Here is a 57,041-nt window from a genome sequence, read left to right on the forward strand (position 1 = left end):
GTCCGAGGCGTGCCGAACTCGCCACCCACCCATTCCCACAACCGGGCCCGGCATGTGTGAAGGAAACCCATCATGAAGAAGTCCTTTAGTTGGCGTCTGTTCGTTCTCGTGGCAGGAGCCCTGCTCGGCCTCTTGGCCGGTATGGGCCTGGCCGCGCCGGCCGTTGCGTCACCGGTTCAGGTCGCAGCCTCCGGGAATTACCACGACAATGACGAGAAACTGATCCTCAAGGCGAAAGGCGAGGGCAAATATGTCACTTTGAAGGTTGTCGGCAAGAATTACGATGGCAAGTGGATCGACGTGGAAGTCTACCAAGTCAAGCGCCACCACAACCTTCGGACGATTGACGACCGCGATGTACGGGCGAAGGGCGGCTACTTCGAGTACAAGGTCAACCACGTCAAGTGCGGCGAGACCTACGTGGCTCGCAGCGACAGCGACAAGAAAAGAGAAGGCCGGGATTGGAGCAACCCGGTCCATATCAAGTGCGACAGGAAGGGCCATTACCACGGCTAACGCGTGCTCCACTTGACGGACCCGTCAACACGGGCCCGGGAGGAGGTGCCCACCTGCCCTGATGGGCATACTCGACCCGGCAGGGAACCGGCCGTACACAGTGCAGGCCGTTCCCTCCCGGGTCACCTCGTTCAGCGGCCGAATTGCGAATCCCGGCCACCGTTGCGGCCGAGGGCGGCCGGGGTACATTGAGGCCATGGCCAGCGAAGCGATGATCCTCGACGTCGACGGACCGGACGGCGTACGGCCCGTCCGGGTGTCGAGCCCTTCCCGTCTCCTCTGGCCCCGGGCCGGGCTCACCAAACTCGACCTCGCCCGGTACCTCGTGGAGGTCGCGCCGGCGTTCCTTCGTGCCAACGGCGACCGCCCCGTGTCGCTGCAGCGCTTCGGCGGCGACGTGGACGGCGACTTCTTCTTCAGCAAGAACCCGCCCAAGGGCGCTCCCGACTACGTGCGCAGCGTCGTCGTCACCTATCCCAGCGGACGCTCGCACCCGCAGCTCGTCCTCGACGAACCCGCGTCCGCCGTCTGGGCGGCGCAGATGAACACCGTCGTCTTCCACCCGTGGGCCTCGCGGGCCGAGGCACCGGACCTGCCCGACGAACTGCGTATCGACCTCGACCCGCAGCCCGGCACCACGTTCGCCGACGTCGTCGTCGCGGCCCATGCCCTGCGTGCCGTCCTGGGCGAGGCGGGCCTGGACTGCTTCGTGAAGACCTCGGGCAACCGCGGCCTGCACGTCTTCGCGCCGATCCGGCCGGTGCACGAGTTCCTCGAGGTCCGCCACGCCGTCATCGCCGCCGGACGCGAGCTCGAACGCCGCATGCCGGAGCAGGTGACCACGGCCTGGTGGAAGGAGGAGCGCGGGGCGCGCATCTTCGTGGACTACAACCAGGCGAACCGCGACCGCACGATGGCCGGCGCCTACAGCCCGCGGGCCCTGCCGCACGCCCCCGTGTCCTGCCCGGTGAGCTGGGAGGAACTCGACGGCGTCGACCCCGCCTCCTTCACGATCGCGACGGTGCCGAACCGCCTGCAGACCGTCGGCGACCCCTGGGAGGGACTGCATTCCGAGCCGGGCAGCATCGATGCCCTCCGCGGCTGGTGGGACCGCGACGTCGAGAACGGCCTCGGCGAGCTCCCGTTCCCGCCCGACTTCCCGAAGATGCCCGGCGAGCCCCTGCGGGTCCAGCCGAGCCGCGCGCGCACCCGGGACTGACCCGCGCGCCGCCGGTCACCACGCGTCCACCGACGGCCCTGCGGGGTCGGGCGCCGGGCACCTGCAGAGTAAACTCGGGGCATGACCACCACAGATACGCCCCGCACCGCCGTGGTCATCGAGGACGACGACGACGTCCGTGATCTGCTGCACACCGTCCTGACAGGATCGGGCTTCCGCGTGCACACCGCGCCCGCCGGACTGGCCGGCGTCGAGATGGTCCGCCGGCTCCGGCCCGACGTCGTCACCCTCGACGTCGGACTGCCCGATATCGACGGGTTCGAGGTGGCCGCCCGGATCCGGCGCTTCTCCACGACGTTCATCGTCATGCTGACTGCGCGCGCCGATCCGTCCGACGAGAAGCGCGGTTACGACGCCGGCGCCGACCGCTACCTGCGCAAGCCCTTCCGTCCCGCGGAGCTGCGCCGGCACATCCAGGAAGGGCTCGCGGCGCAGAACGCCTGAGCGCTCGTCAGGGCGCCGGTGGCTCCTCCCGGATGTGCCGGACGGGACGGGCGCTCCCCTCAGTCGCGGTCGTCCCGGATCATGTTCGTGATGCGGGCCGTGGAGAGCCTCCGGCCCTGCTCGTCCGTCATCACGACCTCGTGCGTCGTCAGGGTCCTCCCGAGATGGATGGCCGTGGCGGTGCCCGTGACCAGTCCGGCGGCCGTGCTGCGATGGTGGGTCGCGCCGACCTCGATGCCGACGGCGTGGCGCCCCGGCCCGGCGTGGAGACCGGCCGCGAACGAACCGAGGGTCTCCGCGAGCACCACATGGGCGCCTCCGTGCAGGATCCCGGCCACCTGCTGGTTGCCCTCCACCGGCATGGTCGCGACCATGCGCTCTGCGCTCATCTCGGAGAAGACGATGCCCATCTTCACGGTCAGGGCACCCACCCCGTGACGCGCCAGCCAGCCGTGCATCCCGGCGGGGACCCCGGCGGCGACCAGCTCGGCCAGACGCTCCTCGGACGGGTGCTGGACGGCGTCGGGCCGGGTGCGGTTGTCTGTCATGGGAACTAGGCTGGCACCTGTGAGTGAAACAACCAAACCTGCTGCCACCCTGACCATCGCCCCTCCCGCCGACGACGCCGGGGAGGCACCCGCGGAGGCCGGCGCCCAGGACACAGGGCGCCGCAGCGACGGCTCACGCAACAGGCTCCTCGTCATCGACGGCCACTCCATGGCGTTCCGCGCCTTCTACGCGCTGCCGCCGGAGAACTTCTCGACCGACACCGGCCAGCACACCAACGCGGTGTACGGCTTCACCGCGATGCTCATCAATCTCATCAAGGACCAGCAGCCCAGCCACGTCGCCGTGGCGTTCGACCTCGACACCCCCACCTTCCGTTCGGAGGAGTACACGGAGTACAAGGGCGGCCGGTCCAAGACGCCCGAGGAGTTCCACGGACAGGTGGACCTGATCATCAAGGTCATGGAGGCCATGCGCATTCCCACCATCTCCATGGACGGCTACGAGGCCGACGACATCCTCGCGACACTGGCGAGCCAGGCCGCGGCCGCCGACTGGGACGTGCAGGTGGTCAGTGGTGACCGCGACGCCTTCCAGCTCGTCAACGACCGCGTCACGGTGCTGTACCCGAAGCAGGGCGTCACCAACATCCCGCAGATGGACGCCCAGGCGATCGAGGAGAAGTACTTCGTCCCGCCGCACCAGTACTCGGATCTCGCCGCGCTGGTGGGGGAGAGCGCCGACAACCTGCCCGGCGTGCCGGGCGTCGGCCCGAAGACGGCGGCCAAGTGGATCAAGCTCTACGGCGGGCTCGAGGGCATCCTCGAGAACCTGGACAAGATCGGCGGCAAGGTCGGGGACTCCCTGCGGGCCAACATCGAGGACGTGAAGCGGAACCGGCGCCTGAACCGCCTCCTCACCGACCTCGACCTGCCCGTGGACCTCACGGCCATGGTGTCACAGCACCCGGACCGCTCCGCCGTCGAGGACCTCTTCGACTCGCTGCAGTTCAACACGCTGCGCAAACGCCTCTTCGACCTCTTCGGCGAGGAGGAGAGCCAGGACGAGGCGGACGAGCAGAACGCTCCCGCCCACGAAGTACTCCAAAACGCCGAGGGCCTGACGCACTGGTTCAACGCCACGAACCAGGCGCAGGCATCGGTCGCACTGGCGACGCAGACGACGGCGGGCGCCACCGACGTCGTCGGCATCGCCGTCGTCACGAGCCTCTCCGCCGCCTTCATCCCGCTCGAGCCGCTCGACGCCGACGCCGAGAGGGTCCTCGGAGCCTGGCTGGCGGACCGGGACGCGCCGAAGATCGTCCACGACTTCAAGACCGTCCTCAAGCTGCTCTCCGCCCGCGGCTTCGAGCTCGCCGGGGAGGTCGACGACACCGCGATCTCCGGGTACCTGATCCAGCCGGACCGCCGCAGCTACGACCTCGCGGACCTCGCCCAGTACCACCTGCGCCTGTCCATCACGGCGTCCGCCGCCGACTCCTCGGGACAGCAGGCCCTCGACCTCGGGGCCGACGACGTCGCGTCGCCGGCCGTGGTGGCCGCCTACGCCGCCCTGCAGCTGAGCGAGCACTTCGCCGGGCAGCTCGTCGAACGCGGGGCGAACCAGCTCCTCGGCGGGCTGGAACTGCCCCTCGCCGAAGTGCTGGCCCGCATGGAACTCACGGGCGTCGCCGTCTCCGTCGAGGGCCTGGACCGGCTGTACGACGACTTCTCGAAGACCATCAGCGCCGCGGGAGCCGAGGCCTACCGGATCATCGGCAAGGAGATCAACCTCGGCTCGCCCAAGCAGCTGCAGGCCGTCCTGTTCGACGAGCTCGGGTTGCCGAAGACCAAGAAGATCAAGACCGGGTTCTCCACGGACGCCGACGCCCTGACCGATCTCATCACCAAGACGGGTCACCCGTTCCTCGAGCAGCTCCTCGCCTACCGCGACGCGATGAAGCTGCGCCAGACCGTCGAGGGCCTGCGGAAGGCGGTGGGCGACGACGGCCGCATCCACACCACCTACCTTCAGACCATCGCGGCGACCGGCCGGCTGTCCTCGACGAACCCGAACCTGCAGAACATCCCGGTGCGCTCGGACGAGGGACGTCGCATCCGGGAGGTGTTCGTCGTCGGCCACGGCCGGAACGGCGAGAAGTACGAGAGCCTGATGACCGCCGACTACTCGCAGATCGAGATGCGGATCATGGCGCACCTCTCCGGCGACGAAGGGCTCATCTCCGCCTTCCAGGAGGGTGAGGACCTGCACCGGTTCGTCGGCTCGCACATCTTCGGCGTCGCCCCCGAGGAGGTCACCAGTGCCATGCGCTCGAAGGTCAAGGCCATGTCCTACGGGCTGGTGTACGGGCTGAGCTCCTTTGGGCTCTCGAAGCAGCTCAACATCTCCGTGGACGAGGCACGCACCCTGATGCGCGACTATTTCGAGCGTTTCGGCGCGGTGCGCGACTATCTGCGGGGGATCGTGGAGCAGGCCCGCAAGGACGGCTTCACCTCCACCATCGAAGGGCGGCGCCGCTACCTGCCGGACCTCTCGAGCGACAACCGGCAGCTGCGGGAAATGGCCGAACGCGCGGCGCTCAACGCTCCGATCCAGGGGTCCGCCGCGGACATCATCAAGAAGGCCATGCTCGGCGTGGACGACGCCCTGACGAAGCGCGGACTGGCGTCCCGCATGCTGCTGCAGGTGCACGACGAGCTCGTGCTGGAGATCGCCGAGGGGGAACGCGAGGAGGTCGAGGCGCTCGTCCGCCAGGAGATGGGAAGCGCGGCCGACCTCTCCGTTCCGCTCGACGTCTCCGTGGGGACCGGGGCGAGCTGGCACGACGCCGCCCACTGATCGCGCGCCGGACCGTTGTCCGTTGGGCCGGCCCGGCGTCGTGCTGGTGCGAGCCCGAAGTAGCCGTCTAGGCTGGTGGATTGTGAGCCAGTACACAGCCCCCGCCCAGACTGCCCGAACCGCCCATACGCCGGACCTCAGAACCGAGATCTTCACGCCCGGTCCGGACGAGGACGCCTCCGCGGACGGCCGCTTCGCGAAGTGGCTCGACGGCGAGAGCATCGGCTTCCACGAGGGGACGCTCGACCCCGAGGACTTCTCGCACTACCTCGCGGCGTACCAGGCGGACCAGCGCGTCCTGTGGGGAGTCCATGACGGGGCGCAGCCCGCGGAGGCCCTGGGCGCCGGCTATCCGGTAGCAACCTACGGCACCATGGTGCACGCGCTGAACGTCGGCGCCGCGCAGCTCGATGTGCACCAGGTCACCGCCGTCACGGTCCGCCCCAGCCACCGGCGCAACGGGATCCTGCGATCCATGATGACGCGCGACCTCCGCGAGGCGAAGGAGCGCGGGCTCCCGCTGGCGATCCTGACGGCCTCCGAGGCCACGATCTACGGGCGCTTCGGCTTCGGCTGCGCCACGTTCACGCAGAGCATCGAGGTCGACGTCCGCGAGCGTTTCGAGGTGACGGCACCGCGGACCGGCACGACGGCGCTCGTCGCCCGGGAGCACGCCGTGGCCCTCGTCGAGAGGATCTTCGAGCGGTTCCAGGCCGTGACCTTCGGTTCCGTCGGCCGGCAGTACGCGGTGGCCCGGCGCGTCTCGGGCGTCTGGGGGCGCGAGCGCCCCGTCGAGGACCGCGCGGTGCGACTCGCGGTGCACTACGACGACGCCGGCGAGCCCGTGGGTTTCGTGAGCTACCGGTTCGCGGGCTGGGAGACCACGCCCTACACCATGAAGGTCGTGGACCTCGTGGCCTCCACCCCGTCGGCGTACCTGGAGCTCTGGCGGTACCTCGGATCGCTCGACCTCGTGGAGCGCATCACCTGGGACGCCGCGCGACGCGACGACGCCCTGCCCTGGGCGCTGCGGGACCGGCGCTGCTACCAGGTCAAGGGCACCGACGACGTGCTGTGGGTGCGGCTGCTCGATGTGCCGGAGGCGCTCGGGAAGCGGTCCTACCGGGGCAGCGGGGGGATCGTGCTGGAGGTGCTGGACGACCACGGCATCGCCGACGGCACCTTCCGGCTGACCGTCGTCGACGGCGTCGGGACGGTGGAGCCCGTCGGATCCGCCACCCCGGACGTCACCGTGACCGTCAACGCGCTCGGATCCCTGTACCTCGGCGGGGTCCAGGCCTCCACCCTGGCTGCGGCCGGGGGACTGGCCGCGCACGCCGACGACGCCGTCGACGTCCTCGACAGCCTGTTCGGGCGCACGCAGGAGCCCTACTGCATCACCTTCTTCTAGGGCCTCCGGCGCGCCCGCGCTGCTTTGACGGTGTTGTAGCCCGGGGCTAGACTGGACAGGCGCGTAGTGCGCTCTGGCGTTCCCCGGTCTTCAGCCGCGGGCTCACGAGAGTGTGCTGCCACTCGTGAATCTCACCGAGGTTCTTTCCAATTCGTCCACATCCGGACATCGGAATCCGCATCCGGCACCACCGGAACCGCGGGGTCCAGCGTGACCGGAGCAATTAATCTTCCACAACGGAGTCCCAACTACATGACCATCACCACCACCGAGAAGCAAGGTGCCCCCGTCGTCGCCATCAACGACATCGGCACCGCTGAGGACTTCCTCGCAGCGATCGACGCCACCATCAAGTACTTCAACGACGGAGATCTCGTCGAGGGTACGGTCGTCAAGGTCGACCGCGACGAGGTCCTGCTCGACATCGGTTACAAGACCGAGGGTGTCATTCCTTCCCGCGAGCTTTCCATCAAGCACGACGTCGATCCCGGGGACGTCGTCTCCGTGGGCGATCAGGTCGAGGCTCTGGTTCTCACCAAGGAGGACAAGGAAGGCCGCCTGATTCTCTCCAAGAAGCGCGCTCAGTACGAGCGTGCCTGGGGCGACATCGAGAAGGTCAAGGAAGAGGACGGCGTCGTCACCGGCACCGTCATCGAGGTCGTCAAGGGTGGCCTCATCCTGGACATCGGCCTGCGCGGCTTCCTGCCCGCGTCCCTCGTCGAGATGCGTCGCGTCCGTGACCTGGCTCCGTACATCGGCCAGCAGATCGAAGCGAAGATCATCGAGCTCGACAAGAACCGCAACAACGTCGTGCTGTCGCGTCGTGCGTGGCTCGAGCAGACCCAGTCCGAGGTGCGTTCCACGTTCCTCAACAAGCTCGAGAAGGGCCAGGTCCGCCCGGGCGTCGTCTCCTCGATCGTCAACTTCGGTGCGTTCGTGGACCTCGGCGGCGTCGACGGTCTCGTGCACGTCTCCGAGCTGTCCTGGAAGCACATCGACCACCCCTCCGAGGTCGTCGAGGTCGGACAGGAAGTCACCGTGGAGGTCCTCGAGGTCGATCTCGATCGCGAGCGCGTCTCCCTGTCGCTGAAGGCGACGCAGGAAGATCCCTGGCAGACCTTCGCCCGCACGCACGCCCTGGGCCAGGTTGTTCCCGGCAAGGTCACGAAGCTCGTTCCCTTCGGCGCGTTCGTCCGCGTCGAGGACGGCATCGAGGGCCTCGTGCACATCTCGGAGCTCGCTGTCCGCCACGTGGAGCTGGCCGAGCAGGTCGTCTCCGTGGGCGACGAGCTCTTCGTCAAGGTCATCGACATCGATCTGGAACGCCGCCGCATCTCGCTCAGCCTCAAGCAGGCCAACGAGGGTGTCGACGCCGACAGCACCGAGTTCGATCCCGCGCTCTACGGCATGGCCGCCGAGTACGACGACGAGGGCAACTACAAGTACCCCGAGGGCTTCGACCCCGAGTCGAACGAATGGCTCGAGGGCTACGAGAACCAGCGCGCTGCCTGGGAGGCCCAGTACGCCGAGGCGCAGTCCCGCTGGGAGTCGCACAAGAAGCAGGTCGTCCAGCACGCGTCCGACGACGCCGCTGCGGCGAACGAGCCCGTCGAGTCGAACTCGACGAGCTACTCGTCCGAGCCCGTCGTCGCCGATGCCGGGTCCGGTTCGGGAACGCTTGCTTCCGACGAGGCGCTTGCCGCTCTCCGCGAGAAGCTGACCGGGGCGTAAGCTCCCGCGTCGACGCAGTACGGTCGAAGGCCCCCGTCCTCTGGACGGGGGCCTTCTCCGTTCCGGGCCGCGTCGAGCCCTGCCCTATCGGCGCGTCGACGCCGTGACGGTGAAGCGCGGGGAACGGTCGAGCTGCCGTGTGCTGCCGATGGTCCGCTCGAGAACGGGCCGGTAGCGGAGGTGGCTGTTCCAGACCGTGATGAGTTCCCCGTCGGGCGCCAGGACGCGCGCACACGCGTCGAAGAGCCGGTGCGCGACGCCGGCGTGCACCGTGCTGCCGAGGTGGAAGGGCGGGTTGAGGATGATCAGTCGCACCGAGGCGTCCGGCAGTCCGGAGAGCGCGTCGTCCCTGCTCACGGTGATGCGGTCGGCCACACCGTTCGCTGCGGCCGTCGCCGCCGTCGATGCCACCGCCGAGGCGGACTGGTCCGAGGCGAGGACCCGGACGCCCGGATGGGTGAGCGCCACGAAGGCGGCGATGGCCCCGTTTCCGGAGCCCAGGTCGACGACGTCGCCCGCCGCGTCCGCGGAGAGCTCCGGTCGTCGGCGCAGGTGGGGGAGCAGCAGCCGGGTGCCGGGATCCAGCGCCGGCCCGCCGAAGGTGGCCCCGTAGGCGAGGAGTTCGAGCGGACGGGCCAGGCCGACGTCGTGCCGGGCGCGGCGGGGGAAGGAGGACGCGCCGGCGGGCAGGGGAAGCGACGCCGTGAGCACCCGCGCCTTCTGCCGGGCCAGACCTGCCGTGACGTCACCGAAGTACCGGCCGAGGACCGCGTTCATGGAGACGGACATGTGCTTGACCCGTCCTGCCGCCAGGAGCACGACGTCCGGTCGGGCATGGGTGGCGACGGTCCAGGCGATTTCGTCGAGTTCGTCGAGCGAGCGCGGCAGGCGGAGGAGGACGGTCGAGACGTCGTCGAGCAGTTCCGCGCCGAGTGGGCAGGACCGGAACGTGTCCTCGAGCCCCTGCTCGGACGCGTTCAGCGCGAGTGCCCGCTCGTGGACCACGCCGTCCTGGAAGGACCGGATACCGGCCCGGCCGGAGAGGTGGGTGGCGCCGAGGGTGAGGGCGCCGTAGGCGTCGTTGATGGTCGCGATGTCGCCGGGGAGGCGGAGCCGGTCCGTGGAGCTGTCGAGGAGCAGACGGTCCGCCGCGTCGACGGCGACCAGTTCGGGTGCCTCCAGGTCGGGGCGGCGGCGCAGGTGGTCGAGGCTGAACGGGGTCACCGGATCAATCCTAGGTGCCCCGCGCGCGGGCCCGGGAAAATCCGCACATCGTCCGGCCTACGGCGTGCGCGCCACTGCGGTGAGCAGCTCCTTGTCCAGGACCAGCTCGACCGACAGGGTCTTGTACCCCTCCGAATCGAACAGGACGGTGATGACGCCGTCCTCGTAGCCCATGACCGTGCCGGTGCCCCACTCGGGATGGTCGACGCGACTGTCGACGTCGTACGGGACGACCTCGGCACCCGGAGCCGGTACGGCGTCCAGCTCTGACGGGCCGCCCGCCGCCTCCTGCCGGGCGCAGTTCCCGCAGGTGCCGCAGGGCTCGGCGAGTTCCTCCCCGAAGTAGCCGAGCAGGAACTGCCGCCGGCAGCCTCTCGTCTCGGCGTAGCGCCGGGCCATCTCGACGCGGGACTGGTCGATCCGCTCCCGGATCTCCGCCTGTTCGACCCCGCGCCCTACCGCGTCCGCCGCAGTCATCTTCCTCGCGCGGTAGCCCTTGGCCCCTTCCGTGATGCATTCCGACGCCTCGAGCAGATTGAGGAGCCCGGTCAGCTTCCGCGGAGACAGGCCGGACAGTTCCTTCAGCTTCTTGACCTTCACCGGCCTGGACTGGGCAGCGATGAGCATGAACAGCTCGCGCAGCTGGGTGCGGTTGACGGACCTCGCCGCGAAGAACCGTCGCAGGGAGAGGTCCTCCGGGCGGTAGTGCAGGACCGCCCGCGCCTCGAGCCCGTCACGCCCGCCACGGCCGATCTCCTGGTAATAGCTGTCCAGCGAATCGGAGATGTCCGCGTGCACGACGAAGCGCACATCCGGTTTGTCGATGCCCATGCCGAACGCCGTGGTGGCCACCACCACGTCGATCGTGCCGTCGAGGAAGCCCTCGTGGACGGCCTCGCGCTCCTTCCTCACTTTTCCGGCATGGTAGGAATCCGCGCGCCGCCCCTCCTCCTGCAGCTCGGAGGAGAGCCGGTCGGCGGCCTTCTTCGTCGCGACGTACACGAGCCCCGGCCCCGTGAGCCCGAGGACCTGGTCCCGTACGGCGCGATGCTTGTCCTCCTCCTCCACGTGGTGGACCGCGTCGAGGAAGAGGTTCGGGCGGTCGAAGCCCTCCACGAGGACCACCGGGTCCACCAGATGCAGCCGCTCGATGATCTCGTTCTGCACGGGGTGCGACGCCGTGGCGGTCAGGGCGACGACCGGGGCGCCGAGGTCCCGGAGGAGGTGCCCGAGCTGCAGGTAGTCGGGCCGGAAATCGTGCCCCCACGAGGACACGCAATGCGCTTCGTCGACCACCACGAGGGAGATGTCGAGTGAACGGAGCCGTGCGGCGACGTCGTCGCGCGCGATCTGCTCCGGGGCGAGGAACAGGAACTTCGCCTCGCCGTCCGCCGCCGCCGACCAGGCGTCCTCCACCTCGCTCTTCCTGAGGCTGGAGTTGACGACACGGGCGCGGGTGGCGCCGGTGTGCTCGTTGATCGATGCCGCCTGGTCGTGCTGCAGGGCGATCAGCGGCGAGATGACGAGGGCGACACCGGGCAGCGCCATGGCGGGCACTTGGTAGATGGCCGATTTGCCGGAGCCGGTCGGCATGACGCAGAGGACGCTGTGGCCTGCGAGGATCGCGCCCATGGCCTGTTCCTGGCCCGGGCGCAGATCGTCCCAGCCGAACGCTGACGCGGCGGTCTCCTGAAGATCCTGCGCGGTGATGGTCACGATGCTCCTCGAATGAAGTAAGTGGGCTTAGCGTATGAGGGCGCTCCGACATTTTCCGCCGGCGGCGGCCGGAAGGGAGGCCCTCTTGACAGCGCGCGCCGCGGCGCGGACTAGGGTTGGCTCATGCTGCGTATCGGACTCACAGGGGGCATCGCTGCCGGGAAGTCGGTGGTGGCCCGCCGCTTCGTCGAGCTGGGAGCCGTGCTGGTCGACGCGGACGTCCTTGCGCGTGCCGTGGTCGAGCCCGGGTCCGAGGGGCTCGACGCCGTCGTGACCGCGTTCGGGCCGGAGATCCTCGGTACCGACGGCGCGCTCGACCGGCCCGCGCTGGGACGCCTCGTCTTCGCGGACGCGACCGCCCGCGAGCGCCTCAACACGATCATCCACCCCCGCGTCAGGGCGGCCGCGGCGACCCTCATCGACGGGGCACCCGAGGGAGCCGTCGTCGTCGAGGACATCCCGCTCCTGGTCGAGACCGGACAGGCCGCCCGCTTCCACCTCGTCGTCGTCGTCGACGCCCGGGACGCCGTCAGGATCGAACGGATGGTGGACCGGCGCGGCATGGAGCGCAGTGATGCCGAGCGCCGGATCGCGGCGCAGGCGTCCCGGGAGGACCGACTGCGCGCCGCGGACGCCGTGCTCGTCAACGACCGCGGGGTCGACGAGCTCCTCGCGGCGACGGACCACCTCTGGCGGACGCGCATCATGCCGTTCCGCGACAACCTGGCGGGACGACGGGCCGCAGACGCAGACGCCCGGCGTCCGACCGCGGGGCTCGCAGGGACGAGAGGGCTCCACGACCGCGTCCGGGCGAAGCTTGAAGCCGCCCTCGCCCCAGGGTGCTCCGTGGACCCGGCGGACGCGACGCGTGACGACACCCGCGACGACGTCGTGCACGCGGCCCTGCGGGTGACCGTCCCGGCCGCCGGGGACCTCGCGGCGGCCTCGGACGCCGTCGCCCGGGCGGGCTTCCCGAGGGCGGAGCCTGCCACAGCGGGCGGGCGGGCGACGGCGGCCGCGCTCCACCGGGCCGCGGACCCGGCGATCGACGTCGCCGTGTCGGTCGGGGCGGCGCCAGCCTCCGCCTGAGGCCGCCCATTCCGGGGAAGGGTTTCAGCCGCCAGCAAACCGACGGGGAAGTGTCGGCGGCAGGGATTACCGTTGACCCATGAGTCTTGCTCAGGAAATCAAGCGTGTGGTCGCCCCGTTCGAGGTCATCAGCGAGTACACGCCGGCCGGCGACCAGCCCACGGCCATCAAGGAACTCGCGGAGCGAATCAACGCGGGGGAGAAGGACGTCGTCCTGCTCGGCGCCACCGGTACGGGCAAGAGCGCGACGACCGCCTGGCTGATCGAACAGGTGCAGCGGCCCACCCTGGTCATGGTGCAGAACAAGACCCTCGCGGCGCAGCTCGCCAACGAGTTCCGGGAGCTGCTGCCCAACAACGCCGTCGAGTACTTCGTCTCCTACTACGACTACTACCAGCCCGAGGCGTACGTCCCTCAGACGGACACCTTCATCGAGAAGGACTCCTCCATCAACGAGGAGGTCGAACGGCTCCGGCACTCCGCGACCAACGCGCTGCTGACGCGCCGCGACGTCATCGTCGTCGCGACCGTCTCCTGCATCTACGGCCTCGGCACGCCCGAGGAGTACATCAACAAGATGGTCACGCTGCGGCGCGGCGACCAGATGAACCGCGACGCCCTGCTGCGGCAGTTCGTGGGCATGCAGTACACGCGGAACGACATGGACTTCCACCGCGGCACGTTCCGGGTGCGCGGCGACACCGTCGAGATCATCCCCATGTACGAGGAGCACGCCCTGCGGATCGAGTTCTTCGGGGACGAGGTCGAGAACATCTATACACTCGACCCGCTCACCGGGAACGTGATCCGCGAGGAGGAGGAGATGTATGTCTTCCCCGCCTCGCACTACGTCGCCGGTGAGGATCGGATGACCCGCGCGATCAAGGACATCGAGGACGAACTGCAGCAGAGGCTCGCCGAACTCGAGTCGCAGAACAAGCTCGTGGAGGCGCAGCGTCTCCGCATGCGCGTGACCTACGACCTCGAGATGATGCAGCAGATGGGGTTCTGCAACGGCATCGAGAACTACTCCCGGCACATCGACGGCCGCGACCCCGCGTCGGCGCCTCACTGCCTGCTCGACTACTTCCCCGACGACTTCCTGCTGGTCGTCGACGAGTCGCACGTGACCATCCCGCAGATCGGCGCCATGTACGAGGGCGACTCGTCACGGAAACGCACTCTCGTGGATCACGGGTTCCGTCTGCCGTCGGCCATGGACAACCGCCCGCTGAAGTGGGACGAGTTCCAGGACCGCATCGGGCAGACGGTCTACCTGTCCGCCACCCCTGGCAAGTACGAGCTGGGCAAGGCGGACGGCTTCGTCCAGCAGATCATTCGCCCGACCGGCCTCGTCGACCCCGAAGTGGTCGTCAAACCGACCAAGGGCCAGATCGACGACCTGCTGGACGAGATCCGCAAGCGTGTGGCGATCAACGAGCGTGTCCTGGTCACCACCCTCACCAAGCGCATGGCCGAGGACCTCACCGGCTACCTCCTCGAGCACGGGGTGAAGGTCGAGTACCTGCACTCCGACGTCGACACCCTGCGGCGGGTGGAGCTGCTGCGTGAGCTGCGGATGGGCACCTTCGACGTCCTGGTCGGCATCAACCTGCTGCGCGAGGGTCTCGACCTCCCCGAGGTGTCGCTCGTCAGCATCCTCGACGCCGACAAGGAGGGCTTCCTCCGGAGCGCGACGTCGCTCATCCAGACGATCGGACGCGCAGCACGCAACGTGTCCGGTGAGGTGCACATGTACGCCGACCGCATCACGGACTCGATGGAACGTGCGATCGACGAGACCAACCGGCGCCGTGAGATCCAGGTTGCCCACAACCTCGAGCACGGAATCGACCCCACGCCGCTTCGGAAGCGCATCGCGGACATCACGGACACCATCAACCGCGAGGACGCCGACACCCGTGCCCTGCTGGAGGAGGCCGGCAAGTCCCGCAGGCCGAAGAAGGGCGCTGGACGGCACGAGGGTCTGGCCTCGGTACCCGCCGAGGACCTCGCGGACCTGATCCAGCAGCTGACGGACCAGATGCACGCGGCCGCCGCCGAGCTGCAGTTCGAGCTGGCCGGACGGCTGCGCGACGAGGTCGGCGACCTGAAGAAGGAACTGCGGCAGATGCAATCCGCCGGGCACGCCTGAGCGCGGGCTCGCAGCGGGTCGGCACCGTACCAAGGAAGGCGGGGGAAGACCACCCCGCGGGATGGTTCGTCGCCTTTCTTTCCTGCCGGTAGCATGGTCCCGACGTGAGGGAGTATCCCTAAGCGCTACGAACGTCAGCACGCGGGGCACAGTTGTCCCGCCGGGCGTAGCGGCCGGGTCGGCTCTTCGCCGCGGCGGAGAGACTCACGGCGATCCACAGCACCCCCGGAAGGTACTCCATGCCCGCATTACCCGTAGCGTTCGAGGTCGGCACGTTCGTCGTGCTCGGCCTGGTCCTGCTGTTCGATCTGCTGCTCGTGGTCAAGCGGCCGCACGAACCATCGATGAAGGAAGCGGGACTCTGGGTCGCGTTCTATGTCGGCCTCGCGCTGGTGTTCGCGGCCCTGATGTTCTACTTCACGGGGCCGGAGTACGGCGGCCAGTTCGTCGCCGGCTGGATCACCGAATACAGCCTCAGCATCGACAACCTCTTCGTCTTCATCATCATCATGGCGCGCTTCTCGGTTCCCCGGAAGTACCAGCAGGAGGTGCTCATGGTGGGCATCATCATCGCCCTGGTGCTGCGCGGGATCTTCATCGCCCTCGGTGCTGCGGTGATCGAGAACTTCAGCTGGATCTTCTACATCTTCGGCGCCTTCCTCCTCTACACCGCCTACAAGCAGGCAACCGACGCGGGTGAGGACGAGGCGGAGGCCGGCGACAACAAGCTCATCGCGAAGCTCCGGTCGGTCCTGCCGATGTCGGAGTCCTACGACGGCAACAAGATCCGCACCGTGGTCGACGGCAAGAAGGTCTTCACGCCGATGCTGATCGTCTTCGTGACGATCGGGCTGACCGACCTCCTGTTCGCCGTCGATTCCATCCCCGCTATCTTCGGCCTGACCGAGAGCGCCTTCATCGTGTTCACGGCGAACATCTTCGCGCTCATGGGTCTCCGCCAGCTCTACTTCCTGCTCGGCGGCCTGATGACGCGCCTCATCTACCTCAAGCACGCGCTGTCCGTGATCCTCGCCTTCATCGGGGTCAAGCTCGTCCTGCACGCGATGCACGTCAACGAACTGCCCTTCATCAACGGCGGCGAGCACATCGAGTGGGCACCCGAGATCCCGACCTTCGTGTCGCTGGCCGTCATCGTTGCCACCATCGTAGTCGCAGTGGTTGCCAGCCTCATCCGATCCAGGGTCACGGGGACCGGCGGCACCACGGATGACGCCACCACCGGGTCCACGGACGATACCGTGGTCGACGGCGATCTCGCCCAGGCAGCCGACGAGGCCGACGTCACGGGGCCCCGCAGCTAGGTCCCGTTCCGCCGCAGCACCCGGACGCACCACACGAAGGACCCTGCACGCCGTGCGGGGTCCTTCGTCGTTCCCGGACGGAACTACTGCCTGGAGGCGGGTGCGGCGCCGGCCGCCTGACTGCGGGAGGCACGGGACCCTCGCCAGCGAGTCAGGCGGACGAGCGCTGACGTGGCAGCGCGAACCAGGGGCTTGTCGAGCGTGGTGTAGGCATCGGCGATCGCGGCCTTCCACAATGCATCGTTGTAGGTCGGATACGGGTGGGTCACGCCGGCCAGGTCGCGCGTCGTCAGCTTCCGGTGGACGGCGAGAGTCAACTCGCCCAGGGTTTCCCCCGCCCTCGGGCCGACGATGGTTCCGCCCAGGATCCTGCCGCGCCTGTCGATGATCAAGCGGGTGAAGCCGGCGATCTGGTCGTCGGTGATCGCACGATCCGCGTGCGCATGCTCGATCGTGCGCACACGGTGATGCGACGTCTCGGGGCTCGTGATGCCCACGGCCGCGACCGCGGGCGACGTAAACGTGACCCGTGGCACCGTCCTGCTGACGGAGCCGCGTACGCCCAGGACGGCGTTGAACGCGGCCGTGCTCGCATGCACGCCGGCCAGATGCGTGAAGTCAGGATTCTGGGTCACGTCACCCGCGGCCCAGATCGTCGGACTCGATGTCCGCATCGCTGCGTCGACCCGTACGTGCCCCTGCTCATCCAGGTCCACTCCGACGGTCTCCAGACCCAGCCCCTCGGTGCGGGGCTTCCGTCCCGCTGCTACAAGGATGGCGTCGGCAGGGAAAGTCCTGCCGTCACCGATCCGGACGCGGCTCGCCGCTTCCGTAGCGCCCTCAGGGGACGCGCTCACCTCCTCCACCGTGACGCCCTCGACGATGTGCACGCCGTCCCGAGCGAGACTGGCACGAACGATGTCCGCGGCGTCGGCATCCTCCCTGGGAAGGATCCGTGAGCTGACCAGCATGACGACGCCGGCGCCCAGCCGGGCGAAAGCCTGCCCCAACTCGCAGGCGATCGGCCCGCCACCGATGACCAGCAGGCGCCGCGGCAGCTCGGTCAGGGCCCACACGGTCTCGGAGGTGACGACAGGCACCGCGTCCAGGCCCGGAATCCGGGGAAGGACGGGCTCACCCCCGGTGGCCACGAGTGCACGACGGAAGCGGATGACCTCGCCGTCGATCTCTGCTCGGCCGGGACCGGTGAAACGGGCAGCACCGTGCCGGACCGTCACGCCTGCCGCCTTCAGGGCGGCGGGTGAATCGTCGGGCTCGATCGTCGAGATCGCGTCCGCGATCCGTTTCCTGACCGTCGGGAAATCCGATCCCGCCGAACCCGATCCGGCGGTCCGCGCCGGGCTCGTCGTCGCACCGCCGGATGCGCCCGCAGCGGCGGCGAGCAGCGTCTTGGACGGCACACATCCCGTCCACAGGCAATCGCCTCCCGTGCGGTCCCCTTCCACCAGGACGACGCTCGCGCCCAGGCGGGACGCCGTCGTCGCTCCGACAATCCCTGCCGTGCCACCGCCGACGACCAGAAGATCGATCACATCGTTGCTGGTTCTCATGCTGCCGGCTCAACCCTTCGTTCGACACGGTCTCTCATCCCGGCGTGCTCTGTGGTGCTCACCGAGGATCTAAGCTGATGCTTCACGTGCTATTCGCAGCACCGACGTACTGTGGAGTGGTTCTGATCGCGGAAGAATACAGTCGCCTCGCCCCGTTCTACGATCTGGTGTCCGGAGAAATCCCCGTGTACCGCGCAGGGCGTCTCCTCGGGATCCGTTCCCTGGAACTCGAGCCGGGTCATCAGGTCCTGGATATCGCGTGCGGCACGGGACTGAACTTCGCGCACCTGAAAGAACGGATAGGTCCCACCGGAACCATCATCGGTATCGACCGCAGCGCCCACATGCTTGCCCAGGCCCGACGGAAAGCGGACCGACGCGGATGGACCAACATCATCCTCATCCAGGCCGACGCGACCGTCTCCTCGGCCGCCTCCCTCAGTGCCTCCATCACCTCACAGGGAGGAAAGGCGCTCTCCGACGCCACCCTGGGGACCTACGCACTGTCGCTCATGACCCCGTGGGAGGCGGCATGGGACACCATGAAGGGGCTCACCGCACCTTCGGGTTCCCTCTGCGTGGTGGACATGCAGGAACCGGCAAGCCGGATCCCCGGCATGACCGCCCTGGCTCGCCTCGCGTGCCGGCTCGGAGGGGCAGACATCACGGCACACCCCTGGCGGGGGCTCGAGCGCGACTGCATCCACATCGTCGGAGCATCCGCTCGTGGCGGGCACCTCCAGGTCCGCACCGGTCGCCACCCGGATCACCAGCCCACCCGGTGAGTTCCGGATGGGTGGAACGGCCCCGACCCGTGCGTCCCGAGCGCGGGCTGCGGTGGTCGCTGCTACCTCCGCGTCATCTCCAGCAGCCGCTCGAAGATCGCCTCGCCGTCGTCGGCGATGCCGTCGTGGTGGAACTCGTCCGTCTCCCACACCTGCAGGTTCCGCACGGACGCCGCCGTCGCCAACGACAGGTCCCTGTCCACGTAGATGTCGTGGCGGTACACTGCGGCCGCAGCCGGCACGATGTTGGTCGCGAGGACATCCGCGTCGTACAGCGGCCCCCAGTCCGCCTTCTCGGCGAGGATGTCGGCGACGGCCTGCAGCGGGCGGAGGGCCGGGTCCTCCTCGAAGTACCAGGGATAGACCATCTCCCCGGTGAGGAGGATCTCGCCGGCGTCGTCCCTGAACTGCGGGTATTCCTCGAGGACACGGGCCGCCGACCACGACGAGGCGAGCCCCTGGCAGTAGATCGACTCGTGCAGCACCGCGTACAGCGGCTGCGAGGCCCGGCTCACGACGGCGTGGACCTGCTCGAGGAACGACGCCGAGAGACGGGGACCGTCCGCCGTCGTCGTGAACGCGTCCTCCAGAAGATAGTGGAGGGCATGGACGCGCGTGTTGCCGCCAAGGAAGGAGCCGACCATCTGGAACCGCCGTACCGTCAGCCGCTCACCGCTCGGCAGGAACTCCTCCACCCGGTCCAGGTGGCGGGCGATCCGGGTGACGCGGTCACGATCCTCCGGGTACCACCCGAAGTACTCGGCGTTGCGTGCCCCGACGCGCGCGAACGTCGCCCGGAACACCTGATCGGGCGAACCCGCCAGGGGGGCGAGGCCGCCCGTGATCAGCGCCCGCTCGATGCCCTCCGGCGCTCGGGAGAGGTAGGTGAGGGTGCAGAACCCGCCGTAGCTCTGCCCGAGGACCGTCCAGGGACCGCTGCCCAGCCGGTGGCGGATGAGTTCGGCGTCGGCGACGATCGAGTCGGCACGGAAATGCGCGAGATAGTCGGCCTGCTCCTTCGGCGTGCGCAGGGCGTCTAGTGTCGCGGCGTCCGCCGGCGTCGAGAGACCCGTGCCGCGCTGGTCCAGCATGAGGATCCGGAAGCCCCGGGCCGCGGCCTTCATCCAGCCCGAGAGCTGGGTGATGCGCACGCCCCGGCCGCCCGGTCCGCCCTGCAGGAACAGGAGCCAGGGAAGCCGCGCCACGGCGTCGTCGGCGTGATCGGTGGACGAGTACTCGCGGGCGAACACCTCGATGCGCGGGGAGTCCGGGTCCGCGTGGTCGAGCGGGACCCGGAACACGTGGCCCGTGGCGCGCACTCCGCGCATGACGGCGGTCGGGTCGACGGTGTGCTCCACGGTGTGCTCCACGGCAGGATCGGCGGCGTCCCGCGCGGCGGCGGGCATGCTCACAGGGCGGCGACGTCGGCGAGCGCGTCGCCCGTCAGCCGGAACGTGCTCCAGTCGGACTGTGCCGCCGCTCCGAGGCTCTCGTAGAAGCGGATGGACGGTTCGTTCCAGTTGAGCACCGACCATTCCACGCGGGCGTAGCCGCGCTCGGTGGCGATCCGGGCGAGGTTCGCCAGGAGCGCCTTCCCGTGTCCGGCTCCGCGCGCCTCCGGCCGTACGTAGAGGTCCTCGAGGTAGATGCCGTTGACACCCTCCCAGGTGGAGTAGTTGAGGAACCAGAGGGCGAAGCCCTGGATCTCGCCCCGGTCCTCCGCCACGTGGGCGTAGATGGTGGGGTGCTCGCCGAACAGGGCGGCGTCGAGCGACGCGGCGGTGTTCCGGACGGCGTCCGGTTCCCTCTCGTAGAGGGCCAGGTCGTGGATGAGCTGGAGGATGACCGGAACGTCCGCCGGCCGTGCTTCCCGAATGCTAGTCATGCCTCCACCCTAGCCAAGCCGGCGGGCCGGAGGCGGTCGTGCCGGGTCGGGTCGCGAGGTCGCGTCAGGCGGCCTCCGGGCCTCCGACGCCGAGGATCCTCACCACGGGGCTGCCGGCCTCGTCGGATGCCGCGAGGTCGATCTCCGCGTTGATGCCCCAGTCGTTGTTGCCCTCGGGGTCCTTCAGGATCTGCCGCACCTTCCACGCCGTGGGTGTCTTCGTGATGAGCAGGAGGTTCGGGCCGCGTGCGTCGGGGCCGTCGTCGATGTCCTCGTAGTCACCGAAGTAGCCGTCCAGGGCCTCCGCCCAACGCTCGGCGGTCCAGCCGGAGTCCGCGTCGAGCGTCCCGAGGGCCGCGTCCTGCTCGTCGGCGAAGAGCTTGACCCGCTGGAACATCTCGTTGCGCACCATGACGCGGAAGGCGCGCTCGTTGGAGGTGACGGACGGCGGCTCGTCCGGGAGGTCGACGGCCTCCGTCGCGGCGACCGGCGTGAGGCCCGCGGCCAGCTGCGTCCACTCGTCGAGCAGGCTGCTGTCCACCTGGCGGACCAGTTCGCCGAGCCACTCGAGGATGTCGCTGAGGTCCTCGCGCAGCGCCTCGACGGGCACCGTGTGGCGCAGCGCCTTGTAGCAGTCGGCGAGGTAGCGCAGGAGGATCCCCTCGGACCGGGTCAGGGAGTAGAACGCGACGTACTCGCCGAAGCTCATGGCCCGCTCGTACATGTCCCGCACCACGGACTTCGGGGCCAGCTCGAAGTCGCCGAGCCACGGCGCCGACGCACGATAGACGTCGAAGGCCTGCTGCAGCAGTTCCTCGAGGGGCTTCGGGTAGCTGACCTCCTCGAGGCGGGCCATCCGGGCGTCGTAGTCGACGCCCTCGGCCTTCATGGCGGCCACGGCCTCCCCGCGGGCCTTCTTCTCCTGCGCATTGAGGACCTGACGGGGTTTCTCGAGCGTGGCTTCGATGACCGAGACGACGTCGAGCGCGTAGCCCGGCGCCTCCGGGTCGAGCAGCTCCAGGCTCGCCATCGCGAACGGCGAGAGCGGCTGGTTGAGGGCGAAGTTGGCTTGCAGGTGCACCTTGAGGCGCACCCGGCGGCCGTCCGGCTCGGGTTCGGGGAGTTTCTCCACGATGCCGGCCGTGACGAGTTCGCGGTAGATCCCGATGGCGCGGCGCATGAGCCTGAGCTGGGAAGCCCGCGTCTCGTGGTTCTCCGTCAGGAGCCGCTTCGCAGCCGTGAAGGGGTCGCCGGGCCGTTCGAGGAGGTTCAGGAGCATGGAGTGGCTGACGGCGAACGACGACGTCAGGGGGTCCGGGATGCTTTCCACGAGCCGCTCGTAGGTGGGCTTCCCCCAGGAGACGAAACCCTGCTGGGGCTTCTTCCGCACCACCTGGCGCAGCTTCTTCTGGTCATCGCCGAACTTGGACACTGCCTTCGCCATCGCCTTGGCGTTCTCCACGACGTGCTCGGGGGCCTGAACGACGACGGTGCCCGCGGTGTCGTAGCCCGCGCGGCCGGCACGACCGGAGATCTGGTGGAACTCCCGCGCGTTGAGCAGGCGCGTGCGGACGCCGTCGTACTTGCTGAGGGCGGTCAGGAGCACCGTGCGGATGGGCACGTTGATGCCCACGCCGAGGGTGTCGGTGCCGCAGATGACCTTGAGCAGGCCGGCCTGGGCGAGCTGCTCGACGAGGCGCCGGTACTTGGGCAGCATCCCGGCGTGGTGGACGCCGATGCCGTGGCGCACCAGCCGGTTGAGGGTCTTGCCGAAGCCGGCGGAGAAACGGAACGTCGCGATCAGCTCGGCGATGCGGTCCTTCTCCTCGCGCGTGCAGACGTTGACGCTCATGAGGTTCTGCGCGCGTTCGATCGCCTCGGCCTGGCTGAAATGCACCACGTAGACGGGGGCCTGCCGCGTGGACAGCAGCTCCTCGAGGGATTCCTGGATGGGCGTCTCGACGTAGTAGTAGTGGAGCGGGATGGGCCGCTCCACGGACGTGACGGTGGCCGTCGCCCGACCGGTCCGGTCCGTGAGGTCCTTCTCGAAACGCGTGACGTCGCCGAGGGTCGCGGACATCAGCAGGAACTGGGCCTGCGGCAGCTCGAGCAGCGGCACCTGCCACGCCCAGCCGCGCTGCGGGTCCGAGTAGAAGTGGAACTCGTCCATGACCACGGTGTCGACGTCGGCTTCGGCGCCCTCCCGCAGTGCCATGTTGGCGAGGATCTCGGCGGTGCAGCAGATGATCGGCGCGTCCTGGTTCACGCCCGAGTCACCGGTGATCATGCCGACGTTCTCCGGGCCGAAGATGTCGCAGAGGGCGAAGAACTTCTCCGACACGAGGGCCTTGATCGGGGCCGTGTAGTAGCTGGTGCGGCCCTCCGCGAAGGACTTCAGATGGGCGGCGATCGCCACGAGGGACTTCCCCGACCCGGTGGGCGTGGCCAGTATGACGTTGTTGCCCGAGACGAGCTCCATCGCGGCCTCGTCCTGCGCCGGGTAGAGGGTCAGGCCGCGCCCCGCCGCCCATCCGGTGAAGGCCTCGTAGACCGCGTCCGCGGTGAGTCGGCCGTCGTCGTGCCGGGGGAGGTGCTCTTGGATTGTCATGATCCGTTCAGCCTACCGGTGCACGGTTCGGCGGAGGTTAGGGTGGACCATGCGCTGGGACCCTGGACTCTACGCCCGCCATGCGGGGCATCGCGGGCGGCCGTTCTTCGACCTCCTCGCGCGGGTGGGGCACGACGCTCCCCGGACCGTCGTCGATCTCGGGTGCGGCCCGGGCGACCTGACGGAGACGCTCGCCCACCGCTGGCCCGACGCGCAGGTGGTCGGCCTGGACTCCAGTGCCGAGATGATCGACGCCGCGCGGCAGCGCCCCGCGCTCCCGAACCTGCGGTTCGAGGTCCGCGACCTGAATGAGTACACGGCGGGCGACGACGACGTGATCGTCACCAATGCCGCACTCCAGTGGGTGCCCGGTCATGCGGGTCTGCTCGAGCGCTGGTCCCGGGCGCTCCCGGCGGGGGGCTGGCTCGCGATGCAGGTGCCCGGGAACTTCTCGGCGCCGTCGCACGCGCTCATGCGCGACCACGCGGCGAGCCCGCGCTGGGCGTCCCGGCTCGACGGCGTCCTGCGCCACGACGACGCCGTCGGCGAACCCTCCGACTACCTCGGGATCCTCTTGTCCGCGGGGCTGGAGGCGGACGTCTGGGAGACGACGTACGAGCAGGTGCTGCCGGGGGAGGACGCCGTGCTCGGGTGGGTACGCGGCACGGGCCTGCGGCCGGTCCTCGACGCGCTGTCCGCGGACGAGGCCGAGGAGTTCGAGGCCGGCTACGGCGCACTGCTGCGCCGGGCGTACCCGGCCGGGGAGCACGGGACGGTGTTCGGCTTCCGCCGCATCTTCGCCGTCGGGCACCGGACGGCCTGACGGCCAGGCGGAGCGGGACGCAGGGCGCCTGCTACCAGCCGCGCTGCTTCCACTCCGCCAGCGAGCCCCGCTCCGCCCCGAGCGTGGTGCCCCTGCCATGGCCCGGATGCACCACGGTGTCGTCCGGCAGGTAATCGAAGACCCGCGTGACGACGTCCTCGTACAGGGACGCGAAGCGGTCGGGATCGCCCTGGGTATTGCCGAGGCCGCCCGGGAAGAGCGAGTCGCCCGTGAACAGGTGTGCGGGTCCGTGGGGGTCCCGGTACAGGAGCGCGACGGAGCCGGGCGTGTGGCCGCGCAGGTGGATCGCCTCGAGCTCGAAGCCCTCGAACGAGCCGACGTCGTGGTGCTGCAGCGGGACGTCCGTCGTCACGTCGATGTCGGCGACGTCGTCCGCCCCGGCCGCGGTGCGGGCCATCGTCGACTCCTTCACCTCGGCGAGGGCCCGCACGTGGTCCCAGTGCGAGTGCGTGGAGACGATCAGCGCCACGCGCGCCTCGGCGTCAGTGTCCTCCTGCGCGTCCGCGAGGACCGCGAGGATCGCCGGGGCGTCGTCGGCGGCATCGATCAGCACCTGCGCGCCGCTGGACTTCGACGTGAGCAGGTACACGTTGTTGTCCATCTCCGACACGGAGATGCTGCGGATCGTCACTTCGCTGAGGTCGTGCAGGGGCTCGGTCATGAGCACAGTGTAGGCAGGACACCCCGCCCCGGACGCGCACCGTGCAGCGGGGCCGGGGGAGCGGCTCCGCCTGGCGGCCGGGGCGGCGGTAGGGTTCCAGGAGGACGGCCCGGCCAGGGCCTGCGGATGAGGGACGGAAGGGACAGGGCATGGAGCAGGGCATCCCCCGGTGGCTCAGGCTGGACGAGAAGAGCTCCGTGCCGCCGTTCGAGCAGATCAAGCAGACCGTCCTCGCCGCCGCCAACGCGGGCAAGGCTCCCGTCGGCACGCGCCTGCCACCCGTGCGCGGTCTCGCCACCCACCTCGGGATCGCCGCCAACACGGTGGCCCGCGCCTACCGCGAGCTGGAGCAGGCCGGCGTCGTCGAGACCAGAGGCAGGGCCGGGACCGTCGTCGCCGCCGGCGGCGACGACGCCCGCCGACGCGTGGCCGACGCCGCCGAGGCGTTCGCCGCCGTCGTCCACTCCGCAGGGGTACCGGAGGCCGAAGCAGTGGCCATGCTGAAGGCGGCATTGCGCCGAGCGTGAACGGCACGGTCGGGGCCTCAACACCAGCGCGGATCCGGAACTATTCGAATATGCTTTCGAACGGCTTTTCTCCTACAGTTGTCTGGTGTCTATAGCAAATTCTCTCGAGCAGCACGCCCACAACCCGGAGCCCGCTCCCCAGGACCTGTCCCGGCTGATCGTCAAGGGTGCACGCGAGCACAACCTGCGGAACGTCGACCTCGACCTCCCGCGCGACGCCATGATCGTCTTCACCGGCCTCTCCGGGTCGGGTAAGTCCTCGCTCGCGTTCGACACCATCTTCGCGGAGGGACAGCGCCGCTACGTCGAGTCGCTGTCCGCCTACGCCCGGCAGTTCCTCGGCCAGGTGGACAAGCCCGACGTCGACTTCATCGAAGGCCTCTCGCCCGCGGTCTCGATCGACCAGAAGTCCACCAGCAAGAATCCCCGTTCCACCGTGGGCACGATCACCGAGATCTACGACTACATGCGCCTGCTGTGGGCACGCGTGGGACGCCCGCACTGCCCCGTCTGCGGCGAGCCGGTCGCCAAGCAGACCCCCCAGCAGATCGTGGACCAGCTTCTCGAACTCGAGGAAGGCACACGCTTCCAGGTCCTCGCCCCCGTGGTCCGCGCCCGCAAGGGGGAGTTCGTCGACCTCTTCCAGGAGCTCACGGCCAAGGGCTACTCCCGGGCCAGGGTGGACGGCAAACTCATCCAGCTGAGCGACCCGCCCAAGCTGGGCAAGCAGTACAAGCACACCATCGAGGTCATCATCGACCGCCTCGTGGTCAAGGACGGCATCCGGCAGCGCCTCACGGACTCCGTGGAGACGGCCCTCAAGCTCGCCGAGGGCCGCGTCCTCGCCGAATTCGTCGACCTCCCCGAGGACGACGCCAAACGCCTGCACGCCTACTCCGAGCACCTGGCCTGCCCCAACGAGCACCCGCTCGCCATCGACGAGGTCGAACCGCGGTCCTTCTCGTTCAACAACCCGTTCGGTGCCTGCCCCGCCTGCACGGGCATCGGCACCAAGCTCGAGGTCGACGAGGAGCTCGTCGTGCCCAACCCCGACCTCAGCCTCGCCGAGGGCGCGATCGCGCCGTGGTCGCTCGGGACGGCGACCCTCGAGTACTGGACGCGGCTCCTCGAGGGCCTCGCCTCCGAGCTGAACTTCGACGTCAGGACGCCCTGGCGCAAGCTGCCGGACCGCGCCCGCGAGGCCGCGCTGTACGGCAAGGACCACAAGGTGGTGGTGCAGTACAAGAACCGGTTCGGGCGGGAACGGAAGTACAGCACGGGCTTCGAGGGGGCCATCCAGTACATCCATCGCAAGCACCTGGAGACGGAGTCGGATCACGCCAGGGACCGGTACGAGGAGTACATGCGGGAGATCCCGTGCCCCACGTGCGGCGGCGCGCGACTGAACCCGGCCTCGCTCTCGGTGCTGATCAACGGCAGGAACATCGCCGAGGTCTCCGCGATGCCGATGCGCGACTGCGCGGACTTCCTGGACAACCTCGTCCTGACCGGCCGCGAGGCGCAGATTGCCAACCAGGTGCTCAAGGAGATCCAGGCGCGCCTGACCTTCCTCCTCGACGTCGGCCTCGAATACCTCAACCTCGAACGCGCCTCGGGCACCCTGTCCGGCGGCGAGGCGCAGCGCATCCGGCTCGCCACGCAGATCGGCTCCGGCCTCGTCGGCGTGCTCTACGTCCTCGACGAGCCGTCCATCGGCCTGCACCAGCGGGACAACCGCCGCCTGATCGAGACCCTGACGCGCCTGCGGAACCTGGGCAACACGCTCATCGTCGTCGAGCACGACGAGGACACCATCGCCGAGGCCGACTGGATCGTGGACATCGGCCCGGGCGCGGGCGAGCACGGTGGCGAGGTGGTGCACTCCGGCCTCCTCGAGGACCTGCTGACCAACGAGCGATCGCTGACCGGCGACTACCTCTCGGGGCGCCGGAAGATCGAGATCCCCGCGAAGCGCCGCAAGATCGACCGGTCGCGGCAGCTGAAGGTGGTCGGCGCGCGCGAGCACAACCTCACGAACGTCGACGCCACCATCCCGCTCGGTGTGCTCACCGCCGTCACCGGGGTCAGCGGCTCGGGCAAGTCCACGCTCGTCAACGACATCCTCTACAAGGTGCTCGCCAACAAGCTCAACGGCGCCAAGCAGGTGGCCGGGCGGCACAAGCGGATCGACGGGCTGGAGCACCTCGACAAGGTCATCCACGTGGACCAGAGCCCCATCGGCCGCACCCCGCGCTCGAACCCCGCCACCTACACGGGCGTCTTCGACAACATCCGAAAGCTCTTCGCCGAGACGACCGAGGCGAAGGTCCGCGGATACCTGCCCGGCCGGTTCTCCTTCAACGTCAAGGGCGGCCGCTGCGAGGCGTGCTCCGGCGACGGCACCCTCAAGATCGAGATGAACTTCCTGCCCGACGTCTACGTGCCCTGCGAGGTGTGCCACGGTGCGCGGTACAACCGCGAGACGCTCGAGGTCCATTACAAGGGCAAGACCATCGCCGACGTCCTGGACATGCCGATCGAGGAGGGGGCCGAGTTCTTCGCGGCGTTCAGCCCGATCGCCCGGCATCTCAACACCCTCGTGGAGGTGGGCCTCGGCTACGTCCGGCTCGGGCAGCCCGCCACCACGCTCTCCGGCGGCGAGGCCCAGCGCGTGAAGCTCGCGAGCGAACTGCAGAAGCGATCGAACGGTCGCAGCATCTACGTGCTCGACGAGCCGACCACGGGCCTGCACTTCGAGGACATCCGCAAGCTCCTGGTGGTGCTGCAGGGCCTCGTGGACAAGGGCAACACCGTCATCACGATCGAGCACAACCTCGACGTCATCAAGAGCGCGGACTGGGTGATCGACCTCGGGCCCGACGGCGGTTCCGGCGGCGGCCAGATCATCGCGACCGGTACGCCGGAGCAGGTCTCGAAGAACGAGCGCAGCTACACGGGCACCTTCCTGAAGGAGATCCTCGCCAAGGCCGCCGGGTAACCTCCTGCGGCGCCGGCGGACCCGGGAGGGCACCGATGACTCCTGCCCTCCCGGTTCCGTGGCAAACTTGGCCGGTGGCAAATACGCGTGCGCTGATCCTGTTCGACCTCGACGGAACGCTCGTCGACCCGGCAGGGACGATCACGGGAGGCATCGGTGCCGCCCTGGAGCACCACGGGTTCCCCGTCCCGCCCGCCGGCGTACTCCAGGCGATGATCGGGCCGTCCCTCGCCCATTCCCTGACCGCGACGGCCGGTGTCCCCGCCGCGCGGGTCCCCGACGTCGTCGCCACCTACCGCGCCGGCTATGTGGCTACCGGCCTGTCCGCGAGCCGCCCCTACCCGGGCATCGCCCGCTGCGTGCAGGCACTGCTCGACGGCGGCGCGACCGTCGCCGTCGCCACCCAGAAGCCCGAGTGGCTCGCCGAGGAACTCCTCGCCGCGCAGGGGCTCCGGCACCTCTTCTCCTCCGTCCACGGCTCGCCGCGCGACGAGACGGCGACCGCGAACGGCAAGACGCCCATCATCCGCGCAGCGCTCGAGCACCACGGGTACGTCGCCGCCCCCGCGGGACGCGCCGTCATGGTCGGTGACCGGCACCACGACGTGGAGGGCGCGGCCGCGAACGGTCTGGCGTGCATCGGCGTCGCCTGGGGCTTCGCGGCGCCCGGCGAGCTCGAGGCGGCGGGCGCCACCGCCGTCGTCGGGTCCGCCGGCGAGCTCCTGGAGGTGCTGCGTGGGCATCTATGACCTGACCCGCAGCACCACGCGCGGGCTCATCGCGGGCCTGTGCCGCCCCACCGTCGAAGGGCTCGGCAACGTGCCCGTGGACGGCCCGTTCATCGTGGCCCCGAACCACCTGTCCTTCCTCGACAGCGTGCTGGTGCAGGCCCTCATGCCCCGACCGGTCGCGTTCTTCGCGAAGGCCGAGTACTTCACCGGGACCGGCGTGAAGGGTGCCCTCATGAAGGGGTTCTTCGAGGGCGTGGGGTCCATCCCCGTGGAACGCGGCCAGCAGGCCGCCAGTGTGCAGGCCCTCCGGACCCTCCTCGACCTCCTCGAGCAGGGCGACGGCGTCGGCATCTACCCGGAGGGGACCCGCTCGCGCGACGGGCGGCTCTACCGGGGGAGGACCGGCGTCGGCTGGCTCGCCCTGACCACCGGAGCGCCCGTGCTGCCCGTCGGCCTGATCGGCACCGACGCGCTGCAGCCGGCCGGCGGGAAGGGCATCAGGCCCCAGCACTTCACGCTGCGGATCGGAGAGCCGCTCGTCTTCGAGAAGACCGGACCGGGGCACGCGCTGCCCGCCCGCCGGAGCACTACGGACGCCATCATGGACGGTATCGCCGCCCTCACCGGCCAGGAGCGCGTGCCCTCCTACAACCAGAGTCCCCCGACGGAGTAGCCGGCCACCAACCCATCCGTCAGCGGTGCAGCCCCCGTGCAGCCGTCAGCGGAAAGCCGGGCCGCGGGCGAGGCCGTGTCACCGCACGGCCATAGGATGAAGGACGTGGCGAACCCAGTAACCTACCGTCCGAAGACCGGCGAGATCCCCGTGGATCCGGGCGTGTACCGCTTCCGCGACGAGCACGGCCGGGTCATCTACGTGGGCAAGGCCAAGAACCTCCGCTCGCGCCTGAACTCCTACTTCGCGAGCCCGCAGGGCCTGCTGGCAAAGACGCGCAGCATGGTCTTCACCGCGGCGAGCGTCGAGTGGACCGTCGTCGGGAGTGAGCTCGAGGCGCTGCAGCTCGAGTACACGTGGATCAAGGAATTCAACCCGCGGTTCAACGTGATGTTCCGCGATGACAAGTCCTACCCCTACCTGGCGGTGACCATGGGGGAGAAGTACCCGCGCGTGCAGGTCCTGCGCGGGGACAAGAAGAAGGACACGCGGTACTTCGGGCCCTTCTACCCGGCGAAGGCCATCCGCGAGACCGTGGACACCATGCTGCGCGTCTTCCCGGTCCGCACCTGCAGCACCGGCGTGTTCAAGCGGGCCGAACGCACCGGGCGGCCCTGCCTCCTCGGGTACATCGACAAATGCTCCGCGCCGTGCGTGGGACGCATCAGCCCCGAGGACCACAAGGCCCTCGCCGGCCAGTTCTGCGAGTTCATGTCCGGGGAGGCGAAGAAGTTCATCGCCGGCCTCGAGCGGCAGATGGCCGCGGCGGTCGCCGAGCTGGACTACGAGTCCGCGGCCCGCCTGCGCGACGACATCGCCGCCCTCCGCCGGGTCTTCGAACGCAACACCGTCGTCCTCAGCGAGGAGACCGACGCCGACATCTTCGCCCTCAAGGAGGACGACCTGGAGGCGGCGGCCCAGGTCTTCCACGTCCGGGGCGGCCGCATCCGGGGCCAGCGCGGGTGGGTCGTGGAGAAGGTCGAGGACATGGACACCGCGGACCTCGTGGAGCACCTGCTGCAGCAGGTGTACGGCGAGGGCAGCAGCAGCAGCGAGCAGATCCCCCGTGAGGTCCTCGTCCCGGTCCTGCCCAGCAACGGGGAGCAGATGCTCGAGTGGCTGCGGGGCCTGCGCGGGTCCCGGGTGGAGGTGAGGGTGCCGCAGCGCGGTGACAAGGCAACGCTCATGGGCACCGTGGAGCAGAACGCCGCCGACGCCCTGCGCCTCCACAAGAGCCGCCGGGCCGGGGACATCACCACGCGCTCCGCCGCGCTGCAGGAGCTTCAGGAGGCGCTCGATCTGCCGCAGCCCCTGATGCGCATCGAGTGCTTCGACATCTCGCACGTCCAGGGCACCAACGTGGTGGCGTCGATGGTGGTCGTCGAGGACGGCCTGCCCCGGAAGTCCGAGTACCGCAAGTTCTCCATCACCGGTGACGCCGCACGGGACGACACCGCCTCCATGTACGACGTCATCCACCGCCGCTTCCGCAACTACCTGGCGGGGAAGGACGGTGCTCCGCGGGACGCCGCCGCCCCGGATCCGGACGTCGACCCCGTGGACGACGACGCGTCGGTGCTCGAACACCCCGACGTCGACGAGACGGGCACGCCCATAAGGGACACGACGACGGCGATCACACGCAACCGCTTCGCCTACCCGCCGAACCTCGTCGTCGTCGACGGCGGACCGCCCCAGGTGGCGGCAGCCGCCCGCGCGCTGCAGGACCTGGGCATCGACGACGTCTTCGTGGTCGGGCTCGCGAAGCGGCTCGAGGAGGTCTGGGTCCCGGACAGCGAATTCCCGGTCATCCTGCCGCGCGCGTCGGAGGGGCTCTTCCTCCTGCAGCGCATCCGCGACGAGGCGCACCGGTTCGCGATCACGTTCCACCGCCAGAAACGAGGGAAGTCCATGACGGCGTCAGCCCTCGACGAGGTCGCCGGGCTGGGACCGGCCAAGCGCAAGGCCCTGCTCAAGCACTTCGGGTCCGTCAAGAAGATCCGCGCCGCAAGCGTCGAGGAACTCGTCGGGGTCCCGGGGGTGGGCCCCGCCCTCGCCCGGACGATCCGCGCGTCGCTCGCGGCCGACGAGGCCGCAGCGCCGGCCGTGAACATGACCACGGGCGAGATCATCGAAGATTAGCTAGGCTGAGGCACGGCGGCCGGTCGTGCCGCCGGGAATGCACCGAATGCACCGAATGCACACCCCAGGGAACGCCGGACCACCGGGAAGCCCGTCGAGCCGGAACGGACCCACCACGATGACTGAGGCCACGAGCCTGACGCCGGTCAAACCCACCGAGTCCGAGCTGCTGGTGGTGACCGGCATGTCCGGCGCCGGCCGCAGCACCGCCGCGAACGCGCTCGAGGACCACGGCTGGTACGTCGTCGAGAACCTCCCGCCCCAGATGCTCACCACGCTGACGGAGCTCGTGGCCCGCACGCCGCAGTCCATCCCGAAGCTGGCCGTCGTCGTCGACGTGCGCGGCAAGGAGCTCTTCGACGACATCAAGGCGTCCCTGGACGCCCTCCGGGCCGCGGGCGTCCACCACCGTGTCCTGTTCCTGGACGCCGACGACGACGTCCTCGTGCGGCGCTTCGAGCAGGGCCGTCGGCCGCACCCGCTGCAGGCCGACGGGCGGATCCTGGATGGCATCGCCGCCGAACGCGAGGTGCTGAAGGAGCTCAAGCAGTCCTCCGACGTCGTGATCGACACGACCAAGCTGAACGTGCACGCCCTCGCGACCACGGTCACGGAGCTGTTCTCCGACTCGGGCCCCATCGTCCTGCGCCTCAACGTCATGAGCTTCGGCTTCAAGTACGGGCTCCCGGTGGACGCGAACTACGTGGCCGACGTCCGCTTCATCCCGAATCCTCACTGGGTGCCCGCTCTCCGGCCCCAGACCGGGCTCGACACACCGGTGCGCGAGTACGTCCTCGGCGCGCAGGGCGCAGCGGACTTCATCGACAAGTACGTGGACGCCCTGGTGCCCGTCCTCGACGGGTATCGCCGCGAGAACAAGCACTACGCGACCATCGCCGTCGGCTGCACCGGCGGGAAGCATCGCTCGGTGGCCGTGACGGAGGAGATGGCGAAGCGGCTCGCGCAGCTGCCCGGCGTCCAGGTCTCGGCCCACCACCGCGACCTCGGACGCGAGTAGCCGCGATGATGTCCGGATCGCTGCCCCTCGTCCCGCCGGCACGCCGCTCCGGGGACGGCCAGGGCGCGGGCCCCACCGTCGTCGCCCTCGGCGGCGGCCACGGGCTCTCGGCGTCCCTGTCGGCGCTGCGCCTCCTGACGCAGGAACTGACCGCGATCGTGACGGTCGCCGACGACGGCGGATCCTCCGGGCGGCTTCGGCGGGAACTCGGGGTGCTGCCGCCGGGGGACCTCCGGATGGCGCTGGCGGCCCTGTGCGACGACACGGACTGGGGGCGCACCTGGCGCGACGTCATGCAGCACCGCTTCTCCTCCCGGAACGGTGAGGAGGGATCCCTCCACGACCACGCGATGGGGAACCTCCTGATCGTCACGCTGTGGGAGCTGCTCGGCGACCCGGTCGCCGGCCTGCAGTGGGCCGGAGCGCTGCTGGGCGCGCGCGGCCGGGTGCTGCCCATGGCGAGCGTGCCCCTGACCATCGAGGGCGACGTGCTGAGCGAGGCCGGCGGGTCGCTGCGCTCGACCACGGTGTCGGGGCAGGCGAAGCTCGCGGTCGCCGCGGACACCGGCAATGTGAGCAACGTGCGGCTGGTCCCCGGCGACGCCCCGGCCTGCAACGACGCCCTGGAGGCCGTCGAGGCGGCCGACTGGGTGATCCTCGGGCCCGGATCCTGGTACACCTCCGTGCTGCCGCACCTGCTCCTGCCGGAGCTGCGCGACGCGCTGTGCCGCACCTCCGCCCGCCGGTGCCTCACCATGAACCTGAGCAACGACACCCGGGAGACCCTGGGCATGAGCGCCATCGACCACCTCAATGTGATCTCGCGGTACGCGCCCGACCTCAAGGTCGACGTCGTCCTCGTCGACCCCTCGGTCGTGGCGGACCGGACGGAGTTCGAGAGCGCCGTCGCCGGGATGGGCGGGCGCGCCGTCTTCGGTAGAGTGGGAGTTTCGACCGGCAACCCCGTGCATGATCCGCTGCGCCTGGCGACGTCCTACAACGACATGTTCGCGGAGATCTAGGAGTGTATCTGTGGCACTGACCGCCGACGTCAAGGAGGAGCTCTCGCACCTCGACGTCAAGAAGTCCTCCGTGCGCAAGGCCGAGGTGTCCGCACTGCTCAGGTTCGCCGGCGGCCTCCACATCATCTCCGGCCGGATCGTCATCGAGGCCGAAGTGGATCTCGCGTCCACGGCCCGCCGGCTGCGGGCGGCCATCGCCGAGGTGTACGGCCACAACAGCGACATCATCGTGGTGACGGGAGGCGGCCTCAAGCGCGGCAACCGCTACGTGGTGCGCGTCGTCCGTGACGGCGAGTCCCTCGCCCGCCAGACCGGGCTGCTCGACAGCCGTGGACGGCCCGTCCGCGGCCTGCCGTCCGCCGTCGTCAACGGCTCGACGGCGGACGCCGAAGCGGTGTGGCGTGGAGCGTTCCTCGCCCACGGCTCCCTCACCGAACCCGGCCGGTCCTCGTCCCTCGAGGTCACGTGCCCGGGGCCGGAATCGGCCCTCGCCCTCGTCGGGGCGGCCCGCCGGCTCGACATCGCGGCGAAGGCCCGCGAGGTACGCGGCGTCGACCGCGTGGTGATCCGCGATGGCGACACCATCGCCGCCCTCCTGACCCGCATGGGGGCCCACGACGCCCTGATGGTGTGGGAGGAGCGCCGCATGCGCAAGGAGGTCCGCGCGACCGCCAACCGCCTCGCGAATTTCGACGACGCGAACCTGCGCCGCTCGGCCCAGGCCGCCGTCGCCGCCGGTGCCCGCGTGGAACGCGCCCTCGAGATCCTCGGGGAGAACGTCCCCGACCACCTGCGCTATGCGGGCGAGCTGCGCGTCGCCCACAAGCAGGCGAGCCTCGACGAACTCGGTCGGCTCGCGGATCCCCCGATGACCAAGGACGCGATCGCCGGGCGGATCCGGCGGCTGCTCGCGATGGCGGACAAGAGGGCGTCGGACATCGGGATCCCGGGCACCGATGCGAATGTGACCGCGGACATGCTCGACGAATGAGCCGAGTGCATAGGATGGAACAGCAAGCCCGCTTCTGATCAGCGGGATGCCTGCCATCCGGACTCCCTGCGGGTCCGCCGATCGTGCGGGTACCGAGATCACTACATGGAGGACTACGTGAGCGAATACGTACTGCCGGATCTTGACTACGACTACGCCGCCCTGGAACCGCACATCTCCGGGCGGATCATGGAACTGCACCACTCCAAGCACCAGGCCACCTACGTCAAGGGCGCCAACGACGCCCTCGCGCAGCTCGCCGAGGCCCGCGAGAAGGGCGCGTTCGGCACCATCCCGAAGCTCTCCAAGGACCTCGCGTTCCACGTCGGCGGCGTCATCAACCACAGCATCTTCTGGAAGAACATGTCCCCCGAGGGAGGCGACAAGCCCGAGGGCGAGCTCGCCGCGGCCCTCGACGACGCGTTCGGCTCCTTCGACGCGTTCCGCGCGCACTTCACTGCAGCGGCCACCTCGCTGCAGGGCTCCGGGTGGGCCGTCCTCGCCTACGAGCCGCTGGGCAAGAACATCGTCATCGAGCAGCTTTACGACCAGCAGGGCAACGTGCCCGTGGGCACCATCCCGCTGCTGATGCTCGACATGTGGGAGCACGCCTTCTACCTGGACTACGTCAACGTGAAGCCCGACTACGTGAAGGCGTGGTGGAACCTGGTGAACTGGGCCGACGTCCAGACCCGCTTCCAGGCAGCACGCACCGGGGCGTCAAGCCTCATCACCCCCGGCGCCTGACCTGCCCGGCGTCCCGGTCGGGTGGGCATGACGCTCATCCGGTCGGGCGGCCGGCGTCATGAGTGCGGTCCTGGTGCCGCGCTGAGTAAGGTTGGAGCAGTGCAGGTCGATCCGCCCGGTACCGTTCCGGCACACGCCGGTGCAGCAACACCAGCAGAACCAGCAGGACCCGAGAATTTCGGCACGACGGTGTGCCCGGTACAGATCTATTCGTCGCCGGTATCGCCCGAGAGCGGTCAGCAAGGCGGCACCACCTACGAAGGAGATGGACACCAATGACTACTCGCGTTGGAATCAATGGCTTCGGCCGCATCGGCCGCAACTACTTCCGTGCGGCCCTCGAGCAGGGAGCGGACCTCGAGATCGTCGCGGTCAACGACCTCACCAGCCCCGAGGCCCTCGCGCACCTGCTGAAGTACGACTCCGTGACCGGCCGGTTGAAGGCCTCTGTCGAGGTCGAGGGCGGCGACCTCGTCGTCGGCGGCAAGCGCGTGAAGGTCCTGGCCGAGCGCGATCCGGCGAACCTGCCCTGGAAGGACCTCGGCGTCGACATCGTCATCGAGTCCACCGGCTTCTTCACCAAGGCGTCCGACGCACAGAAGCACATCGACGCCGGAGCGACGAAGGTCCTGATCTCCGCGCCCGCCACCGACGAGGACCTCACCGTCGTGCTCGGCGTCAACGACGGCGACTACGACCCCGAGAACCACCACATCATCTCGAACGCGTCGTGCACCACGAACTGCCTCGGCCCCCTCGCGAAGGTCCTGAACGACTCCTTCGGCATCGAGCGCGGCCTCATGACGACGATCCACGCGTACACCGCCGACCAGAACCTGCAGGACGGCCCCCACAAGGACCTGCGGCGCGCCCGCGCCGCCGCGATCAACATGGTCCCCACCTCCACGGGTGCGGCCAAGGCCATCGGCCTCGTCCTTCCCGAGCTCAAGGGCAAGCTCGACGGCTACGCCGTCCGCGTGCCCGTGCCCACCGGCTCCGCAACCGACCTCACGGTCACCGTGGGCCGCGAGGTCACGACCGAGGAAGTCAACGCGGCCTTCAAGGCAGCCGCGGCCGACGGGTCGCTCAAGGGCTACCTCTCCTACACGGAGGAGCCCATCGTGTCCTCCGACATCGTCACGGACCCGTCGTCGTGCATCTTCGACTCCGGGCTGACCAAGGTCCTCGGCAACCAGGTGAAGGTCGTCGGCTGGTACGACAACGAGTGGGGCTACTCGAGCCGCCTGGTCGACCTGACCGAAATCGTCGCGGCCAAGCTCTCCTAGGCGGTCCCGCCCGTGGCTTACGCATCACTCGACGACCTCCTCGCCGAAGGAGTCCGGGGACGCCGCGTCCTCGTCCGCTCCGACCTCAACGTGCCCCTCGACGGTGAGGTCCCTGACCTGAGGGTCACCGACGACGGCCGCGTCCGCGCGTCCCTGCCTGTTCTGCGCAAGCTGAGCGAGGCGGGGGCCGCCGTCATCGTGATGGCCCACCTCGGGCGGCCCAAGGGCGCTCCTGAGGAGAAGTACTCGCTCAAGCCGGCCGCCGACGTCCTCCGGGACCTGGCGGACTTCCCCGTCACCCTGGCCGGCGACACCACGGGGGAGGGCGCGCGCAGCGCAGCTGCGGCCCTGTCCGAGGGGGAGGTGCTCCTGCTCGAGAACGTGCGCTTCGACGCCCGTGAGACCAGCAAGGACGACGCCGAGCGCGCCGCCTTCGCCCGGGAGCTCGCCGACCTGGTAGGCCCCGACGGGGCCTACGTGGACGACGCCTTCGGCGCCGTGCACCGCCGGCACGCGAGCGTGTACGACGTCGCGGCCCTGCTGCCCGCCTACCAGGGCGACCTCGTGCGGGCCGAACTCGTGGTCCTCGAGCGGCTGACGAAGGACCCTCAGCGGCCCTTCGTCGTCGTGCTCGGCGGGTCCAAGGTCTCCGACAAGCTCGCCGTGATCGAGAACCTGATCGGCACCGCCGACCGCATCCTCGTGGGCGGCGGCATGGTGTTCACGTTCCTCGCCGCCCAGGGTCACGCGGTCGGGGCGAGCCTCCTGGAGGAGGACCAGATCGACGTCGTGCGGGGCTACCTCGAGCGCGGAGCGCGGGACGGTACGCAGTTCGTGCTGCCCACGGACATCGTCGTGGCCGAGAAGTTCGCGGCTGACGCCAAGTCCGGCGTGGCCGCCGCGGACGCCATCGAGGCAGGAACGTTCGGGGCGTCCGGGATCGGGCTCGACATCGGGCCCGCGACCGGTCAGGACTTCGCCGCGAACATCGCCGAGGCGAAGACCGTGTTCTGGAACGGACCCATGGGCGTCTTCGAGTTCGATGCCTTCGCCGGCGGTACGCGTGCCGTCGCACAGGCCCTCGTCGATGCCCAGGCGAAAGGCGCCCTGACCGTGGTCGGTGGTGGCGATTCCGCCGCCGCCGTGCGCGGCCTCGGCTTCGCCGACGAGCAGTTCGGGCACATCTCCACGGGGGGTGGCGCCAGCCTCGAATACCTCGAGGGCAAGGAGCTCCCCGGGCTGACCGCCCTCGCCCGCGACTAGCGGGACGGTCCAGGCCGGCAACGGCGGGGACCAACCGCCCGTCCCCGGGCGCACAGGAAAGGCGGGATCCGCGCGGCGCAGGCCGCGCGGAGCCCGCCGCCAACGAACAGATGGAGTACCACGATGACCACCTCGACCAATGGCGTGTTCGACCGCCGCCCGCTCATCGCGGGCAACTGGAAGATGAACCTCGACCACATGCAGGGCATCACCTTCCTGCAGAAGCTCGCCTGGACCCTGGACGACGCCGGCCACGACTTCTCGCGCGTCGAGGTGTCCGTGTTCCCTCCGTTCACTGATTTGCGCGGCGTACAGACCCTCGTGAAGGGCGACAACCTGGACGTCGTCTACGGCGGTCAGGACCTTTCGCCGGAGGATTCCGGTGCCTACACCGGTGACATCTCCGGGCAGTTCCTCGGGAAGCTGGATTGCACCTACGTGCTGGTGGGCCACTCCGAGCGCCGGACCATCCACTCGGAGTCTGACGAGCTGCTGAACCGCAAGCTGCACGCGGCCTACCGCCACGGGCTGGTTCCGGTCCTCTGCGTCGGCGAGGGCCTGGAGATCCGCCAGGCCGGAACACACGTCGAGCACACCCTCGAGCAGCTCCGTCTGGGCGTCGCAGGGCTGTCCGCCGAGCAGGCCGCCGACCTCGTCGTCGCGTACGAGCCGGTCTGGGCGATCGGCACGGGAGAGGTGGCGGGACCCGAGGACGCGCAGGAGATGTGCGCGGCACTCCGCGCCGAGCTCGGCTCGCTGTTCGACGCCGAAACCGCCGGGAAGACCCGCCTCCTGTACGGCGGATCCGTGAAGTCCGGCAACGTGGCGAGCATCCTGCGGGAGCGCGACGTCGACGGCGTCCTGGTGGGCGGGGCGAGCCTCGACGTGTCCGAGTTTGCTAGTATTGTCAGGTTCGAACAGCATCTGGTGACAGACTAAGTTCCGTGCGCCGGCCGCTCCACCGAGCGGCTACCGAGCCTTGAAAGGGCCCCGTGGAAATCCTCCGTATCATCCTGTTCGTCCTGCTCGGGATCACCAGCCTCCTGCTGACCCTGCTGATCCTGCTCCACAAGGGGCGCGGTGGTGGCATGTCGGACATGTTCGGTGGCGGCATGACCTCGAGCATGGGGTCTTCGGGCGTGGCCGAGCGCAACCTGAACCGCTTCACCGTGGCGCTCGGGCTGGCATGGGGGACCGTCATCGTGGCCCTCGGCCTCATCCAACGGTTCGCCGGCGAGTCCTAGGCACTCCAATACTCCTGGGCCGACCTTCCGGTCCGACGACAGAGCCCCCGTATCCGGCCGGATACGGGGGCTCTGTCGTCGCGTCGGGGACGATGCCGGTTCTTGACACTTCACAGCTCCCGACGATGGCGCCGGCCTCGCAGCGGAGCTCGCCGCGGAACTCGCGGAGGTGCGCACTGCAACTCCACGCGTGTTTGTGGTCGAGCCCATCGGGCCGTTCGAGGACGACCCGAACGTGACCGACAAGAGATTCCCCGGTACCCCGTCCCGGTCTCATGCGGTCCGCGAAGTTTCGAGTAGGCAGGTTCGTCTTGGTCAGTTCCAGCAGGTGGCCTCTAGGTGCCACTGGTGGGCGGCGAACCCCAGGCGTGTGTAGCGTGATGTCTGTGGCGCTGGATGGCGGGCGCCGCGCGCTGATCTCCCATCTGCAGTGTCCGGCAGCTGGGGTGGGACGAGCGGGCTTCCCTGGGCCGATTCTGCCGAACACCACGCATAACCTCCAAGCCTTATCCACCGAGAGGATCATCATTATGACAAACGACAGCTCGACTCCCGCAGCGACCACTGCCGCTCGGACACTGTTCCGCGCCGCACTCGGCGGTGTGCTGATTGCGCACGGATCTCAGAAACTCTTCGGTTGGTTCGGTGGGGGAGGTATCGAAGAGACGAGCAAGGGCATGCACGCTATGGGCTTCCGCCCTGCAAAGACCAGCGCCATGCTCGCCGGCATCGGTGAGGCGGGCGCAGGCATGGCCCTGGCGCTCGGCTTTGCCACGCCTGCCGCCGGGGCAGCTGCCGCCACAACGATGGGTGTCGCAGCCAGCGTGCACGCACCGAACGGCTTCTTCGCCATGGAAGGCGGCCTGGAATACCCGGCTGTGCTCGGACTCGCGGCCACGTCCTTCGCAATCGGCGGACCCGGGAAGATCTCCTTGGACGCGCTCACCGGCCACATTCTCGACCGGCCCTGGATGCGGGCAGTCGCCGTCACCGCGATACCGATATCCATCGGCGTACAAATCTACCGCCGCCGCAAAGCACTCGCTGCTGACAGCACACCTGCAGCAGACGCCACCCCGGCCGAGGAGGGGTCGACGGAACGGGCGTGACGGTAAGGACCGCCGGCAGCGCAGGCCTAGCGAGAGGGACGCTCCCTGCCCAGTTGGGTGGACGAGGAATGGTCCGCGGACATGTACGTTCAGGCGGGCTTGCCCTTCGAGTACTCCGCACCCAACACGCGGGCGTCGATGACGGGTAGGAGATACGCATGACCCGAGAGGCGATCGACCTGCTGGGTCGGCGTCCACCGAATCGACCCAGCGCTGGCGTCGATGGCACACCATATCCCGGCCTCGTACCGGCCGGGCCAGGCGGTCGTCGCACCGATCCACGGCGACTGAGTCGCGGAACCGATCTCCTGCGCTAGGCTGTCGGCACAGCAGTGTGGTCCTTCTTCGTCGGCGACACCGTGTTCGAAGCCCACGGAGACCAGACGCTGCACGAAGCGATAGCCCGCTGATTGTGTCAACGCTAAGTGGCCCCGGGGTAACGGGTATACCTGGCCCGCTTCAGGACGCGCCGAGACACTACCACCGGCTAAACGACCACCCGATAGAGGAGCTTCGTGCGGTAGAGGATTCGTGATTGGGATAGCGGGGTAGTCAGATAGTCCATGGTGCTCGCGGTCTAGGGTGAAGGTATGGACGCAGCGACCACGGTAATGCAAGCCCTGACCACCAGCGAGGGAGCTGGCTTGGTCATGGATTTCGACGGGGTTCTCTCGCGCATCACTGATGACCCGAGTGCGAGCCAGCTACTTCCTGGCACTGAAGAGATCCTCGCGGACCTGGCGGCTAAGCTCTCGGTCGTTGCGCTCCTCTCCGGGCGGCCGGTCGCCTTCCTGGCCGACCGAGTGTCAATTCCCGGGGTGGGGCTCTATGGCTCCTACGGTCTCGAACGCTTCACGGAAAGCGGCATTGAGATTGTTCCGGAAGCCGAGCAGTGGCTGACGGCTGTCGAGGAAACTACTCGCGTGCTGCACCAACAGCTGGACGGTGTCAAAGGCATTTTCGTCGAAGACAAGTCCCTTGCAGTCGCCGTGCACTGGCGTCGAGCACCGGACCGGGATTGTGCCGTCGAGCTCGTCGCTCCACTCATTCGAGAAGTGATTGACACGTACGGGCTGCGCCACGAGCCCGGCAAGTTCGTGGAGGAGCTTCGGATGCCGCTGGAGCAGGACAAGGGCACCGCTCTTCAGAGGATCATCAGCACGAGAAACCTTCGGACAGTCGCATACGCAGGCGATGACCGAGGTGACCTACCGGCCTTCGAAGCGGCAACCCTGACAGGCGGGCACACGCTCGTCGTCGATGGTCCCGACATGGCCCCGGAAGTCAGCAAGATCACCGGCGCTCACTTCGACGGCCCCGAGGACTTCCAGTCGTGGCTACGCCAGCTCAACAACACCCTGCGCTAGCGACGACGCTCGCTTAGCAATTCTTCGACCACGGACTCGCGCCCATGCCCGCCTACGACCGCACCCTCCTCGCCCCGCCATCAATGAACTCATTGACACCTCCACCCGGCGGCCGGTCTCGACATCAATCTCGGCCCGCCGGACCCGGACGTCATCGCGGACCGTGGAATACGCAACTCCTCCGCGCCGTGCTCATCGACGAGCCGGGCCGGGCCAGGACCCTGCGGGAGGTATGGCGTTGCTTCCGCGGCGCCGCCGTGTCCTCGAGCAGCATCGCCTGGATCACGGTCGTGAACGGCTCAAGCCGTCGGGACACTCCCTGCCTGGGTCTGTGATCCGGCGGTAAGGCAGAGGTCAGAGCCTTTCTGACCGTCCTTCGATGCACTCCATGCCTGACCGCCAGCGCGCGCACCGAAAGACCCTCGACTCGAGCGTCCCTGCGAGTCTGCGCGAATAACTCCACCCTCGACTCCATCCAGACCAGCCCTCCGTCTCACCCATCAACTGAAGGACCCAACGGTGGCGGTGGGGCCACAAATAACCGTCATACCGAGCCCGGTGAGTCGTGCAGCGGGAACGAAGATAACCGTCCTATCGGGGCCACTCAAACCTGTCACAGTCAACCCACTCTTGAACACCGATCTTGCCCGCCTCACGTCAGTGGCTCGTCGGTGAGACCGCGCATCTTCGAGGCATACGCCGTCTGCATCGTCGCGAGAACCATCACGCAGTCTGCCATCACGAGCGACAGCAGCAACCGTAAGTGCATCGTCTGCTGAACGTGCCGGTAGGACTCGAGTCTGCTTCATGCTACGAAGATGCAGAACGGATGACCGGCTGGGTCGGTGTAGACGTATAGCGGCTCATCGGGGTCATCCGTGCGGTCGAAGAGGAGCTGAGCTCCCATTACTAATGCTTTGGAGTGTTGATCGGCGAGTGCCTCCCGGTCAGGAACGGTGAGGTCGAGGTGCATCTGCATCGGCACATCAGGCGCGGGCCAAGTTGTCCGCTTCAGGTGACAAACCTGCTGGAAAGCGAGTTTCCGGTTGCCGTCGGAGTCGGTCAACACCAGCCAGTCGACATCATCGACCTGCCCCTCGGTCGGAGGTTCGTCTCCTAGCCGGTACCGGAGTCCGAGAAGTTGGCGGTAGAACTCCGCCAGTCCTCGTACGTCAGTGGTGTCGAGGACCGTGTGGAGTAGCTGCGGGTATCCAGTCATGGGGTGAGGCTAATCGTTACAGACGGTCCCTCACCAGTATCGCGTGTGTCATGGGTCGAGGCTGTCACGCCACCTGCGGAAGCGGGAATCACCCTCAGGCCGGACTCTCACACACCGTTCTCTTACAGCCCCCACGCTTGGCGCCAATGACTATTTCTCGTGTCGCCCTGTTCAGCCGCGGCAGGGCGTTGACGACGGTTATGGTGGGCACGAGCCTGAGTGCGATGAACACGACGCCTAGGATGCCTCGTTGAAGTCATCCCGGTCATCGTGGCGGTCGAGGACATCCAGAGCAACCAATGTATCCGGTTCGTCCGGGTCGTCGGGGTCGTTGCTGTAGGGGGCGGTCGGTGGGAGTGTTTCGGCGATGAGTTCGTTGACTGCAAGGGACACGAGGTCCCTGTTCAGGGGGGTCAGCATGATCAGCCCATTGAGGTAGGCGTCGACCTCGAACTCATCGACGTCCCCTGTGAAGGAGAAGTAGCGGATCCACACGTTCCGGACGTTGAGCCCACCGTCGTGGATGGCGTGCAGTGTGCGCTGTCGTTGGTCCTCAGGGGTGGTCTTGGACATCACGGATCCGGGGTGGGTTTCGTGGCGTTCTGACGCTCACTGATCCGTGCGGCCATGATGCCGATGGTGGTGTTGGCGTCGGTGGCGAGGTTGATCAGGTGGTTCATGGCCACCTGGCGGTCCATATCAAGGCGTTCCATCAGGATGCCGCGGGCGACTCCGATGGTGTCCCGTTCGGCCAGGGACGCCTTGACGTCGTTGCTGATCCGCTGTGGGGTGTCGTGGGCCTGGATGTGGCCGAGGAGGGTCGCGGCGGAGCGGGCGAGGTTGATCAGCAGCCGCCGGTCCTCGTCCGAGAATGCGTCGGCGGTGTTCGAGTAGACCTTCATGGCCCCGAGTCCGGTCGGTTTGTCCAGCAGGGGCACGCTGAGGCAGGAGCGGACACCGAGCGGGGCCACTGCGGTCGTCCATCGTTGCCACCGCTGATCGGTGTGGGTGTCGGTGATGTAGACGGACTCACCCGACACCCAGGCGCTCATGCAGGGTCCTTGGCCGAGCTCGTACTGCTGGTCATCGGCTTCGAGCACGCGCGGGTCGGTCGCGCCCACGCTCATACGTCTGCCGTCCGTGTCCATGAGGCTCACGCCGGCGCCCTCGGCGGCACCGATGATGTCGCGGGCGATTTCGGCCAGGCCGTCGACCGCGTCGTGGGCGGTCTGCTCGGTGAGGAGGTAACCGTTGGTTCGCCCGAAAATCGCCAACACCTCAGGTGGAAACAGGGATGAAGATGAGGAGGGGGGTGGGGGAGTGGTAGTCACGATGGGCCTCTAACGGTTCTTGTTGGGCAGTTCGCCGCTGCTGATGAGCTGCTCGGCGACATCCCGAAGCTTCAGATGAGTGCGCTGGCTGGCCATGGACAGCACGATGAACGCCTGGACTCCGGTGATCTTGTGGCGTTCCATGAGGATGCCCTTGGCCTGGCCGATAGCGTCCCGGGAATCGATGGCCTCGTGGAGTTGCCGAGCCTTCTCGGCCTCGGCGAACGCCACCGCCGCATGGGAAGCCACCAGCAGGCCCACGTTCTCCGACTCGTCCGTGAACGCATCGACCTCGTAGGAGTAGAGATTCAGGGCGCCCAGATCATCGCCTTCGACCCACAGTTGGATGGACAGCATCCCCCGGGCGCCCGCCTCGGCAGCCCGCTGCGCGAACAGCGGCCACCGCGTCTCGTGCGCCATGTCGGGGACCCGGATCGTCCGGTGCTGATACGCCGCTTCCAGGCAGGGGCCCTCACCGGTCTTCATCTGCAGTGCGTCGATGCGCGCGGGCAGGTCCCCGGACGCCGCCCGGGAGCCGATGTTCTTGCGTCCCAGGACGACGCTGACGGAGCCTTCATCGACCCCGGGGATCAGGTCGAGGGCGGCGTGGACGAACCCGGCGAGGATTGCGCCCGAGTCCGGTTCCTGCTGCAGCGACCGGGCGAGCTCGGCCAGGTCCGTGGCGAGATCACGTACACGCGCGCTACCGCCGTGATGCGACGACGGCATACCCCTGTCCACTCCGCGCTCCTCACTCATCAACCACACCTTTCAGCAGTGAGATCGCCGTTTGATGGGGCCGCGTTGCGCCCACCCCAGTGCTCGTCACGGCGTCGAGGTGTTCCTGAACCGTTCGCAACGGCGAGGCCAGATGGAAGGACGTGTCCGTTGGTCGGCGAGGCGCGCCGAGATTGATGGGATGAAGTGCGTGTGACATGGGACTTCCTGGTGGAACGGCAATAGCGGTTCTCTGCCAGGGTCCGGGGCGAGAACTTCAGCGTGCTCGTCTATCGGAAAAATGTCAAGAATGATCGACCCGCAACTGCCCTGTAGCCACAGTGCGAATACATCTCAGAATAAAACTCCCCAGAGCCAGCTCATCCTTGTTCGGGGTGATTTCGGTATGCGGTGTATTCGGTCGCTGCTGGCTGGCTGATCCACTTCAGGGAAGACGTGCTCACCGCCGTGGAAGCTGGTACAGCTGTCCCTGGCGTGCTGTGTGCTTGCCCGGGAGTTCACCGCTGGTGATGAGGTAATCGGCGACGTCCCGGAGCTTGGTGTTGGAGTGCTGGCTGGCCATGGACAGGACGATGAACGCCTGCGCGCCGGTGATTTTGTGGCGTTCCATGAGGATGCCCTTGGCCTGGCCGATCACATCCCTGGAATCGACGGCTGCGTGGAGTTGGCGGCTCTTCTCGGCCTCGGCGAACGCCACGGCAGCGTGGGAGGCGACGAGCAGGCCGATGTTCTCCGACTCGTCCGTGAAGGCGTTGGCCTCGTATGAGTAGAGATTCAGTGCGCCCAGGTCATCGCCTTCTACCCACAACTGGATGGAGAGCATCCCCTTGGCGCCGGCCTCGGTGGCACGCTCCGCGAAGAGCGGCCACCGCTCCTCGTGCGCCATGTCCGGGACCCGCACCGTCCGATGCTCGTACGCTGCCTCCAGGCAGGGGCCCTCGCCGGTCTCCATCTGCAGCGCATCGACGCGCGCGGGCAAGCTGCCGGACGCGCCCCGGGATCCGATGTTCTTGCGACCGAGGACGACGCTGACGGAGCCTTCATCGACCCCGGGAACTAATTCGAGGGCGGCGTGTACGAACCCGGCGAGGACAGCATCCGCATCCGGTTCCTGCTGCAGCGACCGGGCGAGGTCCGCGAGCTCGGTGGCGAGATCACGCTCCCGATCGTCACCGTTGTGGTGTGACGACGGCATGCCCCTGTCCACGCCTGACTCCTCGCTCATCGTTCACGCCTTTCAGAAGTTGGATCACGATGTGATCAAGCCGCACTTGCGCCCACTGTAGTGCTAAGTCATACCCCATCGAGTTCCGCCGTGATGTCGTGGCGGTCGCTCCGTTGACCACCATTACACGGAGAACATCGACGTAGAGCGGGAAGGCCCCCACTTCCTATACAGAGACCTTGCCGCCGCGCGTTGCAGCAACGAGTACGCCAGCCTCCTCGAGGGCGGAATCGAACCTGGAGGGTGTGCTGTACCCGTTCGTGGCTCTGGGGTGGGGAAGGGTCAGGGTTGGGTGGCGCGGGCTGCTCCGGTAGCTGCTGAGGTGCCCAGGTCGCTTCCGGGGAGTGCTTGCTGGGAGGTCAGGGCCGTGGTCCATGCTTCTGTGGTGCTGACGGAGGCCCAGTTGGAGTTCAGCAGTGCAAGCAGGGTCGTGTGCACTGTCTTGGCGTCAGCGAACCCGGCGTCGTTCGCGATGTTGATCGCACCGGTGCCGTCGGAGAGGACCTCGGTGGTGAAGCCGAGGCCTTCGGCTTCGACGGCGGACCCGAGGATGCAGTTGTTGGTCATGTAACCGACGAGGGTGACGGTGTCGACGCCCTTGTCGCGTAGCCACTGGGTGAGGTCGGTGTCGGCGTAGACGGACCCGTACTGCTTGACGACGCTTTTCCACGTTTCGGCGCGGCGGCTCTCGATTTCGGGGTGAAGCTCGTACCCGGGTGTTCCCGGCGCGAAGACAAGGGCGCCTTCGCCTGCCGTGTGCTGAACGACGACGATCGGGATGCCGGCGGCGGTGGCCGCATCGATGGCTGCCGTGATTCGTGGCAGGGACTGCTCGTGCGGCGGGTACTGGATCTCGAGCAGCCCGCTGAAGTACTGCTGTTGGACGTCGACGAGGACGAGGGCGCGCTGGGGTGTGCTCATGGTGAGGCATTCTCCTGGTGAAGGGGGACTGTGATGATCGCCGGGACCGGCGTTGATTTCATTCTTCACCGTGCCGCAGCGAGCCAACAGTGGCACGAATGCCTATATAGGATGGATCCGGGCCACGAAGGAGGGTTCTGGTGCATATTGCGGTGTATGCCTTTGATGGGGTGACGATGTTCCATCTTGCTGTCCCGCAGATGGTCTTCGATGAGGTCGCACGGCAGGGTCTCGGAGAGTGGACGACGAGCCTCTTCTCCGATGGTGGAGGTTCGATCCGCACGGCTGAGGGATACCACCTGGCCGGTATCAAAGGGGTCGAGGCTGCGGCTCGAGCGGATGTCGTGGTCGTGCCGTCATGGTTCGACGACGGACAGGTGCTCAGCGATACCTTGCGCGCCTTACTGCTGGATGCACATCGGCGAGGGGCGACGGTCCTGGGTCTGTGCCTCGGTGCGATCGCCGTGGCGGACGCCGGCCTGCTGACCGGACGTCGGGCCGTCACGCACTGGCAGGCCTTCGCCACCCTGGGCGAGCGACACCCGGACCTACTTCTTGATCGCTCGGTCCTCTATATCGACCATGGGGACGTCATGACCTCGGCAGGCACCGCATCGGGACTGGATGCTTGCCTGCATCTGGTGCGGAACCGACTGGGCGCCGGTGCGGCGAACACGGTTGCGCGCAGTCTCGTCGTCGCCCCTCATCGTGAGGGCGGGCAGGCACAGTACGTCGAACACCCTGTCCCGCAGCACTCCACCGACGGTCCGATCGCACACCTGCTCGACTGGGCGTTGGGCAACCTCCGTCAACCACTGACCATCGACCGCCTGGCCGAACAAGCCCATATGAGCCGACGCACGTTCGTCCGCGCATTCCGCGCAGCCACCGGGACAACGCCGTCGGCCTGGATACGATCCCGCCGACTCGATGCCGCACGGCGACTGCTGGAGACCACAGATCTGTCTGTCGACCACATCGCTACGGACTGCGGGTTCGGCAACCCCGTCACTCTCCGCCAGAACTTCGCGGCCGCCTTCTCCACCACCCCGACCGACTACAGGCGCCACTTCAACACCGGCTCCTCCAACCCAACCCTGCGCTGATGTTCCCCGCAGTCCCGTCCATCAGCGTGCCCATGACAGTGAATCCCGTTGGAGTACTTGATACGACGGTCTGACCGCAGCGCGCGCCGGCGTGCTCGTCGATCAACAGCTGCTCCGTCAGTAGCTTCGTGCGCCGCTCTACTGGTTTCTGGTGATGATTCCTCCGCTGTGGACGGGGCGAACTTCGACCCCGCCTGTGCTGGTGCGGACTGCCGGATTCAGGCGGGCGACGGCGATGGCGGGGTCGAGATTGGGTGATTCGATGACGTAGAAGCCTGCGACGAACTGATCGACCTGCACAAAGGGGCCCGACGTCGTGTGGTTGTGTCGGATGGAGACTGCAGTGGCCCTGGGTGTCAGGGCATAAGCGAGTGACATCGACCCCGAGGCTTGCAGGTGCAGGTGCAGGTGCAGGCGTGGGTGGGAGTGTCGCCTAATCGACGACAAGGTTCTGATGTCCGTCGATGAGTTCACGCACGATGTCGAGGTGTCCGGCATGGACCGAGGTTTCCGCGAGGACACGGAATACGACCTCGCGCCCGTCTGCCATGGGCGGGTGGCCGAACCCACTGGCCGGGGGCCACCATCGGGGAGGGACATCCAGATCGACCTCCGCGAGGACCGTGTCGCTGCTGGTGATCTGTTCCTGATAGATGCTCACCGCTTCCGCGCCTGTCATCGGTGTGGAAGCCCACCCGTCGTGGAGGGCCGCGATCGCCGCCGGATTCCCGCCAAGGACGGCCGAGATCCAGAACATCTCGTCATCGAACGCGAGGTGGTTCAGCAGGCCCGTCACGGTCCACCCCGACGGAACACGTGCTGTGCTCATCTGCGCTGCGGTCAGACCGTCGACGGCTCTCAGCACGTGAGTCCGCTCAAGCGCCAGCTGAGCGAGCAGCTGAGCGTCACTCACGCCCTGGACTCGTAGCCGATGAGCCACCGAAGCCCGTGGCAGTCGGTGACCTGTCCGTCCGCGCCGCCCCACGGCCTCTGGACCAGGGGGTCGATTGCTGATCCATCGACGCAGAGCTTGTCGAACCACCCGTGCAAGATGGCCGGTTCGGCGGTTCCCAGTAGTGACAGCATGAGGCCCTCGCACCGCACGGACTGCTCTCCTGCCGGCGTGTCGGAGCCCGCCAGGGCAACGACACCGTCAAGGACCCCATGGGCGACGGCGTTCGGCGGGCCGTCGGTCCTCCCGTGATCCTCGTACGAGTCCAGGGACACGTCACCTCCGAAAACATCGGCGTAGAACCCGAGCGCTTCCCTCGCGGTTCCGGGGAAGCTGATGTAAACAAGGGGTGCAGCCATGATGGGTACTCCTGACATTGAATGAGGTGAAGCAGGCCGAACAGCCTTTCACTACTCCTTGGACGATCGTGCCCCAGCAAAATCATCGGCCCTCAATGCTGGCGGCAGATCTTCGGTGTGATTCGGCTTGAAAACCTGTGCGGGAGCCGGGTTGGAACTGAGCCTAGTAACAGGTGACTTCGTGCAAGCCCGGATAAACAGGGTTATGACCGTCCCCCTGCACAAGCAATGCTCCACCTCCCAGCCCCCAGGAAAGCTCGTAGTGACTGTCGTGGATCGGACGGATCCCGTCGTCGGCCGTCCATGAACCTGTTTGCCACCCGACGCCCACCGGGTGCACCGAGTAGACCCGCCCCCCGCCTGCCATGAGGAATGAACTTTCCCTGGCGACGGCTCGGCAACCATTCGATGCGGACGGTTCCAGCACCGTGTACGTAGCACCGAACGCGGCATCCCCGAGAAAAGCGAGTACACACCCGACAACAGCCAGCGGCGTAGTCACTCTCCCTACCAGCGCCGTGCGGTAACTGGGCGGTGACGTTTTCTGGTCGTCCTCACTGAGGGCCAGACGCCGATTGACGACACCCAGAATGACGCAGACGCCACATAGGCCGGCGCTTACTACCCATGGCGGAAGGACAAGAGCGCCGAGGACAAAGATGAGTCCGCACCACCCCAGCACGACGAGTAACAGCGCGAGAAGGCTGCACAGCGCCGAAGCGAACCGAACCCGCAGCTCGTAGGAATGGCCCGCGAGCCTTGGGGACGACGTCATCGCGAAAGCATACTCATTACAGACATTCGTCTCAGCTACGGATGCGAGGGGGAGGGGTGAGCCGCCACAGCGTATCTCGTCACGGAATCCGGTGCTTGGATCGTCAGTTCAGCGTGATCCGGCACAGGGAAGGGTCAGAGGCGTGAACGTGGGCCCTTAGCTTCCCGTCTGGGATGTTGGGGTGGAGCGTTGTAGTAGGAGGGGTAGCGTTCCTGCCAGGCAGATGATGCTCGTGGTGGTGATGAGGTTCCGGTAGTCGAGTGTGCCGATCAGTGCTGCCGCGATCATGTTCGCCCCAACTTGGGGGACGTTGATGAGCATGCTGGTTGCAGTTGCGGTTCTTCCTTGGAGGCGTGCGGGGCTTTCGGTTTGGCGGAGAGTAATGAAGGCGATGATGGTCCAGCTGACGCCGAGCCCTGTGATCACAGAACCTGCCAGGACGACGGGCACTGATGGGACGGCTGATGCGAGCACGGCAATGCCGAGCAGGAGAACACCGAGGATGATTGCGGTGCGCATGCCCAGTTTCCGAATGAGAATGCTTGCGGTGAGCCCTCCGGCGATGGCCATGGCCCCTTGGACGCTGACGAGCACGCTGAGGAATTCAGGTGGCATACCGAGGCCCTGCTCGACGGTCGCGAAGATGGTGACGTTCAAGATCCCGGTGGCGCCAACGGCGATGCTGAGAGTGAGCATCGCCGGTGACAGAAGCTGGTGGTGAGCGAGGAAGCGTAGGCCGGCTGTCGTGCTCTGCCAGAAGCCTTCATTGGTGTTTGTGTCGGGATCTGATTCCTGAACGTTGACCATCAGGAGGATCAGGGCTGACATGATGAAGCAGATACTGGTTGCCAGAACCACGGAGCCCATTCCCCAGAGTCCAAGCATGCCCGCCCCGATGAGGGGAGAAATGATGCGTAGTCCCTGATCGATGCTGCTCAGGAGTCCATTCGCCGGGGCGAGGAGGCGATCGGTGAGCATGTCGCGGAGGAGCCCTGATTGGGCGGCGGAGGTCACGTAGTTGGACGCGGCATAAGTGAAAATCACGAGGTATACCAGCCACAGGTGGTCGGCTGTTTGGACGGCCAGGAGGACCAAGACCGCCGCTGCCGCGCACAGGTTATTGATGATCAGTAGGGGCTTTCGCCGGAGTCGGTCCGCGAGCTGCCCGATCAGCGGCGCCAGGAGAGCCGGTAGGCCGAGGGCCACGAACACGAGCCCGGCGGCGGCGTCGCTTCCGGTGAGCTGCTTCACCCAGATCGCGGCCGTCAGGAACAGGGCCGAGTCACCGAAGTTGCTGAAAACCCATGCCAGGGTGAGCCGACGAAAAGCGGGGATTCTCAGGGCGTCGCGGTGCGTGCCGACATCGCTGGGTTCAGGCGACGGCACTTCCTCCGCGAAGGCGGGGCCCTCCGCGAGCAATGGTTGCGGTGTGGCCGGATTCTCCGCAACCATGCTCAGCTGTCCTCGCGATCGGCTCGATGTGCTGGTCGGTCGGGGTCGATATTCACCACGGAGAAGAGCTGTACCGGCATCGACCCGTCAGGCCTTTGCTCCGGATCTTGCCACCGGCCGTCGAAACGTCGGGACAGTTCCCATAAGTCCTCCCGGAACTGACGGATCTCGTCATGGGTGGCGTAGAAGCTCGAGCTGGTGACTGTGGAAACGTCGATGTCCTCCACTGGTAGTTGCGAAGCACGCTGCAGCCATGACTGTATGCGGTCCAACTGGCGGTGAACGTAGATGCTCGCCATGGCGGAGACGGCGTGCACGGAACCTGGTGCGTTGCGATCAATGACGGATGATCTGCCGTGCGATACGACTTTCCACGGTTTCTCCCGCCCCGGTTGGTCAACCTGCTCGATGTATCCGTGCTTCGCGAGCATGCGCAAATGGTAGGAGCAGCTCGCGACGGACTCACCGATCGCCGCTGCACTCTCTGTCGCGGTGGCTTTTCCTGCATCATCCAGATAATCGAGGAGCTCTAGCCGGACAGGGTGAGCAAGAGCTCGGATGCGCACCGGATCGCTGATGACCTGCTCGGTGGACGGGCCACGGTAACTGACGCCATCAAGGGGAGTAGGGGCTGGTTCGGTCGGCTTTTCGTCGTTCACTTATAAAGCCTCGTTGAGCAAGGAGTGTTTAGCAAGACTTCTTGCGTAACTTTTACCCAGCGCGAGCAGTCCTTGGTCCGCCTCGACTGGGTACCGCGTCCCGGTCAGAGGGTGGACGGCTTTGTCGTCGCGGTGTACCGCAAGTGGGTTGTGCTCGCGCAGACGATGGAGGGAGGGTTCTTCGACGGGTACGCAGCGGTGTTTCTACCTCTGGGAGGTTCGAACGGACGCAACCTGGGGCGACGCTTTCCTCGGCTATCCGCCGCAGAGCATCACACTCGTCAGGATCGGCGATCACTACCTCGAAAGGCTCACCGCAATTGCTGGATCAGAGCGTCAGCGGACTGCGTCGACGTGATGCCGCGGTTACGTGGAAGAGACGACGGCGACCTCCCCGACCGCAGTGAGGAGACGTGGCGATGCTCGACGAGGTCACTGCTCTGTGCGGGACGCGCGTCCCCCGCGGTCGCCGCCCGTCGCGGAGCCGAAGGCGTGCAGATCGAGCTCGACGCTCAGAAGGTCGGCGGCGACTCGCCCGCGTACGCTCGTCCCCTGCTCGTCGAGAGGCGGGCTCATGACCGCGGCACCGAGCCGCCCGGGGGCGGAGAGCACGATCGCTCCGGACACGCTGGACTTCGCGGGGATGCCGATTCCACGCATCCAACGGCCTGAGCCGTCATACACACCGCAGGTCGCCATGACCGAGACGACGTCGCGAGCCACGGACGCCGGGACGACGCGCTCCTCCGACGCCGGGTTGACTCCGCCGCAGGCGAGGGTCGCCCCCATCACCGCGAGTGCCTTCACATCGACCAGGACGGCGCAGGCGCGAGCGTAGACGGCGACGGCGTCGTCGGCACCGACGTGCAGGGTTCCCTCCGCCCGCATGAGGTGTGCGAGAGCGTGGTTGCGGTCGCCGAGGAGGTGCTCGTTGTGGGCGACGCCCTCATCCACTTCGAGCGGACGCCCGGCGAAGGCGGAGAGGCCTCGGAGGATCCGCTCGTTACGCTCGTCGACATCGCTGCCGTCGATGAGCGATGCCGTGAGCAGCGCTCCGGCGTTGACCATCGGGTTGGGCGGGCGGCCGGTGCCGCTCTCGAGCTTGATCGCGTCGAAGGCTTCGCCAGTCGGTTCGATTCCGATGAGGTCCAGGGCGTCGCCGTCCGTGTCCAGCAGTGCCAGAGCGAACAGGAACGGTTTGACCGCCGACTGCACGCTGAACGGCGACTCCGCGTCCGTAGTGCCGCGCACCGTCCCATCGGGCAGGGCCAGAGCCAGCGCGCACTGGTCGGCATCCGCGGTGGCGAGTTCTGGGATGCTGTCGTCCACCGATCCGCCGTTCACTTGCATGACCCGCGCCCGCAGATCCTCGAGGTCGTAGGTTCCTGCGTCCGGTGCCATCCGTCTACAGTGACACAGGTCGCCCTGAATGGGGACAGTAACGGGCGCGCTCGACTGCGTGCAGGGAAACGGCCTGCGACGACAGGAATGACTTCCGGCCAACTCGACTGTCCCGTGCCATCGAATGGGTGTGTCCTAGGCAACTGGATGCCATATCGAACCGTCATACATTGCCCCGTGCCTGCCGGATTTTCGTCGGGCTCATCTTGATCCGACCGCCGCCCCTGCGACCGCGGGCCCTGGCCGCGGCCAGGCCGTCTTTTGTACGTTCGACGATGAGGTCGTGTTCGAACTCAGCGATAGCCGCGAGCATGTGGAAGAACAACCGCCCGCCCGGGGTTGTCGTGTCGATGCCCTGGGAGAGGGCCTTCAATCCGACGCCCCGCTTTTCGAGCCCGTCGACCACTTCCTTGTGACTATTCGTCAGCATGGCGGGCTTTTCGCAGGCTGGATGGCGGGGTCAACGGCACTGGCGCCGCCTCTTAGCGGATCGGCTTACGTGCCCGGGAACGGTCCCGCCGGCGAATCCACGGCGGGAATTACCGCTACGCGCCGGACAGGCCCGTCGACCAACCTCTTCCCCCGGCAGGCGGGCAGACACGCCTGGCAGGTCCAAGGGTGCCCGTGACCGGTGCACCCTAGGGTTGAATCATGGGGACTAACGCTGATGATTTCGACGACGGCAAGCACCAGGATGGTCGTATCCAGATCCTCGATCTGGCTGCCGACGCACCAGAAAAACCTTCCGCCCATCCCCGCAACGGTCCCGCACCCTCGAAACGCATGCGCATCCTCATGGGCGGGCTTGTCCTGGTTGGCCTCTTCGGCGGACTCACCCTTCTCCCGTCGCCCGATGACACCCCACCTCCAGAGGAGATCAGCCCACCGATCGAGGCGCTCACCGCCTGCCAGGCCCTCGAGCAGGCCGAGCAAGATGGCGCTGCCGGGCCTGAGAGCGAAAGGGGTAGGTCATCGGCAAGGAATCCGCCATCGGGGTATAGCTTGTACGGGGTTATGACATCGCCTGACACCACCGAACTCGTCGGCCTGCTGCACCCTGACGGCTCCGTGGAGATCTGCGAAGAATCTGCCCGCCGCGCCCCCTTCGATGTCCGCTTCGCTGCACAGGCAGATCTGGGCGAGCTCCCCGAGGGCATGACCTACGCCTACAAACAATCCGGTGGATTCTCGGACAACACTCTCACCATGGGCCTGAAAGGTATCCGACTCAGCGACGGGACAGTGGTCGAAAGCCTGACCCTCTCCAACGGTCGCACCGTTCCAGCCACACCAGCATCCGAGGACAAGCCGACATCCGAGGGGTGATCAGTAACCCACAATCGCATGCACGCAAAGCCATCGCTCAGCGGACGCGTTCCCATTCTTCGATGACGACTCCCGAAGCAAAGACTCTTGAGGGGAGCGGGCGAAACAGGGTTGGTTGGAAAGTGGCGCGCCCGAAGAGTGGAACACCTGCCCCGAGTACCAGAGGGTTCCGCTTCAGGATGAGGCGGTCGATCTCGGGAAGGAGCTGGCCGGCGAGATCACCACCACCACAAAGGTAGATGTCGAGGGCGCTCTCCTCTTGCTTGAGCTCCCGAACGGTGGCGAGGGCATCCCGGGTGTAGGTAGCCGCCGGATGAGCACCCGTTCTCGTACGCGTCGCCACGATCTCCCGAAGATGGGCATACGGGCGTTCGATCCTGATCGAGTGAGCGACGGCGTAGCTCCTCCAGCCCTGGATGACGGTATCGAATCGATTCCTCGGCGGGTCGACGCCAAGTGCTGTCAGGACATGCGAGGGCAGTGCGTCTGCGAAGTCGGAGCAGATCACTTGCATGTGATCGCCTTCAAGGGGGAAGGCGTCGAAGGATCCATCGGGGGCTGCGATGTAGCCGTCAATCGAGGTTGCGACGTAGTACACAAGTTCTCGCACAGCATCTCCAATCACTACACTCGTCGTACACAGAAGATACCACGACGGGTGTAGTAGTTGAAGTAGGGTGGAGAGCATGGCACGTAACGCTGAACGACGAGAGATCCTCTCCGATGCTGCAGTCCGAGTCCTCGCCCGCAGCGGCTCGCGCGGTCTCACGCATCGAGCACTCGATGGTGAAGCGGACCTTCCCCGCGGGACGGCGTCCAACTTCTTCCCCACGAGGGACTCGATCGTGGATGCCATCCTGACGCGCATCGGTGAACGCCTTACCCCTGATGCCGACCTACACACTGCTCTGGCTGCCCGGCCGCCCGGCCAGGAGCTGTTCGCGGACTACATGAAGGACATCGTCCACCGGCTGACCACAGACCGCGATGCTGCACTGGCCCTGTTCGAGCTACGTATCGAAGCAACCCGACGACCCCAGGTAGAGGCCGCTATCGGCACCTGGTTGCGCGAAGGACTCGCAGCGGACGTCGCCTTCAACGCTCGTATGGGACTGCCTGGGGGGCCGCACGAGATTGCCCTGTTCCACTACGCGATCAATGGGTTTATTTTCGATCAGATCACCGTCGCGGTAGACCCTTCCATCGACCGCAACCGCGTGATCGAGGATTTCGTGCGACGGCTAATCCCCCGCACAGACTGAATTGTCGTTCGGGCGCGGCGCTGGCCCCGCCGGGTCAAGCTGCATACCCGAACATCACCGGGGACATCAGGGCCTCCTTGAGCGGGTGGTGTGACGTGCGCTGTTCGCTCGGCCCTGCACGTCGAGGATCGACTTCCGCCCTGCTTCAGGGTTGGGCTGGCAGGCCCTGATACTCGGGTCCTTCTCCATGGCGGCGGGTAGGTCTACCGTCAGCACCATGGGAAGCCAGGACCTTGGGTGGAATGTGGTGGTGTTCAGCACCGCCGTCATCGTGCTGACTGGCTGTACTTGGCAGGACGATCCGACCGGCGCAGCCGATGTGAGGACCATTGGTGATTCTTATCCTGCCAGCAGCACAGCACCTCTAACTATCGGCGAACCATGGGACACGAACCCGAATGTTGAGTGGGTCGAGCGTGGCCAACGCTTCTACATCACCACATATGGTTCGTCGAGCTGCCCACTCGCCCCCATTTCGTTGGATGACGCGACTAACGGGCTGATGGTCGAAATGGCGCCGATCGGCGGACCAGCGTGTACTGCTGATCTTGGTCTCAGCAGTTACGCACTCGACGTCCCCGAATCTAAGCGTGGTTCTACTAATTTCACCGTTACTCTCAAGTTCCAAG

The 57,041-nt window shown here is 67.5% G+C and carries 53 protein-coding genes and 2 pseudogenes (1 of these 55 cut by a window edge); 31 read left to right on the forward strand and 24 right to left on the reverse strand.

Features of this window, described 5'->3' with window-relative positions; all coding sequences use genetic code 11:
* Positions 1-72 precede the first annotated feature (72 nt).
* The 3 genes from ACX80F_RS12920 (at position 73) to ACX80F_RS12930 (ending at position 2,200) form a co-directional block, all read left to right on the forward strand.
* The gene (locus ACX80F_RS12920; RefSeq protein WP_459336806.1) at positions 73-516 is read left to right on the forward strand and encodes a hypothetical protein; all 444 of its coding nucleotides are present in this window, start codon (positions 73-75) and stop codon (positions 514-516) included.
* Positions 517-712: 196 nt separating this feature from the next.
* Positions 713-1,735 (forward strand): non-homologous end-joining DNA ligase, encoded by a 1,023-nt coding sequence (gene ligD, locus ACX80F_RS12925; RefSeq protein WP_459336807.1) that lies wholly within the window; start codon positions 713-715, stop codon positions 1,733-1,735.
* An 81-nt stretch (positions 1,736-1,816) separates the two neighbouring features.
* A complete protein-coding gene (locus ACX80F_RS12930) occupies positions 1,817-2,200 on the forward strand; it encodes a response regulator transcription factor (protein ID WP_459336808.1) in 384 nt (127 codons plus the stop codon).
* 59 nt (positions 2,201-2,259) lie between these two features.
* On the opposite strand, the gene ACX80F_RS12935 is transcribed toward ACX80F_RS12930, so the two are convergent.
* Positions 2,260-2,748, reverse strand: coding sequence for a hotdog fold thioesterase (locus tag ACX80F_RS12935; protein ID WP_459336809.1), 489 nt, complete (start codon positions 2,746-2,748; stop codon positions 2,260-2,262).
* 169 nt (positions 2,749-2,917) lie between these two features.
* Here ACX80F_RS12935 and polA point away from each other — a divergent pair, with 169 nt between their 5' ends.
* The 3 genes from polA to rpsA all read left to right on the forward strand — a co-directional run bounded on the left by polA (position 2,918) and on the right by rpsA (position 8,708).
* The gene (polA, locus tag ACX80F_RS12940) at positions 2,918-5,566 is read left to right on the forward strand and encodes a DNA polymerase I (RefSeq protein ID WP_459336867.1); all 2,649 of its coding nucleotides are present in this window, start codon (positions 2,918-2,920) and stop codon (positions 5,564-5,566) included.
* A gap of 82 nt (positions 5,567-5,648) precedes the next feature.
* Complete coding sequence (locus ACX80F_RS12945; protein ID WP_459336810.1) at positions 5,649-6,977, forward strand: GNAT family N-acetyltransferase; 1,329 nt, start codon at positions 5,649-5,651, stop codon at positions 6,975-6,977.
* Between the two features lie 252 nt (positions 6,978-7,229).
* Positions 7,230-8,708 (forward strand): 30S ribosomal protein S1, encoded by a 1,479-nt coding sequence (gene rpsA, locus ACX80F_RS12950; protein WP_459336811.1) that lies wholly within the window; start codon positions 7,230-7,232, stop codon positions 8,706-8,708.
* An 84-nt stretch (positions 8,709-8,792) separates the two neighbouring features.
* Here the strand turns inward: rpsA and ACX80F_RS12955 are convergent, their stop codons facing one another.
* Positions 8,793-9,932, reverse strand: coding sequence for a class I SAM-dependent methyltransferase (locus tag ACX80F_RS12955; protein WP_459336812.1), 1,140 nt, complete (start codon positions 9,930-9,932; stop codon positions 8,793-8,795).
* A gap of 57 nt (positions 9,933-9,989) precedes the next feature.
* Positions 9,990-11,648 (reverse strand): RecQ family ATP-dependent DNA helicase, encoded by a 1,659-nt coding sequence (locus tag ACX80F_RS12960; protein WP_459336813.1) that lies wholly within the window; start codon positions 11,646-11,648, stop codon positions 9,990-9,992.
* Between the two features lie 123 nt (positions 11,649-11,771).
* Between ACX80F_RS12960 and coaE the strand changes: the two genes are divergently transcribed.
* The 3 genes from coaE to ACX80F_RS12975 all read left to right on the forward strand — a co-directional run bounded on the left by coaE (position 11,772) and on the right by ACX80F_RS12975 (position 16,214).
* Positions 11,772-12,737, forward strand: a complete 966-nt coding sequence (coaE, locus tag ACX80F_RS12965) for a dephospho-CoA kinase (RefSeq protein ID WP_459336814.1) — start codon at positions 11,772-11,774, stop codon at positions 12,735-12,737.
* Between the two features lie 79 nt (positions 12,738-12,816).
* The gene (uvrB, locus tag ACX80F_RS12970; RefSeq protein WP_459336815.1) at positions 12,817-14,892 is read left to right on the forward strand and encodes an excinuclease ABC subunit UvrB; all 2,076 of its coding nucleotides are present in this window, start codon (positions 12,817-12,819) and stop codon (positions 14,890-14,892) included.
* Positions 14,893-15,131: 239 nt separating this feature from the next.
* Entirely contained in the window at positions 15,132-16,214 is a 1,083-nt protein-coding gene (locus tag ACX80F_RS12975; protein ID WP_459336816.1) for a TerC family protein, read from the forward strand.
* Positions 16,215-16,297: 83 nt separating this feature from the next.
* On the opposite strand, the gene ACX80F_RS12980 is transcribed toward ACX80F_RS12975, so the two are convergent.
* Positions 16,298-17,785 (reverse strand): dihydrolipoyl dehydrogenase family protein, encoded by a 1,488-nt coding sequence (locus tag ACX80F_RS12980; protein ID WP_459336817.1) that lies wholly within the window; start codon positions 17,783-17,785, stop codon positions 16,298-16,300.
* A gap of 77 nt (positions 17,786-17,862) precedes the next feature.
* Here ACX80F_RS12980 and ACX80F_RS12985 point away from each other — a divergent pair, with 77 nt between their 5' ends.
* Positions 17,863-18,570: a class I SAM-dependent methyltransferase gene (locus ACX80F_RS12985; protein WP_459336818.1), complete on the forward strand. Its 708-nt coding sequence runs from the start codon at positions 17,863-17,865 to the stop codon at positions 18,568-18,570.
* A 62-nt stretch (positions 18,571-18,632) separates the two neighbouring features.
* Here the strand turns inward: ACX80F_RS12985 and ACX80F_RS12990 are convergent, their stop codons facing one another.
* The 3 genes from ACX80F_RS12990 to ACX80F_RS13000 form a co-directional block, all read right to left on the reverse strand.
* Positions 18,633-19,976: an alpha/beta fold hydrolase gene (locus tag ACX80F_RS12990; RefSeq protein ID WP_459336868.1), complete on the reverse strand. Its 1,344-nt coding sequence runs from the start codon at positions 19,974-19,976 to the stop codon at positions 18,633-18,635.
* Positions 19,977-19,978: 2 nt separating this feature from the next.
* Positions 19,979-20,455, reverse strand: coding sequence for a GNAT family N-acetyltransferase (locus ACX80F_RS12995; protein WP_459336819.1), 477 nt, complete (start codon positions 20,453-20,455; stop codon positions 19,979-19,981).
* A 64-nt stretch (positions 20,456-20,519) separates the two neighbouring features.
* Positions 20,520-23,063, reverse strand: a complete 2,544-nt coding sequence (locus tag ACX80F_RS13000; protein ID WP_459336820.1) for a DEAD/DEAH box helicase — start codon at positions 23,061-23,063, stop codon at positions 20,520-20,522.
* Between the two features lie 49 nt (positions 23,064-23,112).
* Between ACX80F_RS13000 and ACX80F_RS13005 the strand changes: the two genes are divergently transcribed.
* Entirely contained in the window at positions 23,113-23,886 is a 774-nt protein-coding gene (locus ACX80F_RS13005) for a trans-aconitate 2-methyltransferase (protein ID WP_459336821.1), read from the forward strand.
* A gap of 31 nt (positions 23,887-23,917) precedes the next feature.
* Here the strand turns inward: ACX80F_RS13005 and ACX80F_RS13010 are convergent, their stop codons facing one another.
* Positions 23,918-24,568: an MBL fold metallo-hydrolase gene (locus tag ACX80F_RS13010; protein ID WP_459336822.1), complete on the reverse strand. Its 651-nt coding sequence runs from the start codon at positions 24,566-24,568 to the stop codon at positions 23,918-23,920.
* Between the two features lie 149 nt (positions 24,569-24,717).
* Here ACX80F_RS13010 and ACX80F_RS13015 point away from each other — a divergent pair, with 149 nt between their 5' ends.
* From ACX80F_RS13015 to ACX80F_RS13085, 15 genes and pseudogenes are all read left to right on the forward strand, one after another.
* On the forward strand, positions 24,718-25,095 hold the full coding sequence (locus ACX80F_RS13015) for a GntR family transcriptional regulator (RefSeq protein WP_459336823.1): 378 nt from the start codon (positions 24,718-24,720) through the stop codon (positions 25,093-25,095).
* Between the two features lie 85 nt (positions 25,096-25,180).
* On the forward strand, positions 25,181-28,093 hold the full coding sequence (gene uvrA, locus ACX80F_RS13020) for an excinuclease ABC subunit UvrA (protein ID WP_459336824.1): 2,913 nt from the start codon (positions 25,181-25,183) through the stop codon (positions 28,091-28,093).
* Between the two features lie 74 nt (positions 28,094-28,167).
* The gene (locus ACX80F_RS13025; RefSeq protein ID WP_459336825.1) at positions 28,168-28,842 is read left to right on the forward strand and encodes an HAD hydrolase-like protein; all 675 of its coding nucleotides are present in this window, start codon (positions 28,168-28,170) and stop codon (positions 28,840-28,842) included.
* Positions 28,829-29,497, forward strand: a complete 669-nt coding sequence (locus tag ACX80F_RS13030) for a lysophospholipid acyltransferase family protein (protein WP_459336826.1) — start codon at positions 28,829-28,831, stop codon at positions 29,495-29,497. The genes ACX80F_RS13025 and ACX80F_RS13030 overlap by 14 nt, the downstream gene beginning before the upstream one ends.
* Positions 29,498-29,602: 105 nt before the next feature.
* On the forward strand, positions 29,603-31,639 hold the full coding sequence (gene uvrC / locus ACX80F_RS13035) for an excinuclease ABC subunit UvrC (RefSeq protein WP_459336827.1): 2,037 nt from the start codon (positions 29,603-29,605) through the stop codon (positions 31,637-31,639).
* Positions 31,640-31,757: 118 nt separating this feature from the next.
* Positions 31,758-32,657, forward strand: coding sequence for an RNase adapter RapZ (gene rapZ, locus ACX80F_RS13040; protein ID WP_459336828.1), 900 nt, complete (start codon positions 31,758-31,760; stop codon positions 32,655-32,657).
* A gap of 5 nt (positions 32,658-32,662) precedes the next feature.
* Entirely contained in the window at positions 32,663-33,679 is a 1,017-nt protein-coding gene (locus ACX80F_RS13045; protein WP_459336829.1) for a gluconeogenesis factor YvcK family protein, read from the forward strand.
* A 10-nt stretch (positions 33,680-33,689) separates the two neighbouring features.
* Positions 33,690-34,670 (forward strand): DNA-binding protein WhiA, encoded by a 981-nt coding sequence (gene whiA, locus ACX80F_RS13050; protein WP_459336830.1) that lies wholly within the window; start codon positions 33,690-33,692, stop codon positions 34,668-34,670.
* A gap of 117 nt (positions 34,671-34,787) precedes the next feature.
* The gene (locus ACX80F_RS13055) at positions 34,788-35,417 is read left to right on the forward strand and encodes a superoxide dismutase (protein WP_459336831.1); all 630 of its coding nucleotides are present in this window, start codon (positions 34,788-34,790) and stop codon (positions 35,415-35,417) included.
* Positions 35,418-35,692: 275 nt separating this feature from the next.
* Positions 35,693-36,703: a type I glyceraldehyde-3-phosphate dehydrogenase gene (gap, locus tag ACX80F_RS13060; RefSeq protein ID WP_459336832.1), complete on the forward strand. Its 1,011-nt coding sequence runs from the start codon at positions 35,693-35,695 to the stop codon at positions 36,701-36,703.
* Positions 36,704-36,715: 12 nt separating this feature from the next.
* A complete protein-coding gene (locus tag ACX80F_RS13065) occupies positions 36,716-37,966 on the forward strand; it encodes a phosphoglycerate kinase (RefSeq protein WP_459336833.1) in 1,251 nt (416 codons plus the stop codon).
* 123 nt (positions 37,967-38,089) lie between these two features.
* Positions 38,090-38,905 (forward strand): triose-phosphate isomerase, encoded by an 816-nt coding sequence (gene tpiA / locus ACX80F_RS13070; RefSeq protein WP_459336834.1) that lies wholly within the window; start codon positions 38,090-38,092, stop codon positions 38,903-38,905.
* A 53-nt stretch (positions 38,906-38,958) separates the two neighbouring features.
* Positions 38,959-39,210: a preprotein translocase subunit SecG gene (gene secG / locus ACX80F_RS13075; RefSeq protein ID WP_459336835.1), complete on the forward strand. Its 252-nt coding sequence runs from the start codon at positions 38,959-38,961 to the stop codon at positions 39,208-39,210.
* 106 nt (positions 39,211-39,316) lie between these two features.
* Positions 39,317-39,487: pseudogene (locus ACX80F_RS13080) on the forward strand (NAD(+)--rifampin ADP-ribosyltransferase); the annotation flags it as partial.
* Positions 39,488-39,740: 253 nt separating this feature from the next.
* Entirely contained in the window at positions 39,741-40,319 is a 579-nt protein-coding gene (locus ACX80F_RS13085; RefSeq protein ID WP_459336836.1) for a DoxX family protein, read from the forward strand.
* A gap of 89 nt (positions 40,320-40,408) precedes the next feature.
* Here the strand turns inward: ACX80F_RS13085 and ACX80F_RS13090 are convergent, their stop codons facing one another.
* Complete coding sequence (locus ACX80F_RS13090) at positions 40,409-40,738, reverse strand: hypothetical protein (RefSeq protein WP_459336837.1); 330 nt, start codon at positions 40,736-40,738, stop codon at positions 40,409-40,411.
* Between the two features lie 171 nt (positions 40,739-40,909).
* On the opposite strand from ACX80F_RS13090, the gene otsB reads away from it, so the two are divergent.
* A complete protein-coding gene (gene otsB / locus ACX80F_RS13095; protein ID WP_459336838.1) occupies positions 40,910-41,686 on the forward strand; it encodes a trehalose-phosphatase in 777 nt (258 codons plus the stop codon).
* A 96-nt stretch (positions 41,687-41,782) separates the two neighbouring features.
* Here the strand turns inward: otsB and ACX80F_RS13100 are convergent.
* From ACX80F_RS13100 to ACX80F_RS13130, 7 genes and pseudogenes are all read right to left on the reverse strand, one after another.
* A pseudogene (locus ACX80F_RS13100) lies at positions 41,783-42,161 on the reverse strand (IS21 family transposase); the annotation flags it as partial.
* 330 nt (positions 42,162-42,491) lie between these two features.
* Entirely contained in the window at positions 42,492-42,905 is a 414-nt protein-coding gene (locus ACX80F_RS13105; RefSeq protein WP_459336839.1) for a VOC family protein, read from the reverse strand.
* 237 nt (positions 42,906-43,142) lie between these two features.
* A complete protein-coding gene (locus ACX80F_RS13110; protein WP_459336840.1) occupies positions 43,143-43,478 on the reverse strand; it encodes a hypothetical protein in 336 nt (111 codons plus the stop codon).
* Positions 43,478-44,179, reverse strand: a complete 702-nt coding sequence (locus ACX80F_RS13115; RefSeq protein ID WP_459336841.1) for a GAF and ANTAR domain-containing protein — start codon at positions 44,177-44,179, stop codon at positions 43,478-43,480. Before ACX80F_RS13115 ends, ACX80F_RS13110 begins: the two co-directional genes overlap by 1 nt.
* A 66-nt stretch (positions 44,180-44,245) precedes the next feature.
* Positions 44,246-44,995: an ANTAR domain-containing protein gene (locus ACX80F_RS13120; RefSeq protein ID WP_459336842.1), complete on the reverse strand. Its 750-nt coding sequence runs from the start codon at positions 44,993-44,995 to the stop codon at positions 44,246-44,248.
* A 418-nt stretch (positions 44,996-45,413) separates the two neighbouring features.
* Positions 45,414-46,199, reverse strand: coding sequence for a GAF and ANTAR domain-containing protein (locus ACX80F_RS13125; RefSeq protein WP_459336843.1), 786 nt, complete (start codon positions 46,197-46,199; stop codon positions 45,414-45,416).
* A 282-nt stretch (positions 46,200-46,481) separates the two neighbouring features.
* Positions 46,482-47,120, reverse strand: coding sequence for an isochorismatase family protein (locus tag ACX80F_RS13130; RefSeq protein WP_459336844.1), 639 nt, complete (start codon positions 47,118-47,120; stop codon positions 46,482-46,484).
* Between the two features lie 140 nt (positions 47,121-47,260).
* On the opposite strand from ACX80F_RS13130, the gene ACX80F_RS13135 reads away from it, so the two are divergent.
* Positions 47,261-48,226 (forward strand): GlxA family transcriptional regulator, encoded by a 966-nt coding sequence (locus ACX80F_RS13135; RefSeq protein ID WP_459336845.1) that lies wholly within the window; start codon positions 47,261-47,263, stop codon positions 48,224-48,226.
* Between the two features lie 138 nt (positions 48,227-48,364).
* Here ACX80F_RS13135 and ACX80F_RS13140 read toward each other — a convergent pair whose 3' ends face one another.
* The 7 genes from ACX80F_RS13140 to ACX80F_RS13170 all read right to left on the reverse strand — a co-directional run bounded on the left by ACX80F_RS13140 (position 48,365) and on the right by ACX80F_RS13170 (position 54,254).
* Entirely contained in the window at positions 48,365-48,604 is a 240-nt protein-coding gene (locus ACX80F_RS13140) for a YciI family protein (protein ID WP_459336846.1), read from the reverse strand.
* A gap of 55 nt (positions 48,605-48,659) precedes the next feature.
* Positions 48,660-49,139: a mycothiol transferase gene (locus ACX80F_RS13145; protein WP_459336847.1), complete on the reverse strand. Its 480-nt coding sequence runs from the start codon at positions 49,137-49,139 to the stop codon at positions 48,660-48,662.
* Positions 49,136-49,537 (reverse strand): VOC family protein, encoded by a 402-nt coding sequence (locus tag ACX80F_RS13150; protein WP_459336848.1) that lies wholly within the window; start codon positions 49,535-49,537, stop codon positions 49,136-49,138. Before ACX80F_RS13150 ends, ACX80F_RS13145 begins: the two co-directional genes overlap by 4 nt.
* 931 nt (positions 49,538-50,468) lie before the next feature.
* Positions 50,469-51,764: an MFS transporter gene (locus tag ACX80F_RS13155; RefSeq protein WP_459336849.1), complete on the reverse strand. Its 1,296-nt coding sequence runs from the start codon at positions 51,762-51,764 to the stop codon at positions 50,469-50,471.
* A 2-nt stretch (positions 51,765-51,766) separates the two neighbouring features.
* The gene (locus tag ACX80F_RS13160) at positions 51,767-52,423 is read right to left on the reverse strand and encodes a winged helix-turn-helix domain-containing protein (protein ID WP_459336850.1); all 657 of its coding nucleotides are present in this window, start codon (positions 52,421-52,423) and stop codon (positions 51,767-51,769) included.
* Positions 52,424-52,855: 432 nt separating this feature from the next.
* Complete coding sequence (glsA, locus tag ACX80F_RS13165; RefSeq protein WP_459336851.1) at positions 52,856-53,824, reverse strand: glutaminase A; 969 nt, start codon at positions 53,822-53,824, stop codon at positions 52,856-52,858.
* Between the two features lie 163 nt (positions 53,825-53,987).
* Positions 53,988-54,254, reverse strand: coding sequence for a recombinase family protein (locus ACX80F_RS13170; RefSeq protein ID WP_459336852.1), 267 nt, complete (start codon positions 54,252-54,254; stop codon positions 53,988-53,990).
* 221 nt (positions 54,255-54,475) lie between these two features.
* On the opposite strand from ACX80F_RS13170, the gene ACX80F_RS13175 reads away from it, so the two are divergent.
* Positions 54,476-55,150 carry a hypothetical protein gene (locus ACX80F_RS13175; protein WP_459336853.1) on the forward strand — a complete coding sequence of 225 codons (675 nt, stop codon included), beginning with the start codon at positions 54,476-54,478 and terminating at the stop codon, positions 55,148-55,150.
* A 37-nt stretch (positions 55,151-55,187) separates the two neighbouring features.
* On the opposite strand, the gene ACX80F_RS13180 is transcribed toward ACX80F_RS13175, so the two are convergent.
* Positions 55,188-55,838: a dihydrofolate reductase family protein gene (locus ACX80F_RS13180; protein WP_459336854.1), complete on the reverse strand. Its 651-nt coding sequence runs from the start codon at positions 55,836-55,838 to the stop codon at positions 55,188-55,190.
* 157 nt (positions 55,839-55,995) lie between these two features.
* Between ACX80F_RS13180 and ACX80F_RS13185 the strand changes: the two genes are divergently transcribed.
* Positions 55,996-56,412 (forward strand): TetR/AcrR family transcriptional regulator, encoded by a 417-nt coding sequence (locus ACX80F_RS13185; RefSeq protein WP_459336855.1) that lies wholly within the window; start codon positions 55,996-55,998, stop codon positions 56,410-56,412.
* Positions 56,413-56,629: 217 nt separating this feature from the next.
* Positions 56,630-57,041: the 5' portion of a hypothetical protein gene (locus ACX80F_RS13190; protein WP_459336856.1), read on the forward strand. It continues 32 nt past the right edge of the window; 412 of the gene's 444 nt are visible here — the first part of the coding sequence; it begins with the start codon at positions 56,630-56,632; its stop codon lies off the right edge, out of view.

It is taken from the genome of Arthrobacter sp. TMS2-4, assembly GCF_054511075.1.

What these genes read in the sequence shown, in the direction of transcription:
- ACX80F_RS13175 (WP_459336853.1), top strand. Translation starts at nt 54,476, where the DNA reads ATGGGGACTAACGCTGATGATTTCGACGACGGCAAGCACCAGGATGGT.
- ACX80F_RS13125 (WP_459336843.1), bottom strand. Translation starts at nt 46,199, where the DNA reads ATGAGCGAGGAGTCAGGCGTGGACAGGGGCATGCCGTCGTCACACCAC.
- ACX80F_RS12935 (WP_459336809.1), bottom strand. Translation starts at nt 2,748, where the DNA reads ATGACAGACAACCGCACCCGGCCCGACGCCGTCCAGCACCCGTCCGAG.
- ligD (WP_459336807.1), top strand. Translation starts at nt 713, where the DNA reads ATGGCCAGCGAAGCGATGATCCTCGACGTCGACGGACCGGACGGCGTA.
- ACX80F_RS13180 (WP_459336854.1), bottom strand. Translation starts at nt 55,838, where the DNA reads ATGCTCTCCACCCTACTTCAACTACTACACCCGTCGTGGTATCTTCTG.
- ACX80F_RS13000 (WP_459336820.1), bottom strand. Translation starts at nt 23,063, where the DNA reads ATGACAATCCAAGAGCACCTCCCCCGGCACGACGACGGCCGACTCACC.
- ACX80F_RS13110 (WP_459336840.1), bottom strand. Translation starts at nt 43,478, where the DNA reads ATGTCCAAGACCACCCCTGAGGACCAACGACAGCGCACACTGCACGCC.
- ACX80F_RS12995 (WP_459336819.1), bottom strand. Translation starts at nt 20,455, where the DNA reads ATGACTAGCATTCGGGAAGCACGGCCGGCGGACGTTCCGGTCATCCTC.
- uvrB (WP_459336815.1), top strand. Translation starts at nt 12,817, where the DNA reads ATGAGTCTTGCTCAGGAAATCAAGCGTGTGGTCGCCCCGTTCGAGGTC.
- ACX80F_RS13150 (WP_459336848.1), bottom strand. Translation starts at nt 49,537, where the DNA reads ATGGCTGCACCCCTTGTTTACATCAGCTTCCCCGGAACCGCGAGGGAA.
- coaE (WP_459336814.1), top strand. Translation starts at nt 11,772, where the DNA reads ATGCTGCGTATCGGACTCACAGGGGGCATCGCTGCCGGGAAGTCGGTG.
- ACX80F_RS12990 (WP_459336868.1), bottom strand. Translation starts at nt 19,976, where the DNA reads ATGCCCGCCGCCGCGCGGGACGCCGCCGATCCTGCCGTGGAGCACACC.
- ACX80F_RS13155 (WP_459336849.1), bottom strand. Translation starts at nt 51,764, where the DNA reads ATGGTTGCGGAGAATCCGGCCACACCGCAACCATTGCTCGCGGAGGGC.
- gap (WP_459336832.1), top strand. Translation starts at nt 35,693, where the DNA reads ATGACTACTCGCGTTGGAATCAATGGCTTCGGCCGCATCGGCCGCAAC.
- ACX80F_RS13015 (WP_459336823.1), top strand. Translation starts at nt 24,718, where the DNA reads ATGGAGCAGGGCATCCCCCGGTGGCTCAGGCTGGACGAGAAGAGCTCC.
- ACX80F_RS12985 (WP_459336818.1), top strand. Translation starts at nt 17,863, where the DNA reads ATGCTTCACGTGCTATTCGCAGCACCGACGTACTGTGGAGTGGTTCTG.
- ACX80F_RS13045 (WP_459336829.1), top strand. Translation starts at nt 32,663, where the DNA reads ATGATGTCCGGATCGCTGCCCCTCGTCCCGCCGGCACGCCGCTCCGGG.
- ACX80F_RS13010 (WP_459336822.1), bottom strand. Translation starts at nt 24,568, where the DNA reads ATGACCGAGCCCCTGCACGACCTCAGCGAAGTGACGATCCGCAGCATC.
- ACX80F_RS13140 (WP_459336846.1), bottom strand. Translation starts at nt 48,604, where the DNA reads ATGTCACTCGCTTATGCCCTGACACCCAGGGCCACTGCAGTCTCCATC.
- ACX80F_RS13085 (WP_459336836.1), top strand. Translation starts at nt 39,741, where the DNA reads ATGACAAACGACAGCTCGACTCCCGCAGCGACCACTGCCGCTCGGACA.
- rapZ (WP_459336828.1), top strand. Translation starts at nt 31,758, where the DNA reads ATGACTGAGGCCACGAGCCTGACGCCGGTCAAACCCACCGAGTCCGAG.
- glsA (WP_459336851.1), bottom strand. Translation starts at nt 53,824, where the DNA reads ATGGCACCGGACGCAGGAACCTACGACCTCGAGGATCTGCGGGCGCGG.
- polA (WP_459336867.1), top strand. Translation starts at nt 2,918, where the DNA reads ATGGCGTTCCGCGCCTTCTACGCGCTGCCGCCGGAGAACTTCTCGACC.
- otsB (WP_459336838.1), top strand. Translation starts at nt 40,910, where the DNA reads ATGGACGCAGCGACCACGGTAATGCAAGCCCTGACCACCAGCGAGGGA.
- rpsA (WP_459336811.1), top strand. Translation starts at nt 7,230, where the DNA reads ATGACCATCACCACCACCGAGAAGCAAGGTGCCCCCGTCGTCGCCATC.
- ACX80F_RS12975 (WP_459336816.1), top strand. Translation starts at nt 15,132, where the DNA reads ATGCCCGCATTACCCGTAGCGTTCGAGGTCGGCACGTTCGTCGTGCTC.
- tpiA (WP_459336834.1), top strand. Translation starts at nt 38,090, where the DNA reads ATGACCACCTCGACCAATGGCGTGTTCGACCGCCGCCCGCTCATCGCG.
- ACX80F_RS13105 (WP_459336839.1), bottom strand. Translation starts at nt 42,905, where the DNA reads ATGACTGGATACCCGCAGCTACTCCACACGGTCCTCGACACCACTGAC.
- ACX80F_RS13120 (WP_459336842.1), bottom strand. Translation starts at nt 44,995, where the DNA reads ATGAGTGAGGAGCGCGGAGTGGACAGGGGTATGCCGTCGTCGCATCAC.
- ACX80F_RS12980 (WP_459336817.1), bottom strand. Translation starts at nt 17,785, where the DNA reads ATGAGAACCAGCAACGATGTGATCGATCTTCTGGTCGTCGGCGGTGGC.
- ACX80F_RS13170 (WP_459336852.1), bottom strand. Translation starts at nt 54,254, where the DNA reads ATGCTGACGAATAGTCACAAGGAAGTGGTCGACGGGCTCGAAAAGCGG.
- ACX80F_RS12930 (WP_459336808.1), top strand. Translation starts at nt 1,817, where the DNA reads ATGACCACCACAGATACGCCCCGCACCGCCGTGGTCATCGAGGACGAC.
- ACX80F_RS13130 (WP_459336844.1), bottom strand. Translation starts at nt 47,120, where the DNA reads ATGAGCACACCCCAGCGCGCCCTCGTCCTCGTCGACGTCCAACAGCAG.
- ACX80F_RS12920 (WP_459336806.1), top strand. Translation starts at nt 73, where the DNA reads ATGAAGAAGTCCTTTAGTTGGCGTCTGTTCGTTCTCGTGGCAGGAGCC.
- ACX80F_RS13005 (WP_459336821.1), top strand. Translation starts at nt 23,113, where the DNA reads ATGCGCTGGGACCCTGGACTCTACGCCCGCCATGCGGGGCATCGCGGG.